This window comes from Paraliobacillus zengyii (assembly GCF_003268595.1).
Lineage (GTDB): Bacteria > Bacillota > Bacilli > Bacillales > Amphibacillaceae > Paraliobacillus_A > Paraliobacillus_A zengyii.
On record NZ_CP029797.1, the window covers coordinates 135,001 to 192,671 of the forward strand.

Annotated in this window: 62 protein-coding genes, 2 rRNA genes and 2 other annotated features (2 of these 66 only partly in view); of the genes, 58 read left to right on the forward strand and 6 right to left on the reverse strand. The window is 37.5% G+C overall.

What is annotated here, in order from left to right; all coding sequences use genetic code 11:
* The 10 genes from DM447_RS00660 to DM447_RS00705 all read left to right on the forward strand — a co-directional run.
* Positions 1-2,055: ribosomal RNA gene (locus DM447_RS00660) — 23S ribosomal RNA — on the forward strand (it extends 892 nt beyond the left edge of the window).
* Between the two features lie 64 nt (positions 2,056-2,119).
* Positions 2,120-2,235 (forward strand): 5S ribosomal RNA (gene rrf / locus DM447_RS00665).
* 425 nt (positions 2,236-2,660) lie between these two features.
* Positions 2,661-3,506 carry a DegV family protein gene (locus DM447_RS00670; protein WP_112179213.1) on the forward strand — a complete coding sequence of 282 codons (846 nt, stop codon included), beginning with the start codon at positions 2,661-2,663 and terminating at the stop codon, positions 3,504-3,506.
* Positions 3,507-3,728: 222 nt separating this feature from the next.
* Entirely contained in the window at positions 3,729-4,427 is a 699-nt protein-coding gene (locus DM447_RS00675; RefSeq protein ID WP_241964544.1) for an MgtC/SapB family protein, read from the forward strand.
* A gap of 107 nt (positions 4,428-4,534) precedes the next feature.
* Positions 4,535-4,999, forward strand: a complete 465-nt coding sequence (locus tag DM447_RS00680) for a CtsR family transcriptional regulator (protein WP_112179215.1) — start codon at positions 4,535-4,537, stop codon at positions 4,997-4,999.
* Between the two features lie 90 nt (positions 5,000-5,089).
* Positions 5,090-5,644, forward strand: coding sequence for a protein-arginine kinase activator protein McsA (locus DM447_RS00685; RefSeq protein WP_112179217.1), 555 nt, complete (start codon positions 5,090-5,092; stop codon positions 5,642-5,644).
* On the forward strand, positions 5,644-6,708 hold the full coding sequence (locus DM447_RS00690; RefSeq protein ID WP_112179219.1) for a protein-arginine kinase McsB: 1,065 nt from the start codon (positions 5,644-5,646) through the stop codon (positions 6,706-6,708). The genes DM447_RS00685 and DM447_RS00690 overlap by 1 nt, the downstream gene beginning before the upstream one ends.
* Before the next feature lie 20 nt (positions 6,709-6,728).
* Positions 6,729-9,158 (forward strand): ATP-dependent protease ATP-binding subunit ClpC, encoded by a 2,430-nt coding sequence (clpC, locus tag DM447_RS00695; protein ID WP_112179220.1) that lies wholly within the window; start codon positions 6,729-6,731, stop codon positions 9,156-9,158.
* Positions 9,159-9,330: 172 nt separating this feature from the next.
* The gene (gene radA / locus DM447_RS00700) at positions 9,331-10,698 is read left to right on the forward strand and encodes a DNA repair protein RadA (RefSeq protein WP_112179222.1); all 1,368 of its coding nucleotides are present in this window, start codon (positions 9,331-9,333) and stop codon (positions 10,696-10,698) included.
* Between the two features lie 181 nt (positions 10,699-10,879).
* Entirely contained in the window at positions 10,880-11,989 is a 1,110-nt protein-coding gene (locus tag DM447_RS00705; protein ID WP_112182607.1) for a PIN/TRAM domain-containing protein, read from the forward strand.
* 169 nt (positions 11,990-12,158) lie between these two features.
* Here DM447_RS00705 and DM447_RS00710 read toward each other — a convergent pair whose 3' ends face one another.
* The 4 genes from DM447_RS00710 to DM447_RS00725 form a co-directional block, all read right to left on the reverse strand.
* Positions 12,159-13,823, reverse strand: coding sequence for a glycerol-3-phosphate dehydrogenase/oxidase (locus tag DM447_RS00710; RefSeq protein ID WP_112179223.1), 1,665 nt, complete (start codon positions 13,821-13,823; stop codon positions 12,159-12,161).
* Positions 13,824-14,042: 219 nt separating this feature from the next.
* The gene (glpK, locus tag DM447_RS00715) at positions 14,043-15,548 is read right to left on the reverse strand and encodes a glycerol kinase GlpK (RefSeq protein WP_112179225.1); all 1,506 of its coding nucleotides are present in this window, start codon (positions 15,546-15,548) and stop codon (positions 14,043-14,045) included.
* 11 nt (positions 15,549-15,559) lie between these two features.
* Positions 15,560-16,405 (reverse strand): MIP/aquaporin family protein, encoded by an 846-nt coding sequence (locus DM447_RS00720; RefSeq protein ID WP_112179227.1) that lies wholly within the window; start codon positions 16,403-16,405, stop codon positions 15,560-15,562.
* 199 nt (positions 16,406-16,604) lie between these two features.
* The gene (locus DM447_RS00725) at positions 16,605-17,159 is read right to left on the reverse strand and encodes a glycerol-3-phosphate responsive antiterminator (RefSeq protein WP_112179229.1); all 555 of its coding nucleotides are present in this window, start codon (positions 17,157-17,159) and stop codon (positions 16,605-16,607) included.
* Positions 17,160-17,603: 444 nt separating this feature from the next.
* Here DM447_RS00725 and ispD point away from each other — a divergent pair, with 444 nt between their 5' ends.
* The 23 genes from ispD to tuf all read left to right on the forward strand — a co-directional run bounded on the left by ispD (position 17,604) and on the right by tuf (position 41,970).
* A complete protein-coding gene (ispD, locus tag DM447_RS00730; RefSeq protein WP_112179231.1) occupies positions 17,604-18,290 on the forward strand; it encodes a 2-C-methyl-D-erythritol 4-phosphate cytidylyltransferase in 687 nt (228 codons plus the stop codon).
* A gap of 226 nt (positions 18,291-18,516) precedes the next feature.
* The gene (gene gltX / locus DM447_RS00735) at positions 18,517-19,980 is read left to right on the forward strand and encodes a glutamate--tRNA ligase (RefSeq protein WP_112179233.1); all 1,464 of its coding nucleotides are present in this window, start codon (positions 18,517-18,519) and stop codon (positions 19,978-19,980) included.
* 48 nt (positions 19,981-20,028) lie between these two features.
* Positions 20,029-20,249 (forward strand) — a binding site (T-box leader).
* A 91-nt stretch (positions 20,250-20,340) separates the two neighbouring features.
* Complete coding sequence (cysE, locus tag DM447_RS00740; protein ID WP_112179234.1) at positions 20,341-21,009, forward strand: serine O-acetyltransferase; 669 nt, start codon at positions 20,341-20,343, stop codon at positions 21,007-21,009.
* Positions 20,990-22,390, forward strand: coding sequence for a cysteine--tRNA ligase (gene cysS / locus DM447_RS00745; protein ID WP_112179236.1), 1,401 nt, complete (start codon positions 20,990-20,992; stop codon positions 22,388-22,390). The genes cysE and cysS overlap by 20 nt, the downstream gene beginning before the upstream one ends.
* Positions 22,391-22,392: 2 nt before the next feature.
* A complete protein-coding gene (locus DM447_RS00750; protein WP_112179238.1) occupies positions 22,393-22,794 on the forward strand; it encodes a Mini-ribonuclease 3 in 402 nt (133 codons plus the stop codon).
* A gap of 1 nt (position 22,795) precedes the next feature.
* Positions 22,796-23,539, forward strand: a complete 744-nt coding sequence (rlmB, locus tag DM447_RS00755; protein ID WP_112179240.1) for a 23S rRNA (guanosine(2251)-2'-O)-methyltransferase RlmB — start codon at positions 22,796-22,798, stop codon at positions 23,537-23,539.
* A 3-nt stretch (positions 23,540-23,542) separates the two neighbouring features.
* A complete protein-coding gene (locus DM447_RS00760) occupies positions 23,543-24,052 on the forward strand; it encodes an NYN domain-containing protein (protein ID WP_112179241.1) in 510 nt (169 codons plus the stop codon).
* A gap of 84 nt (positions 24,053-24,136) precedes the next feature.
* Positions 24,137-24,796, forward strand: a complete 660-nt coding sequence (gene sigH, locus DM447_RS00765) for an RNA polymerase sporulation sigma factor SigH (protein ID WP_112179243.1) — start codon at positions 24,137-24,139, stop codon at positions 24,794-24,796.
* 81 nt (positions 24,797-24,877) lie between these two features.
* Positions 24,878-25,024 (forward strand): 50S ribosomal protein L33, encoded by a 147-nt coding sequence (gene rpmG / locus DM447_RS00770; RefSeq protein ID WP_112179245.1) that lies wholly within the window; start codon positions 24,878-24,880, stop codon positions 25,022-25,024.
* 45 nt (positions 25,025-25,069) lie between these two features.
* Positions 25,070-25,249, forward strand: coding sequence for a preprotein translocase subunit SecE (secE, locus tag DM447_RS00775; RefSeq protein WP_112179247.1), 180 nt, complete (start codon positions 25,070-25,072; stop codon positions 25,247-25,249).
* Positions 25,250-25,386: 137 nt separating this feature from the next.
* Positions 25,387-25,920, forward strand: a complete 534-nt coding sequence (nusG, locus tag DM447_RS00780) for a transcription termination/antitermination protein NusG (protein WP_112179249.1) — start codon at positions 25,387-25,389, stop codon at positions 25,918-25,920.
* Positions 25,921-26,079: 159 nt separating this feature from the next.
* Complete coding sequence (gene rplK, locus DM447_RS00785) at positions 26,080-26,505, forward strand: 50S ribosomal protein L11 (protein ID WP_157967388.1); 426 nt, start codon at positions 26,080-26,082, stop codon at positions 26,503-26,505.
* 190 nt (positions 26,506-26,695) lie between these two features.
* The gene (gene rplA / locus DM447_RS00790; RefSeq protein WP_112179252.1) at positions 26,696-27,391 is read left to right on the forward strand and encodes a 50S ribosomal protein L1; all 696 of its coding nucleotides are present in this window, start codon (positions 26,696-26,698) and stop codon (positions 27,389-27,391) included.
* 54 nt (positions 27,392-27,445) lie between these two features.
* Positions 27,446-27,601: a sequence feature (ribosomal protein L10 leader region), on the forward strand.
* Between the two features lie 63 nt (positions 27,602-27,664).
* The gene (gene rplJ, locus DM447_RS00795) at positions 27,665-28,168 is read left to right on the forward strand and encodes a 50S ribosomal protein L10 (RefSeq protein ID WP_112179254.1); all 504 of its coding nucleotides are present in this window, start codon (positions 27,665-27,667) and stop codon (positions 28,166-28,168) included.
* A 68-nt stretch (positions 28,169-28,236) separates the two neighbouring features.
* A complete protein-coding gene (rplL, locus tag DM447_RS00800) occupies positions 28,237-28,599 on the forward strand; it encodes a 50S ribosomal protein L7/L12 (RefSeq protein WP_112179255.1) in 363 nt (120 codons plus the stop codon).
* 72 nt (positions 28,600-28,671) lie between these two features.
* Positions 28,672-29,271, forward strand: a complete 600-nt coding sequence (locus tag DM447_RS00805; protein WP_112179257.1) for a class I SAM-dependent methyltransferase — start codon at positions 28,672-28,674, stop codon at positions 29,269-29,271.
* 456 nt (positions 29,272-29,727) lie between these two features.
* Positions 29,728-33,273 (forward strand): DNA-directed RNA polymerase subunit beta, encoded by a 3,546-nt coding sequence (gene rpoB / locus DM447_RS00810; RefSeq protein ID WP_198663186.1) that lies wholly within the window; start codon positions 29,728-29,730, stop codon positions 33,271-33,273.
* Positions 33,274-33,394: 121 nt separating this feature from the next.
* On the forward strand, positions 33,395-37,012 hold the full coding sequence (gene rpoC, locus DM447_RS00815) for a DNA-directed RNA polymerase subunit beta' (RefSeq protein ID WP_112179261.1): 3,618 nt from the start codon (positions 33,395-33,397) through the stop codon (positions 37,010-37,012).
* A gap of 135 nt (positions 37,013-37,147) precedes the next feature.
* Entirely contained in the window at positions 37,148-37,399 is a 252-nt protein-coding gene (locus DM447_RS00820; RefSeq protein ID WP_112179263.1) for a 50S ribosomal protein L7ae-like protein, read from the forward strand.
* A gap of 116 nt (positions 37,400-37,515) precedes the next feature.
* Complete coding sequence (gene rpsL / locus DM447_RS00825) at positions 37,516-37,929, forward strand: 30S ribosomal protein S12 (RefSeq protein WP_112179265.1); 414 nt, start codon at positions 37,516-37,518, stop codon at positions 37,927-37,929.
* A gap of 39 nt (positions 37,930-37,968) precedes the next feature.
* Positions 37,969-38,439 carry a 30S ribosomal protein S7 gene (gene rpsG / locus DM447_RS00830; protein WP_112179267.1) on the forward strand — a complete coding sequence of 157 codons (471 nt, stop codon included), beginning with the start codon at positions 37,969-37,971 and terminating at the stop codon, positions 38,437-38,439.
* A 132-nt stretch (positions 38,440-38,571) separates the two neighbouring features.
* On the forward strand, positions 38,572-40,650 hold the full coding sequence (gene fusA / locus DM447_RS00835) for an elongation factor G (RefSeq protein WP_112179269.1): 2,079 nt from the start codon (positions 38,572-38,574) through the stop codon (positions 40,648-40,650).
* Between the two features lie 129 nt (positions 40,651-40,779).
* Entirely contained in the window at positions 40,780-41,970 is a 1,191-nt protein-coding gene (tuf, locus tag DM447_RS00840; RefSeq protein WP_112179271.1) for an elongation factor Tu, read from the forward strand.
* Between the two features lie 356 nt (positions 41,971-42,326).
* Here tuf and DM447_RS00845 read toward each other — a convergent pair whose 3' ends face one another.
* The gene (locus tag DM447_RS00845; RefSeq protein WP_112179273.1) at positions 42,327-43,367 is read right to left on the reverse strand and encodes a sugar ABC transporter substrate-binding protein; all 1,041 of its coding nucleotides are present in this window, start codon (positions 43,365-43,367) and stop codon (positions 42,327-42,329) included.
* Positions 43,368-43,389: 22 nt separating this feature from the next.
* Positions 43,390-45,099, reverse strand: coding sequence for a methyl-accepting chemotaxis protein (locus DM447_RS00850; protein WP_112179275.1), 1,710 nt, complete (start codon positions 45,097-45,099; stop codon positions 43,390-43,392).
* A gap of 309 nt (positions 45,100-45,408) precedes the next feature.
* Between DM447_RS00850 and rpsJ the strand changes: the two genes are divergently transcribed.
* The 25 genes from rpsJ to infA all read left to right on the forward strand — a co-directional run.
* Positions 45,409-45,717, forward strand: coding sequence for a 30S ribosomal protein S10 (gene rpsJ, locus DM447_RS00855; RefSeq protein WP_112179277.1), 309 nt, complete (start codon positions 45,409-45,411; stop codon positions 45,715-45,717).
* Positions 45,718-45,747: 30 nt separating this feature from the next.
* Positions 45,748-46,377, forward strand: coding sequence for a 50S ribosomal protein L3 (gene rplC, locus DM447_RS00860; RefSeq protein ID WP_112179279.1), 630 nt, complete (start codon positions 45,748-45,750; stop codon positions 46,375-46,377).
* A gap of 25 nt (positions 46,378-46,402) precedes the next feature.
* A complete protein-coding gene (rplD, locus tag DM447_RS00865) occupies positions 46,403-47,026 on the forward strand; it encodes a 50S ribosomal protein L4 (protein ID WP_112179280.1) in 624 nt (207 codons plus the stop codon).
* A complete protein-coding gene (gene rplW, locus DM447_RS00870; RefSeq protein WP_112179282.1) occupies positions 47,026-47,316 on the forward strand; it encodes a 50S ribosomal protein L23 in 291 nt (96 codons plus the stop codon). Before rplD ends, rplW begins: the two co-directional genes overlap by 1 nt.
* 31 nt (positions 47,317-47,347) lie before the next feature.
* Complete coding sequence (rplB, locus tag DM447_RS00875; RefSeq protein WP_112179283.1) at positions 47,348-48,178, forward strand: 50S ribosomal protein L2; 831 nt, start codon at positions 47,348-47,350, stop codon at positions 48,176-48,178.
* A 54-nt stretch (positions 48,179-48,232) separates the two neighbouring features.
* Positions 48,233-48,511 carry a 30S ribosomal protein S19 gene (gene rpsS, locus DM447_RS00880; protein ID WP_112179285.1) on the forward strand — a complete coding sequence of 93 codons (279 nt, stop codon included), beginning with the start codon at positions 48,233-48,235 and terminating at the stop codon, positions 48,509-48,511.
* 19 nt (positions 48,512-48,530) lie between these two features.
* Positions 48,531-48,878, forward strand: a complete 348-nt coding sequence (rplV, locus tag DM447_RS00885) for a 50S ribosomal protein L22 (protein WP_112179287.1) — start codon at positions 48,531-48,533, stop codon at positions 48,876-48,878.
* Between the two features lie 3 nt (positions 48,879-48,881).
* Positions 48,882-49,523, forward strand: a complete 642-nt coding sequence (gene rpsC / locus DM447_RS00890) for a 30S ribosomal protein S3 (RefSeq protein WP_112179289.1) — start codon at positions 48,882-48,884, stop codon at positions 49,521-49,523.
* A gap of 17 nt (positions 49,524-49,540) precedes the next feature.
* Positions 49,541-49,975, forward strand: coding sequence for a 50S ribosomal protein L16 (rplP, locus tag DM447_RS00895; protein ID WP_112179291.1), 435 nt, complete (start codon positions 49,541-49,543; stop codon positions 49,973-49,975).
* On the forward strand, positions 49,965-50,165 hold the full coding sequence (gene rpmC / locus DM447_RS00900) for a 50S ribosomal protein L29 (RefSeq protein WP_018934219.1): 201 nt from the start codon (positions 49,965-49,967) through the stop codon (positions 50,163-50,165). Before rplP ends, rpmC begins: the two co-directional genes overlap by 11 nt.
* Before the next feature lie 26 nt (positions 50,166-50,191).
* The gene (gene rpsQ, locus DM447_RS00905) at positions 50,192-50,455 is read left to right on the forward strand and encodes a 30S ribosomal protein S17 (protein WP_112179293.1); all 264 of its coding nucleotides are present in this window, start codon (positions 50,192-50,194) and stop codon (positions 50,453-50,455) included.
* Between the two features lie 48 nt (positions 50,456-50,503).
* Positions 50,504-50,872, forward strand: a complete 369-nt coding sequence (gene rplN, locus DM447_RS00910) for a 50S ribosomal protein L14 (protein ID WP_112179295.1) — start codon at positions 50,504-50,506, stop codon at positions 50,870-50,872.
* Between the two features lie 122 nt (positions 50,873-50,994).
* Positions 50,995-51,306, forward strand: a complete 312-nt coding sequence (rplX, locus tag DM447_RS00915) for a 50S ribosomal protein L24 (protein ID WP_112179297.1) — start codon at positions 50,995-50,997, stop codon at positions 51,304-51,306.
* 26 nt (positions 51,307-51,332) lie between these two features.
* A complete protein-coding gene (gene rplE, locus DM447_RS00920; protein ID WP_112179299.1) occupies positions 51,333-51,872 on the forward strand; it encodes a 50S ribosomal protein L5 in 540 nt (179 codons plus the stop codon).
* 30 nt (positions 51,873-51,902) lie between these two features.
* Complete coding sequence (locus tag DM447_RS00925) at positions 51,903-52,088, forward strand: type Z 30S ribosomal protein S14 (RefSeq protein WP_112179302.1); 186 nt, start codon at positions 51,903-51,905, stop codon at positions 52,086-52,088.
* 29 nt (positions 52,089-52,117) lie between these two features.
* Positions 52,118-52,516, forward strand: a complete 399-nt coding sequence (rpsH, locus tag DM447_RS00930; protein WP_112179304.1) for a 30S ribosomal protein S8 — start codon at positions 52,118-52,120, stop codon at positions 52,514-52,516.
* Between the two features lie 33 nt (positions 52,517-52,549).
* Positions 52,550-53,086: a 50S ribosomal protein L6 gene (rplF, locus tag DM447_RS00935; RefSeq protein ID WP_112179305.1), complete on the forward strand. Its 537-nt coding sequence runs from the start codon at positions 52,550-52,552 to the stop codon at positions 53,084-53,086.
* A 57-nt stretch (positions 53,087-53,143) separates the two neighbouring features.
* A complete protein-coding gene (gene rplR, locus DM447_RS00940) occupies positions 53,144-53,506 on the forward strand; it encodes a 50S ribosomal protein L18 (protein WP_112179307.1) in 363 nt (120 codons plus the stop codon).
* Positions 53,507-53,527: 21 nt separating this feature from the next.
* The gene (rpsE, locus tag DM447_RS00945; RefSeq protein WP_112179309.1) at positions 53,528-54,031 is read left to right on the forward strand and encodes a 30S ribosomal protein S5; all 504 of its coding nucleotides are present in this window, start codon (positions 53,528-53,530) and stop codon (positions 54,029-54,031) included.
* Positions 54,032-54,045: 14 nt separating this feature from the next.
* The gene (rpmD, locus tag DM447_RS00950) at positions 54,046-54,234 is read left to right on the forward strand and encodes a 50S ribosomal protein L30 (RefSeq protein WP_112179311.1); all 189 of its coding nucleotides are present in this window, start codon (positions 54,046-54,048) and stop codon (positions 54,232-54,234) included.
* A gap of 28 nt (positions 54,235-54,262) precedes the next feature.
* On the forward strand, positions 54,263-54,700 hold the full coding sequence (gene rplO / locus DM447_RS00955) for a 50S ribosomal protein L15 (RefSeq protein WP_112179312.1): 438 nt from the start codon (positions 54,263-54,265) through the stop codon (positions 54,698-54,700).
* The gene (gene secY / locus DM447_RS00960; protein ID WP_112179314.1) at positions 54,700-55,995 is read left to right on the forward strand and encodes a preprotein translocase subunit SecY; all 1,296 of its coding nucleotides are present in this window, start codon (positions 54,700-54,702) and stop codon (positions 55,993-55,995) included. Before rplO ends, secY begins: the two co-directional genes overlap by 1 nt.
* 43 nt (positions 55,996-56,038) lie before the next feature.
* Positions 56,039-56,689: an adenylate kinase gene (locus tag DM447_RS00965; RefSeq protein ID WP_112179316.1), complete on the forward strand. Its 651-nt coding sequence runs from the start codon at positions 56,039-56,041 to the stop codon at positions 56,687-56,689.
* 574 nt (positions 56,690-57,263) lie between these two features.
* Entirely contained in the window at positions 57,264-57,599 is a 336-nt protein-coding gene (locus DM447_RS00970; RefSeq protein ID WP_112179318.1) for a KOW domain-containing RNA-binding protein, read from the forward strand.
* Positions 57,577-57,671 carry the beginning of a translation initiation factor IF-1 gene (gene infA, locus DM447_RS00975; RefSeq protein ID WP_003464670.1) on the forward strand. It continues 124 nt past the right edge of the window, so 95 of the gene's 219 nt are visible here — the first part of the coding sequence; it begins with the start codon at positions 57,577-57,579; its stop codon lies beyond the right edge, outside the window. The genes DM447_RS00970 and infA overlap by 23 nt, the downstream gene beginning before the upstream one ends.

Consider the following 57,671-nt stretch of genomic DNA (forward strand, 5'->3'; position numbering starts at 1 on the left):
TAGGGCTAGCCTCAAGGAACGTATGTTGGAGGTAGAGCACTGATTGGACTAGGGGCCCTTACCGGGTTACCGAATTCAGTCAAACTCCGAATGCCAATCATATTGCCTTGGGAGTCAGACTATGGGTGATAAGGTTCATAGTCGAAAGGGAAACAGCCCAGACCGTCAGCTAAGGTCCCAAAGTATACGTTAAGTGGAAAAGGATGTGGCGTTGCATAGACAACCAGGATGTTGGCTCAGAAGCAGCCATCATTTAAAGAGTGCGTAATAGCTCACTGGTCGAGTGACGCTGCGCCGAAAATGTACCGGGGCTAAACGTATCACCGAAGCTACGGATTCCAAGAAGTATTGCACTTCTTGGATTGGTAGGAGAGCGTTCTAAGTGCAGCGAAGTCAGACCGTGAGGACTGGTGGAGCGCTTAGAAGTGAGAATGCCGGTATGAGTAGCGAAAAAGAAGTGAGAATCTTCTTCACCGAAAGCCCAAGGTTTCCTGAGGAAGGCTCGTCCGCTCAGGGTTAGTCGGGACCTAAGCCGAGGCCGAAAGGCGTAGGCGATGGACAACAGGTTGATATTCCTGTACCACCTCCTTTCCGTTTGAACAACGGGGGGACGCAGTAGGATATGGAAAGCGCGCTGCTGGTTATGCGCGCCCAAGCAGTGAGGCTGTTGGATAGGTAAATCCGTCCAATGTAAGGTTGAGCTGTGATGGGGAGGGAACTTAAGTACCGAAGTTCCGGATTTCACACTGCCAAGAAAAGCCTCTAGTGAGGAAAGAGGTGCCCGTACCGTAAACCGACACAGGTAGGCGAGAAGAGAATTCTAAGGTGATCGGGAGAACTCTCGTTAAGGAACTCGGCAAAATGACCCCGTAACTTCGGGAGAAGGGGTGCTTCTTTTGCGAGAAGCCGCAGTGAAAAGGCCCAAGCGACTGTTTAGCAAAAACACAGGTCTCTGCGAAGCCGTAAGGCGAAGTATAGGGGCTGACACCTGCCCGGTGCTGGAAGGTTAAGGGGATGCGTTAGCTTTCGGGCGAAGCGCTGAACCGAAGCCCCAGTAAACGGCGGCCGTAACTATAACGGTCCTAAGGTAGCGAAATTCCTTGTCGGGTAAGTTCCGACCCGCACGAAAGGTGCAACGACTTGGGCACTGTCTCAACGAGAGACCCGGTGAAATTATACGATGCGTGAAGATGCGCATTACCCGCGACAGGACGGAAAGACCCCGTGGAGCTTTACTGTAGCCTGATATTGAATGTCGGCACAGCTTGTACAGGATAGGTGGGAGCCGTTGAAGCGTGAGCGCTAGCTTACGTCGAGGCGCCCGTGGGATACCACCCTGGCTGTGTTGACCTTCTAACCCAGAACCGTGATCCGGTTCGGAGACAGTGTCAGGTGGGCAGTTTGACTGGGGCGGTCGCCTCCTAAAGAGTAACGGAGGCGCCCAAAGGTTCCCTCAGAATGGTTGGAAATCATTCGAAGAGTGTAAAGGCAGAAGGGAGCTTGACTGCGAGACCTACAAGTCGAGCAGGGACGAAAGTCGGGCTTAGTGATCCGGCGGTACCGTATGGAAGGGCCGTCGCTCAACGGATAAAAGCTACCCCGGGGATAACAGGCTTATCTCCCCCAAGAGTCCACATCGACGGGGAGGTTTGGCACCTCGATGTCGGCTCATCGCATCCTGGGGCTGTAGTCGGTCCCAAGGGTTGGGCTGTTCGCCCATTAAAGCGGTACGCGAGCTGGGTTCAGAACGTCGTGAGACAGTTCGGTCCCTATCCGTCGTGGGCGCAAGAAGTTTGAGAGGAGCTGTCCTTAGTACGAGAGGACCGGGATGGACACACCGCTGGTGTACCAGTTGTTCTGCCAAGAGCATCGCTGGGTAGCTACGTGTGGAAGGGATAAGTGCTGAAAGCATCTAAGCATGAAGCCCCCCTCAAGATGAGACTTCTCATCTTTTTAGAGTAAGATCCCTCAGAGACGATGAGGTTGATAGGTTCGAGGTGGAAGCGTGGTGACACGTGTAGCTGACGAATACTAATAGATCGAGGACTTAACTATAATACTATATGTTGTCTTGTTGTAATTCTTATCTAGTTTTGAAGGTACACTATCTTCAAAATGGTTTAGTGACAATAGCGAAGAGGTCACACCTGTTCCCATGCCGAACACAGCAGTTAAGCTCTTCAGCGCTCATGGTAGTTGGGGCTTTGCCCCTGCGAGAGTAGGACGTCGCTAAGCAACTATAAAACATCTATTACTTCATTGTAATAGATGTTTTTTTGTTTTGATTCTATTCAATCTATGCTTTACATAAAAGGTTAATATCGCAGATGAGCGTAAAATTATTTAGTTGTAGCAACGTTCCACTTCAAGTTTTTCTTTTTAATAATAAATAAGTAAACGTAATTAGCTAATATTTAATTAAATATACATTAATTTTATTTTCACTTTTTTTATAATAAAATATTGAATAAAATCACGCTAATTATTAACGCTAATCGTATAATTTAATTAGATAATAAATGTGACAGATATTTTAGGTCAATTGCCAAAAAAGTAGGTTTTCACTTTTCATTTAGGTGTGTTTTATGGTATCTTATTAGTAGATACTAAGATCAAATATTAATTTTTTGACAAATTGTATTTTAAAGGGGATATTTATAATGAAAAAAATTGCATGGATCACTGACAGTACGTGTGGTTTATCACAGGAATTCATTGATGAACATAACATCCATGTACTACCGATGATTGTAAACATAAATAACATCTCATACCGTGAAGATATAGATATTAGTAAAGATGAAATCTATGACTTATTGCAAGAACACGGAGAAGGTGCTAAAACAAGTCAGCCACCTTATGGGGAATTTGTTGAATTATATAAAAAGTTAAAAGATGAATATGAGATAGGTATTGCGATTCATGCTTCTAGTGAGTTAACTGGAACGTATCAAAGTTCTGTCACAGCATCAGAGATGTTTGACTTCCCGGTTGAAGTTATTGATTCAAAAATTGGTTCCTATGCATTAGGGAAAATGATTAGAAATGGAATTCAATTTGAATCAGAAGGTAAGGATCATCAAGAGATTGTTAAGATATTAAAGACATATCCTGAAAAGGCTGAAATGTACTTACTTCCAGAAAGTTTTGAACAATTAAAACGAAGTGGAAGAGTAAGCACAACACAAACAATTTTTGCTAATTTACTGCATATTAACTTACTATTAAGATTTTATAATGGAAAAATATTGGTGGAGGAAAAGATTAGAACGAAGAAGAAGTCTAAGAATCGAATCTTTCAAATTATTGATGAGGCAATTAAAGAAAATCAATTTAAAGAAATGTGCATTATGCATGCAGGTATGAAGGAAAAGGCGCTAAAATGGAAAGAAGAATTAGAAAATATACATGAAGAAATTAAAATTCAAGTTGAAACATTAGTGCCGGTGGCAGGGGTACATGCAGGTCATGGTACAATGTCAATTTCTTGGTTAAAGGAAAAGTGATTTTTAATGGTTAAGAGTAGGTACCTAATTGGTATCTACTTTAATTTTTACTTTTATAAAAAAGTAAAAATTCAGATAACTTTTTAAGTAAATCATAAAACGGGTAAAAAAAGAATAGAATAGTTGGGCGCTTGGATTTTGAAAATAAGTTATACTAAATAAAAAGATATCTATAAATAAGATAGAAACAAAGGGGGCAAGCCGTTGTTATAACGGTGCGATATGGAAATTATACAAAATTTATTTGATGAAGAGTTTGTGTTGATGAGTTCGAGAATTATTGTAGCTCTAATACTATCAGGACTAATTGGTCTGGAAAGAGAAATTAACAATCATTCTGCGGGATTTAGAACGCATATTCTTGTTGGAATTAGTTCCTGTTTAATGATGCTACTATCACTCTATGGTTTTGATACATATTTTGAAAAGTATGGAGACGTTGTCCAGTTTGACCCAGCAAGAATCCCTTCTTACGTAATAAGTGGTATCGGTTTTCTCGGTGCAGGCACAATTATTGTAAGTGGAAGAACAATTCGTGGATTAACAACCGCCGCTTCCATATGGGCCGTTGCAGCATTGGGTTTAGTTATTGGGATTGGCATGTATAAAGTTGCTATACTTACGACGATAATAATTTTATTAAGTCTAATATTCTTAAATAACTTTGAAAAGAAGATCTCAAAAAAAAGAAACTTTATCTCTTTTCAAATTCTAGTTAATCAACATATGCAGATTCGTGAATTACTAGCTAAAGTTGAACAATTCGATGTAATTATTCGTAAACTAGAAATGGAAAAAGATGATGAATCAGATCGAATGATTATAATAGAGATGGAGAGTAATGAGACCTTGGATAAAACAGAATTATATCATCAATTAATGGACTTAAAGCAAGTGAAACAAGTGAATGAGTTAGACTGATTTTAGCTGATTAATTTGTTTAGTCATTTTGTTTGCAAGAATTTCGAAGTAGCGTATAATGAAGGTATAGTCAAAGATAGTCAAAGTCAGTTATGAGGAGGAGGCAAATGCGAAATATTTCAGATGTGATTGAAGCGTATTTAAAACAAATTATTCTAGGCAATAATAAAAACATTATTGAAATTAAACGCAGTGAAGTGGCTGATCAATTCGAGTGTGTGCCTTCTCAAATCAACTATGTAATCAATACTCGTTTCACAGTGGAAAGAGGGTATTTAGTTGAGAGTAAACGTGGTGGAGGCGGCTATATACGTATTACACGTCTTACAATTGATGATAAGACAAAACTACTTGATGAAATCATTGATATGGTTCAACCTACTGTTACGCAACATGCTGCCATTGATATATTAGAACGAATGTTAGAAGAAAAACTGATTACTAAAAGAGAAGCAAAAATAATGATTAGTGCCTTAACTCGTGATACACTTGCATTTCAATTACCTATACGGGATGAAATTAGGGCAAGAATTATGACTGCTATGTTAGCCTCTATAAAATATGAAATGTAGAACTTCTAGAGAAATAGATTTTAAAAGAGTCACATAGTATATTAAAAGAACAATAATAACTTCTGTCTCTGATAGGGAGGGACCATGAGGATGAAATGTGAAGAATGTCAAGAAAGGCCGGCTACACTCCATTTAACAAAGGTAGTAAATGAAAATAAAACAGAAATACATGTATGTGAACGTTGCGCAAAAGAAAAAGGATATATTTCTCATGATGAATATGCTTATTCTATTCATGATTTGTTATCTGGTTTATTCAATTTTGACTCTTCTTTCTCTAAGGAACACAAACACAGTCAAGAAGAAAATGGTGCTTTAATATGTCCAAAGTGTGGAATGACATATCATCAGTTTACACAACTAGGTAAGTTCGGATGTTCTAGTTGTTATTATACTTTTGCAGACAATTTAAATCCTATTTTCCGTCGTGTACATAGTGGAAATACTACACATGATGGTAAGATACCAAAAAGAAGAGGCACTGACCTAAAGCAAAAACGCTTAATACAGGGTTATAAAGAAGAATTACAACAATTGATCCAAACGGAAGCTTTTGAGGAAGCTGCGAAAATGCGTGATAAGATAAAGGATTTAGAAAAGAAACAGTGGGATACCGAGGAGTATAAGGATGGCGGTGATGAATAATGTCTTTGCAACCATTTATAAATGAAGCAATTAGTCCGTGGATGAAAGAAGAAGGACCAGATAATGATATTGTCATGAGTACTCGTATTCGTTTAGCGAGAAATTTTGAACAATATCCATTTCCTATTATTGCTAAAGAACAAGAGTTGGCACCTGTTGTTTCCTTAATGAAGAATAATTATCACGAACAGTCATTTGATAAATATCAAGACTTGCAATTTATTGGGATGGAAGAATTAAGGCCTGTTGAGAAGCGAGTCTTAGTTGAAAAACATTTAATTAGTCCTCAACTTGCTGAAAAAGCGAAAAATAGTGGTGTGTTGATATCAGAAAATGAACAGGTTTCCGTAATGATAAATGAGGAAGACCATATCAGAATGCAACTATACTTTCCAGGGCTGCAATTAGAAAATGCTTTAACACAAGCCTTTCTTTTTGATGATTGGTTAGAAGAAAAAATTGATTATGCTTTTGAAGAAACGAGAGGATATTTAACAAGCTGTCCTACCAATGTCGGAACAGGCATGAGAGCTTCAGTTATGATGCATCTACCTGCTCTAACCCTTACTCAAAAAATGAGTAAGATGATTCCTGCGATTAACCAGCTAGGTTTAGTGGTAAGGGGTATATATGGTGAGGGTAGTGAAGCTGTAGGAAATATTGTTCAGATTTCTAACCAAGTTACATTGGGAAGATCAGAATTAGATATTATTGAAGACTTGCAAAGTGTCGTTGAGAAATTGATCGAACAAGAAAGACATGCAAGACTGTTGTTAGTTGAACAATCTGAATTACGATTAGAAGATCGTGTTTTTAGATCTTATGGAATATTAAAGTATAGCAGGATTTTAGAATCAAAAGAAGCCGCTACCTGTTTATCAGATTTAAGGCTTGGAATTGATGTAGGTTATATAAATAATATTTCAAAAACGATATTGAATGAATTAATGATTCTAACTCAACCAGGTTTTTTACAACAAAATGCAAAAGAAACATTAACAGCTAGTGAAAGAGATATACGACGAGCTTCAATTATTAGAGAACGATTAAATTCAGAAAATTGATCTGGTAGGAGGAATACCAAATGATGTTTGGACGATTTACAGAAAGAGCGCAAAAGGTATTGGCACTTTCACAAGAGGAAGCAGTAAGATTAGGGCATAACAATATTGGAACAGAACATATTTTACTAGGTTTAATAAATGAAGGTGAAGGTATTGCTGCTAAAGCACTAACAAGCTTAGGTTTAGAAACTGAAAAAATCCAACAAGAAGTTGAGAATTTAATAGGTAAAGGTGAAAAAGTATCTCAAACAATTCACTATACACCTAGGGCTAAAAAGGTAATAGAACTTTCAATGGATGAAGCACGTAAACTTGGTCATTCGTATGTAGGTACAGAGCATATACTCTTAGGTTTGATACGTGAAGGTGAAGGTGTGGCAGCGCGTGTATTAAATAATATTGGTGTTAGTCTAAATAAAGCTCGCCAGCAAGTATTACAATTGCTTGGAAGTAATGAAACAGCAAGAAAGAACCAAGGAAGAAATGGACAGGCAACAGCTGCAAACACACCAACACTAGATTCGTTAGCACGTGATTTAACTGCAATAGCAAAAGAGGGAAATATTGATCCAGTTATCGGTCGTGAAAAAGAAATCGAACGTGTGATTCAAGTGTTAAGTCGTCGTACAAAGAATAATCCCGTATTGATTGGGGAACCAGGTGTCGGTAAGACGGCTGTAGCTGAAGGTCTAGCACAGCAAGTTGTCAACAATGAAATACCTGAAATGTTACGTGATAAGCGTGTAATGACGTTGGATATGGGTACTGTTGTGGCTGGCACAAAATATCGTGGAGAATTTGAAGACCGTTTAAAAAAAGTTATGGAAGAGATTCGTCAAGCTGGTAATGTAATTCTGTTTATTGATGAATTGCATACGTTAATTGGTGCAGGTGGTGCTGAAGGTGCAATCGACGCATCAAATATACTAAAACCATCTCTTGCTAGAGGTGAATTACAATGTATTGGCGCAACAACTATAGATGAATATCGTAAATACATTGAAAAAGATGCAGCGTTAGAACGTAGATTCCAACCAATCAGAGTGGAAGAACCGACGCTAGAAGAATCTATTTTAATCTTAAAAGGCTTACGAGATCGTTACGAGGCACATCATCGTGTTACGATAACTGATGAAGCAATTGAAGCTGCAGCAAACCTTTCAAATCGTTATATAACAGACCGTTTCCTACCGGATAAAGCGATTGATTTAATTGATGAAGCAGGTTCAAAAGTGCGTTTACGTTCCTACACTGCTCCACCAAACTTGAAGGAATTGGAGCAGGACCTAGAAGAAGTTAGAAAAGAAAAAGATGCTGCAGTACAGAGCCAAGAGTTTGAGAAAGCAGCTTCTCTACGTGATAGTGAGCAAAGATTGCGAGAAGAAGTAGAAACAACGAAAGAAAAATGGAAAGAAAAGCAAGGACAAGAAAGCTCTGAAGTAACTGTAGAAGATATTGCTAGTATTGTATCTACATGGACTGGTGTTCCTGTTGCTGCATTAACAAAAGATGAGAGTGAACGGTTACTAAACTTAGAACATATTTTACATGATCGTATTATCGGCCAAGGGGAAGCAGTAGATGCTGTTTCTAAAGCGATTCGTCGTGCCCGTGCAGGTTTAAAGGATCCTAAACGTCCAATTGGGTCATTTATATTCCTAGGTCCAACGGGTGTGGGTAAAACAGAATTAGCACGTGCACTAGCAGAATCAATGTTTGGTGATGAAGATGCAATGATTCGTATAGATATGTCAGAGTATATGGAAAAACATACAACATCTCGTTTAGTTGGTTCACCTCCAGGATATGTTGGTTATGAAGAAGGTGGCCAATTAACAGAAAAGGTAAGAAGAAAACCATATTCTGTTGTCTTATTGGATGAGATCGAAAAGGCACATCCCGAAGTTTTTAATATATTATTACAAGTGCTAGAGGATGGACGTTTAACTGACTCAAAAGGACGTTTAATTGACTTTCGTAACACGGTGCTAATTATGACCTCCAATGTTGGTGCAAGTGAACTAAAACAAAACAAATACGTTGGCTTTAGTTTTGGTGATGAAGAAGCAGACTATAAAGATATGAAAGTAAAAGTAATGGAGGAATTGAAAAAGGCATTCCGTCCAGAGTTTTTAAATAGAATTGATGAGACTATTGTCTTTCATTCATTAGAGAAGAAACATATGAAGGAAATTGTGACCTTAATGGTAAAACAACTTCAAAAACGTTTATTAGACCAAGAAATAGATTTTGATCTATCAGAAGAAGCAATTGAGAAAATTGCTAAAGAAGGTTTCGATCCGGAATACGGTGCGAGACCATTGCGTAGAGCTATACAGAAAAATGTAGAAGATCTAATGTCAGAGGCCTTGTTAAAAGATACCATTCAAAAAGGTCGTAAGATAAAGATAGGTTTAAATGAAAAGGGAGATTTTGCTGTTTTAAGCTAAAAATGCAGAAGACAATCCTAAATAAATTGTAAAAATCGGAAGAGTTTACTCTTCCGATTTTTACTTGTTTAAGTTGATTCCTTTTTTTTTACACAAAATATTAATATGCATGTAACTTTTAAGTAACTCATTTCGTATATACTATATACATAAGGTAAGGGGCGATTAGGTAATGGCCAAAGTTAAAACTAAATTTGTATGTGAAGAGTGTGGATATGAAGCGCCAAAGTGGATGGGTAAGTGCCCAAGTTGTAATAACTGGAACACATTAAATGAAGAAGTAACGACGAATGCAGTTTCTAAACATACCGGGATTGGGCAAGTATCTAATATCAAACCAGAAAGTATCACGGCTATTCAATCAAATGAAGAAACGAGAATAACCACGGATATGCCGGAATTAAATCGGGTGTTAGGTGGCGGTATTGTGGCAGGTTCACTTGTTTTAATTGGTGGAGATCCGGGAATTGGTAAATCTACATTACTATTACAAGTATCAGAGCAATTAGCAAGAAAACAATTACGCGTTTTGTATATTTCTGGAGAAGAATCAACAAGGCAAACAAAATTACGTGCAGATCGATTAAATGTTAAATCGGAACAGTTATTCGTTTTAGCTGAAACAAACTTACAACTTATTAATAATCAGATTGAACAATTAGACCCTGCTTTTATTGTTATTGATTCTATTCAAACAATTTTTAAAGAAGAAGTAACTAGTGCACCAGGAAGTGTTACGCAGGTAAGAGAATGCACAAGTGAATTAATGCGCATTGCCAAGACGAAACATATACCTATATTTATAGTTGGTCATGTAACAAAAGAGGGAGCAATAGCGGGACCAAGAATGTTAGAACATATGGTTGATGCGGTTTTATACTTTGAAGGTGAAAGACATCATACGTTTCGGATTCTGCGTGGTGTAAAGAATCGATTTGGTAGTACAAATGAAATTGGTATTTTTGAAATGAAGGAAGAGGGTTTGCGAGAAGTATTAAACCCATCTGAGATATTTTTAGAAGAACGTTCACAAGGTGTTGCAGGTTCTACTGTTGTAGCATCAATGGAAGGAACAAGACCTATATTAGTAGAAATCCAATCATTAATATCACCAACAAGTTTTGGGCAAGCGAGGAGAATGGCGACGGGTATTGATCATAATCGGGTCCCACTGCTAATGGCGGTATTAGAAAAAAGAGTAGGCTTATTAATGCAAAATCAAGATGCATATGTCAAGGTAGCTGGTGGTGTTAAGTTGGATGAACCAGCAATTGATTTAGCGATAGCTGTTAGTATTGCATCAAGTTTTAAGGATAAGACATCCAAGCCAGATGATGTCTTAATTGGCGAGGTAGGTTTAACAGGAGAGATTAGACGTGTTTCAAGAATTGATCAGCGTGTTCAAGAAGCTGCGAAATTAGGTTTTAAGCGAGCGATTATACCTGCAAGGAATTTAGAAGGTTGGACAGTTCCAACATCGATAGAAGTTATCGGCGTAAACTCAGTTCAAGAGGCATTAAAAATCACTTTAAATGAATAACTTTCGACATGGGTAGCTAAGTAATAACAGGAATTGACTTTATGTTCCACTTGTGTTAATATTTAAAGTTTATCATTTGACTTTATATGTAAGTTGTGATAGTTTAATAAATAAACTTTTGTCTTTATATACGAATATATTTTAAAAATTAGGAAATACTATGTGATAGGAGGTGACCATGGTGCTAAAAAGAATAGTGCAATTATTTATAATTATTGCTGGTGGTACCGCGGGATATTTATATATTCCAGATTTGGTTAGAGTTATTGAGTTTTTGAATGATAGTTGGATAGGTTCTGAATTTATTGCGCCATATGTTGGCTTAGTTTTAGGAGCTATTATTCTCTACTTATTAACATTTTGGTTTGTCGATTATATTGTTAATTTTGTACAGTATTTAGAAGAGACTTTATTAAAAGCACCAGTAGCGGATTTGTTTTTTGGTAGTTTGGGTTTAATTATTGGACTCGTAATAGCGTATATTATAAACCAACCTATACAAGATATAAATATACTTGTAGTATCACAGGTGATCCCGCTCTTTGTTATGGTTTTACTTGGTTATTTAGGGTTTCAAGTTGGTTTTAAAAGAAGAGATGAATTTGTAAATATTTTAACAATTGCTAGAAAAGAAAAGGATCAAAAGCTAGAAAAGGTCGAAGAAGATCCAGCTTCTATTATGCCGAAATCAAAAATATTAGATACGAGTGTAATTATTGATGGAAGAATCGCAGATATATGTCAAACTAGTTTCTTAGAAGGGACAGTTATTATTCCCCACTTTGTCTTGGAAGAATTACAACATATTGCTGATTCTTCTGATGCATTAAAACGTAATCGTGGTCGCAGAGGCTTAGATGTATTGAATCGAATGCAAAAAGACTTACCGGTTAATGTGGAAATGTATGATGGTGATTTTGAAGAAATTCAAGAGGTAGACAGTAAATTAGTTAAGTTAGCAAAAGTGATTAATGGTATTGTCGTTACAAATGACTTTAATCTCAATAAAGTTTGTGAGTTTCAAAATGTGCAAGTATTGAATATTAATGATCTTGCAAATGCGGTAAAACCAGTTGTTTTACCGGGTGAAGAATTAACGGTTCAAGTAATTAAAGATGGTAAGGAACAAAATCAAGGTGTAGCTTATTTAGATGATGGTACAATGATTGTTGTTGAAGAAGGCAGAGATTATATCGGTAGAACAATTGAAGTTTTAATTACAAGTGTTCTGCAGACCTCCGCTGGACGAATGATATTTGCTAAACCAAAATTACTTGAAAAAGCGCAGTAAAAAATATAAAGGTGATAAAAAGTGATAACTACCCGTTATCACTTTTTATCTGTTTAAATAATTTAATCGCCTGACATAAAAAACAGAAGTCTTTGAAAGACTTCTGTTTTTTTATATATGTTAAATCATTAGTTATTCTTATTATGTGCCAAGTTTAAAGAGTCTTACATTAATTTTTTTTACGTGTTTCAACAGGTTTTGTTGCATAATGAATTTCTTCTTCCAATAACTCAATATGTTGATTCAATTGATCTTCTGACCAATGGAAACGATCGTTCATATACTTAATGACTCCTGTTTTCCATTGTCGAACATAATCAATGTCAAAGAACAATGCACTCGTACGTCTATTGAAAAAGTCAATTGGTGATACAACCATTTCCTCTTCTATGCCATATACGAGAGAGGCAAAGACATGAACAGGTAAATCGTAATGGACACTTTCATTTCCTTGTGTGTCAATAATTTCATAAACGCGCTTCACGTTCGAACCATAAAGATTTGATAGTCTTTTCGCTTCTACTTCCGTTAAACCTAGCTTCTCTCCTTTCTCTGTCCATTCTCTAATAAATGTATCCAGATTAGACGATCCACCTACATCTCCGCCTGACAAGATGACTTTTTCTGTTTTGCATTTTACTTTATTACCTAATTCACGTCCTGCAATATCAACAATTCTTTCTGCCATTTTTCGATAACCAGTTAATTTACCTCCGGCAATAGAAAGCAATCCACTGTCAGATTCAAAAATCTCATCTTTTCTAGAAATCTCAGAAGCACTTTTTCCTTCTTCGTGAATTAGTGGGCGAAGACCGCTCCAACTAGATTCTACATCTTCACGATTTAATTTAACCGATGGAAACATATAGTTTGTAGCATCAATGATATAATCCATGTCTTTTTCTGTCATGTGTGGAGAAGCAACATCTTCTAAATAATGCGTATCCGTTGTTCCAACATAGGTCTTGCCAGCTCTTGGAATAGCAAACATCATCCGGCCATCATCTTCCGTGTCAAAATAAACTGCTTGTTTTAGGGGGAATCGAGTTTGATCTATGACAATATGAACGCCCTTCGTTAAGTGAAGGTATTTTCCTTTTTTAGAATGATCTTTCTCTCTTAGTTCGTCTACCCAAGGCCCTGCTGCATTGATAACCTTTTTAGCATGAATATCGTAAACGTCTCCTGATACAAGATCTTTCACTTTTGCTCCTACAACTTTTCCATTTTCATAGATAAGTGATTCGGCTTTTGTATAATTGATTGCTTGCGTTCCTCTAAATACGGCTTCTTTTAAAACTTCAAGCGTTAGCCTAGCATCATCTGTTTTATACTCTACGTAAACTCCGCCACCTTTTAATTTCTTCTCTCCTAGCAAAGGCTCTCTCTTCATTGTTTCTTTCTTACTCAACATTTTTCGCCGTTCGCTGCGCTTTACCCCTGCTAAAAAGTCATAAACTTTCAAGCCTAATGAAGTGGAAGCCTTACCAAATGTTCCACCTTGGATTATTGGCAGCAACATCCATTCGGGACTTGTCACATGTGGAGCGTTTTCGTAAACAATTGCTCTTTCTTTACCTACTTCAGCAACAATTTTAAATTCAAACTGCTTTAAATAACGCAACCCGCCATGAACTAATTTAGTTGAACGACTAGATGTTCCGGCAGCAAAATCTTGCATTTCCACTAATCCTGTTGATAAGCCTCTTATTGTTGCGTCTAGAGCAATGCCAGCTCCAGTTATTCCCCCGCCAATAACAAGAATATCGAGTTCTGTTTCTTTCATTTTTTGCAAATAGGTTTCACGTTGCATCGTTGAAAAAGGTTTAACCATATAAAAACATCCCTTCTAGTAGTTTGTTAACTTATATAAATAAGAAACTCAGTCTTTCGGAGATTTATCATGTATCGAAAAAAAGAGACCACAACAACCCTTACATAAAAGAGTATCTTCTATGCTCAAGTGATGTGGTCTCTCCATCTCCGGACCTTTTTATTAATTTAAACTAATTATATCATAGATTACATACTTTTATAACAAATTAGCTTAATATCACTTTTTCTTTTTCTTGAATTTCATTGTTGCTTCAACAGCTGTTTTCCAGCCATCGTATAAGTCTTCTCTAACGGATTCTTCCATATCAGGTGTGAACGTGCGGTCAATGTGCCACTGTTCTGCAATCTCCTCTTTATTATCCCAGAATCCAACTGCTAGACCGGCAAGATAAGCAGCGCCTAAAGCTGTCGTTTCTTGAATTTCAGGACGATCAACTGGTACATTCATAATGTCGCTTTGGAATTGCATTAAGAAATTATTTGCTACAGCTCCACCATCTACACGAAGCGCTTTAACATCAATTTCTGAGTCAGCCACCATTGCTTCAAGAACATCTCTTGTTTGATATGCTAATGATTCCAGAGTTGCTCTAATAAAGTGTTCTTTTTCAGTGCCACGTGTAAGTCCGAAAATTGCGCCACGAACTTCACTATCCCAATAAGGTGTCCCCAAACCAACAAACGCAGGGACCATATAAACGCCATCTGTTGATTCCACTTTCGATGCATAGTTTTCTGTTTCAGATGCAGACCTCAGCATTCTCAAACCGTCTCTTAGCCATTGAACCGCTGAACCAGCGACGAAGATACTTCCCTCAAGAGCATATTCTACTTTTCCGTCTATGCCCCACGCGATTGTTGTTAATAACCCATGTTTCGACTTAACTGCTTCTGTTCCTGTGTTCATTAACATGAAACAACCAGTACCGTATGTGTTCTTCGCCATTCCTTTTTCAAAACATGCTTGACCAAACAATGCCGCGTGCTGATCTCCTGCTGCGCCGGAAATTGGAACTTCTTCACCAAAGAAGTGGTAATCAATTGTTTTAGCGTATTCTTCTGATGAAGGTCTAACTTCTGGAAGCATGCACTTTGGTACACCTAAAATATCTAATAATTCTTCATCCCATTTTAATTCATAAATATTATACATTAACGTCCTGGAAGCATTCGTATAGTCAGTAACGTGGGCTTTCCCACCCGAAAGCTTCCAGATTAACCACGTATCAATTGTTCCAAATAATAGTTTTCCATCTTCGGCTTTTTCTCTTGCTCCTTCAACGTTATCTAAAAGCCACTTAACTTTAGTTCCAGAAAAATATGCATCAATTAGGAGTCCTGTTTTATCTGTGAAAAGCTCGCTGTATCCTTTTCTTCGTAACTCTTCACAAATTGGATCTGTTTGACGGGATTGCCAAACAAGTGCGTTATAAATAGGTCTTCCAGTTTCTTTATCCCAAACGACCGTCGTTTCACGTTGATTCGTAATTCCGATCGAAGCAATCTCTTTTGGTGAAATATTTTGATTGTTTAGAACTTCAGCAATAACCCCTAAGATCGATGACCAAATTTCGTTTGGATTATGTTCTACCCAACCTGGATGTGGAAAAATTTGTCTGAATTCCTTTTGAGCACTATCGACAATTTTACCACCTTTGTTAAATAAAATTGCCCTTGAGCTTGTTGTTCCTTGATCTAATGCAAGTACATATTTCTTTTCCATAATAAATCCCCCTATGCCTGTTTTTGTTTTGGATTATGAATTGTCTCATCAACACTTGTTGACGTAACTTCTTCTTTTTTAGCTTTGAATGAAATACCTAGAACGATAAAGAATAATGCTATGAAAATCCAAAGACCTGCATTTATCGTACCATTAAACAAAGCTACATAACTTAATGTTCCTAGAGATCCTCCGATGATTGGCCCTGCAATTGGAACCCAAGAATATGCCCATCCACTATCGCCTTTATTATGGATTGGGAGAATTGCGTGAGCGATACGAGGTCCAAGGTCACGAGCTGGGTTAATAGCATAACCTGTTGTTCCACCCAACGACATCCCGATAACAACGATCAAGAAACCAGTCAATAATGGATCTAGTCCAGCCGTTACGTCATTAGCACCTAATGCTAGAATTCCAAACAATAATACAAATGTTCCAAGAACTTCAGTGAAGTAATTAGAAGGAGAATGGTCAATTGCTGGGCCTGTTGCGAACACACCAAGTTTTGCTCCCTTATCCTCCGTGTTTTTAAAATGCGGATAATACATAGCGAAAACAAGAGATGCGCCTACAAATGCTCCACTAATTTGGGCTGCGATATAACCTGGTACACTACTCCAAGCAAAGTCTCCAATCATGGCAAGACCTATAGTTACTGCCGGATTAATGTGACCTCCACTAACTCCTCCTATCATATAGACCGACATTGCTACACCGAGGCCCCATGCAAATGTTATAACAATCCATCCGCTTCCTTCTGCCTTTGTGCCTTTTAAAACAACACCTGCAACAACACCTCCCCCGAAAATGATTAACATCATTGTTCCTAAAAATTCAGCTAAAACTGGTGACATGTCAATTCCCTCCCAAACAAATTTTAGGAGACCAAATAAGACCAACAGAATCCACCCTAGACGTATCGCCTTTAGGTGCATTTCCGTTGGTCTCCTTAGTCTCCACGAAAAATTTATTAACTTAAGGTTCATTCAAACAGATGTTGAAAGCGGTGTCAATAGATTTTCGATAATTAAATAACTTAATTGTTTAAAAAGTTTAATTATTAAATTCCCATAAGTTCCTGTTTGACGTCGTTACCGCTGTTGCTCCGGCTTCTAATGCAGCATTTACTTCATCAATTGTACGTATCAATCCACCGGCTATAATTGGCACATTTGTTTTATCATGAATTTCTTTAATAATATGTGGAATAATCCCGGGAAGGACTTCTATTAAATCTGGTTGAATCGAATCTAGCATATTATAGCTAGAATCCAATGCAATTGAATCTAGTAGAAATAACCGCTGAATCGTAATTATTTTCGCCTTTTTGGCGGTTAACAGAACATTTTTTCTAGTTGAAATTAATCCCTCGGGGCGAATGTCCCTGCATAAAAATTGGGCTGCGAATTCATCACTCTTTAAACCTTTCACCAAGTCCGCATGAAGCAGTACTTTTTTATCATGATCATGAAGCATTTTAACTAAACTTTTCAGTTGTCCAATATGTGTATTTAGTAAAACAACATACTCGTAATTTGAATTGGCCACTTTTTCTAAATCTTTTAAGTCACGAATAGCAGGTAAGATAGTTGAGTCAGATATAGTCATGTAGTAACTTCCTTTCCGTTTTTAACAGATATCGTAAATAGTATAGCATATGCAAAAGCTCACTTAATTCTGAAAAAAAGATAGTTTATTTTTATATATACCCCTGTTTCCAATCACCTAACTACTTATCTCGCTAGGTTAGAAAGATCTGAGCAATCGCTCTAGTTAATAGAATTTAGTTGCCTATAATGTTTGCTGGCTTGCTATCTACTTCTTAATATAAACAATCTCTTATAATATGAGTATGATAGAATCTGTAAACCAATGCTTTGCCAAACTAAAATTACTTGAAAAAGCGCAGTAAAAAAGGTATAACATATAAGGGATGATAAAAAGTGATAACCATCTGGTATCACTTTTTATTTGTTTGGAACGATTTAATAGTATCAAACAACAAAATATATGTTAGTTCAAGATACGTAATAAGAGAACGGAGACATAGTCATGGAGTATGTAGCTATTGTACTTGCTGCTGGGATAGGGAAGCGAATGAACATAGGTGAAAACAAACAATTTTTAAATCTAATGGATAAGCCTTTAATTATACATACGTTAACCATATTTGAAAATGATCCATGCTGTGAAGCTATTATATTAGTAACACAACAGAATGAGCAAGAAAGAATGCAGTCTGTCCTTCTGGATTATTCCTTTACTACAGCAATTACGCTGGTAACTGGCGGAAGACATCGACAAGACAGTGTTTATAATGGTTTGTTAGCTATTCGCCCGTTTCAGGAAACGAATGATTTTCTTGTCTTTATCCATGATGGTGCAAGGCCTTTTGTGACACAGAAATATTTACATGAGCTAGCAAAACGTGCAAAGGAAAATCGTGCTGCATTATTGGCTGTTCCAGTAACGGATACGATTAAAGAAAAGAATGGAGACCAGTTAACAACGCTTGACAGATCCAAACTTTGGGCAGCACAAACGCCACAGGTTTTTCAATTTGAGTTGATCTGGGAAGCGCATCAAAAAGCCAAAGAGACAGGTTTTGTTGGTACAGATGACACATCTTTAGTTGAGCGATTAGGTTATTCTGTATGTATAGTCGAAGGAAGTTATAAGAACATAAAATTAACTACACCCGAAGATATAAAAAGAGCAGAGGCTTTTCTAAATAACTAGCATCTCATATTGTGAGAATTAGAGTGAATATCACTTGTATATTTGGGACTGATTTAGGCCAAATTAATGTAAAAGCAACTGCAACGGAAAAGTTAGGTTTTGTTCAGCAGCTCAAGCAGTTATTTTATTAATAGAAACGAAAAGGAAAATGGAATAGACGCAAAAAATGCTGAAAAATGATAAAATAGTTAATATTATGGTATGAAACGAAAGGGGAAAGATAAAGATGACAAAAGATATACGCGTGCGTTATGCACCAAGTCCGACTGGAAACTTACACATTGGTAATGCTCGTACGGCATTATTTAATTATTTATATGCAAAACATCTAGGTGGGAAATTCATTATTCGTACGGAAGACACGGATGAGAAGCGTAATGTTGTAGGTGGCGAAGAAAGTCAATTAAACTATTTGAAATGGCTTGGTGTTACTTGGGATGAGGGTGCTGATATCGGTGGTGCTTATGGACCTTATCGCCAAACAGAACGATTAGACATATATCAAACACATGTTGCTGATTTATTGGATCGTGGTCTTGCATACAAATGTTATGTAACGGAAGAGGAATTAGAGCAAGAGCGCGAACAACAACGTGCGAATGGACAAGTACCCAAATATTCCGGGAAACATCGTAACTTAACAGCAGAACAAATAGAGCAGTTTGAAGCAGAAGGTAGACAGCCTAGCATTCGTTTTCGTGTTCCTGAAGGTAAAACATATACGTTTAAAGATATTGTAAGAGATAATATCACGTTTGAGTCGAGTGACTTTGGTGATTGGGTAATGGTTAAGAAAAACGGTATTCCAACATACAATTTTGCTGTTGCTATTGACGACCATTTGATGGAAATATCAGATGTCTTAAGAGGTGAAGAGCATATCTCAAATACACCAAAACAAATGATGATTTTTGATGCATTTGGTTGGGAAGCGCCGCGATATGGTCATATGACCCTCATTTTAAATGAAAATCGCAAGAAATTAAGTAAGCGTGATGAGCATATTTTACAATTTATCGAACAATACAAAAACTTAGGTTATTTGCCAGAAGCATTATTTAATTTCATTGCTTTATTAGGTTGGTCTCCAGTTGGGGAAGAAGAAATTTTTACACAAGAAGCGTTTATTGAAATGTTTGACCCTGATCGCCTATCAACGTCAGCGGCAATATTTGATCCTCAAAAACTGAAGTGGGTAAACAACCAGTACATTAAAGCTGCCAGTCTTGATAGTGTTGTAGAACTTGCATTACCGCATTTAATAACTGCAGGTAAATTACCTGAGGATATGGATGAAGAGACAAGAGAATGGGCAATTGAGTTGATTGCTTTATACAAAGAGCAATTAAGTTATGGACAAGAAATTGTTGAACTTACTGAACTTTTCTTCCAAGCGGGCATTACATATCCAGAGGAAGCTAAAGATGTGTTATGTGGTGAACAAGTTCCTGAAGTGTTGCGTGTATTTGCTGAGAAATTGTCAGCGGTGGATGTATTGACTCCAGAAGCGGTTAAAGCAGAGATTAAAGCAACGCAAAAAGAAACAAAACAAAAAGGCAAAAACTTATTTATGCCGATTCGTGTTGCAACAACTGGTCAGGCACATGGTCCAGAATTACCGAATGCAATATACTTGTTAGGAAATGATGTTGTCCAAACTAGAATAACGAATGTATTAGAACAATTATAGATTGTATCAGTTCCATTTTGTGTTAAAATATAATATAGTATAACTAATAAGTGAACGTTGAAGAGGAAAAGTACTGACGTCCGTACTTAATTTAGAGAAAATCACCATTGGCTGAAAGTGATTTTAGGTACACGTCTTGGAAATGCACCTTGGAGTCCTTTGTCGAAATCCGAGTAGACAAAGGCGGTTTTTAACCGTTAAAAAAAGCCTAAGTGGAGGGAATTTATTCCCTAAACAGAGTGGGACCGCGCATGTAAAGCGTCTCTGTGTTGATTAAGACATAGAGGCGTTTTTTTGTACGAAAAATACTAGAATTGAACCCATTTAATTATGTGGTTGTCCATAGGGGGAAACGATATTATGTGGTTATGGAAACAGCTGAAAAAAGATATGGATGTGATCTTTGATCAAGATCCAGCTGCACGTACATATATAGAGGTCTTTTTAACGTATTCGGGTTTGCATGCAATCTGGTCACACCGAGTAGCCCACATGTTTTATCGAAAAAAATTCTTCTTTATAGCGCGTGTGATATCACAGTTTAGCCGTTTTCTAACTGGGATTGAAATTCATCCTGGTGCTCAAATAGGCAAACGTTTTTTTATTGATCATGGTATGGGAGTTGTGATTGGTGAAACATGTGAAATAGGAGATAACGTTACAATTTTCCAAGGTGTTACATTAGGTGGGACTGGAAAAGAAAAGGGGAAGCGGCATCCTACAATTAAGGACAATGCCTTAATAGCTACGGGTGCAAAAGTATTAGGTTCTATTGTTGTTGGGGAAAGTTCGAAAATAGGTGCAGGCTCTGTTGTCTTAGAAGATGTGCCTGATCATTCAACAGTCGTAGGGATACCGGGACGTGTTGTTGTTCAAAATGGAGAGCGTATAAGAAGAGATTTGGATCATCATAAATTACCAGATCCAGTTGCGGAAGTCATTGATAATATGAAGCAAGAATTAAAAGATTTACATGATGAGTTAGAAAATTTAAAAGGAGTGAAATCAAATGACAATTCGGATGTATAATACGTTAACCCGAAAAAAAGAAGTTTTTGAACCTATAGAGCCTGGAAAGGTCAGTATGTATGTCTGTGGTCCGACAGTTTATAACTACATTCATATAGGGAATGCAAGACCAGCGATTGTATTTGATACTGCACGTCGTTATTTAGAGTTTAGTGGTTATGAAGTTAATTATGTACTAAACTTTACAGATGTAGATGATAAAATTATCAAAGCTGCCAAAGAATTAGATGAGGAAGTGCCAGAGATAGCTGAACGCTTTATTGAAGCTTATCAAGAAGATGTTGCAGCTTTGGGTGTTAAAAAGGCAACACACCATCCACGTGTAACCGAATCAATGGATGAAATAATAACATTGATTGCAGAGTTAATTGAGAAGGACTTTGCTTATGCGGCTGATGGTGATGTCTATTTTAAAACGCGTGCGTTCGATGGTTATGGAAAACTTTCTCACCAATCGATTGACGATCTACGTTCGGGTGCTAGAATTCAAGTAGGAGAAAAGAAAGATGACCCAATTGATTTTGCGCTATGGAAACAAGCGAAACCGGGGGAAATATCATGGGCATCACCTTGGGGAAAAGGTAGACCGGGTTGGCATATCGAATGTTCAGCAATGGCAAAGAAGTATTTGGGAGAGACAATTGATATTCATGCAGGCGGTCAAGATTTAGCATTTCCTCATCATGAAAATGAAATTGCCCAATCAGAAGCTTCCACAGGTAAGAGCTTTGCGAATTACTGGATTCACAATGGCTATATTACAATAGATCATGAAAAAATGTCCAAATCATTAGGTAATTTTATTTTAGCGCGTGAATTGATTGGGAAATTTGATCCACAGTTACTACGTTTCTTTATGCTTAGTGTGCATTATCGAAATCCGATTAATTTTAGTGAAGCATTATTAGAAGGGGCTCAAAATAGTCTGGATAGAATCAAGAATTCCTATCAAAACCTACTGCATCGTAAAGAAGCTAGTATGGATCTTACGGATGACGATAGTATTTGGTTAGATAAAATAGAGCGGTACAAGGAACAATTTATTGCAGAGATGAATGATGATTTTAACACTGCTAATGCCATTTCTGTAATCTTTGATATAACAAAAGAAGCCAATGTTTATTTGCAATCAAAACAAACGTCAACAAACGTTATCGAAGCATTTCAAAATGCACTAGATTTGTTGTTAGATATTTTGGGCATTAATGTAACCGAAACGGAAATGTTGGTGGATGATCAAGTAGACCAATTAATGCAACAACGTGAAAAAGCTCGAGCAAATCGAGATTTTGCTTTGGCTGATAAAATTCGAGATGATTTGAAGGCTCAAAATATTATCTTAGAGGATACACCACAAGGTACGAGGTGGAAGAGAGGATAGTTATGAAATTACAGGATGTAAAGCAGATGAAAAGTCTGGCGTTAGCCTATATAGGTGATGGGATTTATGAATTATATGTTCGAGAATATTTGATTAATAAAGGAATTCAAAACCTACAAAACTTACATCAATCTGCCATTGGATTTGTCTCAGCTAAAGCACAAGCTAAAGTATTAATATATTGGCTCGACAAGGGTAATTTAGATGAAGAAGAACAAGCTGTTGTACGAAGAGGTAGAAATGCGAAATCTGGTTCAATTCCGAAAAACACAGATTTAAAGACATATCGTCATAGTACAGCGTTTGAAGCGTTGATTGGTTATCATTATCTAATGAAAGAGCAAGCGCGTTTAGAGGAATTGATAAATGAAGCTATAGGATTTGTAGAGAAAGGAGAGGTATAATATGTCAGAAGAATGGATTGTCGGTAAAAACCCTGTGGTTGAGGCGCTAAGATCAGGACGCTCTATTAATAAAATTATGGTTTCCGATCATTTGAACAGCCAAGCCACACAAAAGTTACAAGCATTAGCAAAGCAGAGTGGAATTGTTTTACAAAAAGTACCTAAACAAAAAATAGATCAATTAGTTGATGGAAACCATCAAGGGGTGGTGGCATCTGTCGCAGCTTATTCTTATGCTTCACTAGATGATATATTTCAGTTAGCTGAAGAAAAAGAGGAAGATCCATTTTTTATTTTGTTAGATGAAATTGAAGATCCACATAATTTAGGTTCCGTTTTACGAACTGCCGATGCTACAGGGGCTCATGGTATTATTATTCCCAAACGTCGTGCAGTTGGCCTAACAGCAATCGTTGCGAAAACGTCTGCTGGAGCTATTGAATATGTACCTGTTGTACGTGTAACAAATATGGCGCAAACAATTGAGGAGTTAAAATCTCGTAATGTATGGGTAGTTGGTACGGAAGCGGAAGGCACGGAAGATTATCGAGCGTTAGAGGGAACCATGCCAATAGCACTTGTGATTGGCAATGAAGGAAAGGGCATGAGCCGGTTAGTGAAAGAAAAGTGTGACTGGACAGTACGTTTGGCAATGCAAGGAAAAGTATCTTCTTTGAATGCTTCGGTAGCGGCTAGCTTGTTAATGTATGAAATATATCGCAAACGACATCCTTTAGGTAAATAACCGATGGATGTCCTGTTAGTAGATGGCTATAATATGATCGGTGATTGGGATGAGCTTAAGAGCCTCAAAGAGACTGATCTAGAGCAAGCTCGCAATATACTTATTGAGAAGATGGCTGAATATCAAGCTTATCGAGGATACCGTGTTATTATTGTATTTGATGCTTATGAAGTTCGAGGAACGCAAACAAAGCAACAAAATCACAAAGTTGAAGTTATTTATACGAAAGAACAAGAAACTGCAGACGAATGTATAGAGAGAGTGGTTAAAGAATTTAAAAATGTTAAGACAAAGGTTTATGTTGCAACATCTGATTATACAGAACAACGCACGATTTTTGCTCAAGGTGCTTTTCGTAAATCAGCAAGAGAGCTATATATTGAAATAAAAAACGTCCAAACTGAAATAGATAATGATTTAAAAACATATAAAAGCACGCAAAAAGCTACCAAAATTCCAATTACGCAAGATGTATTGGACGTTTTTGAACGCTGGCGAAGGGGAAACAAGTGAAAAACGCACTGTTGACGATAGTTGAACGCTTACAGTATAATGTTATAAAGTATATTCACTTTCAACACTCGGGAGGAGTCCAGGTTGCGTACTGCTTACATTGATCCAAATAATCATGTTACAGACTTAGAGAGACTCGAAGACGATGAGCTAATTATGCTTGTACATCGTGGGCATAGTCAGGCTTTGGACTTTTTAATAAAAAAACATAAAAGTTTTGTGCGAGCAAAAGCAAGGACATATTTCTTGATTGGTGCAGACCATGACGACATCATGCAAGAGGGGATGATTGGCTTATACAAGGCAATCCGGGATTATAATGGAGACAAGTTATCTTCCTTTAGAGCATTTGCGGAGCTATGTGTAACACGTCAGATTATAACAGCAATTAAAACAGCTACAAGACAAAAGCATATGCCGCTAAACTCTTATGTTTCATTGGATAAACCAATTTATGATGAAGAGTCAGAACGAACATTATTAGATATGTTGGCTGATTCGGATGTTATAGATGATCCGCAAGATCTAGTTGTTAATCAGGAAAGGTACGGAGATATGGAAGGTAAGTTAGCTGAAGTGTTAAGTGGATTTGAACGAGAAGTGCTCGCTTTATATATAGATGGGCGTAGCTATCAAGAAATTTCGCTTGAGTTGAAGCGACATGTGAAATCAATTGATAATGCTCTTCAAAGAGTCAAGCGTAAATTGGAACGGTATATAAACGTTAGTGAAATGAGTTTTTAACAGACCAGGGAATCGTTGACAGTCCAATGTAACCATGCTACATTATTAAGAGTGAAACTCACTCTTGTTAGGGGTGAGAGAATGCAAAAGAAAGTGATTTTAGCGTGTACGGAATGTTTAAGCAGAAATTATAGTACAAGTAAAAATACATCAAGCACAGAACGCTTACAAGTTAATAAATTTTGTAAAAAGTGTAAGAAGCACACATTGCATCGTGAAACAAAGTAAAGAGTAATTAGTTAAATTTTGGCGGAAGTTTGGGGGTACCAATCAGTGAATCTCATTACGTTCTTTAAAAATGTTTCCAGAGAAATGAAAAAAGTTTCATGGCCTGGAGGACAAGAATTATTTAGATATACAGTCACTGTAGTTGCAACTGTAGCATTTGTTGCTGTCTTTTTTGCTATAGTAGACTTAGGTATTACAGAAATTCTTAATTTATTTTTTGAATAGTTCACGGTATTATATGCTATAATGATAAATAATAGACATTTTAAACAAGGGAACCCGTTTTTACGGGTTTTTTAAATTGGGAAAAATAATAGATTATTATAATAAGGGAGGGAAGGGGCGTAATGATGCCCTGTTGAATGGAAAAAGAGTGGTTTGTTGTGCATACTTATTCAGGTTATGAAAATAAGGTGAAAGCTAACTTGGAAAAGAGATTAGAATCGATGGGAATGGAAGATAAGATCTTCCGTGTTTTAGTTCCAGAAGATGAAGAGACAGAAATTAAGAATGGTAAGAAAAAAGTAGCTAAGAAAAAAGTGTTTCCGGGTTATGTATTAGCAGAGATGATCATGACGGACGGTTCTTGGTATGTAGTTCGTAATACACCAGGAGTGACCGGATTTGTCGGTTCTGCTGGTTCAGGTACGAAACCAACATCTCTTTTACCTGAAGAAGCGGAAATGATTTTAAAGCGGATGGGTATGCAAGAGTCTGTTACAGAAGTCGATTTTGAGTTAAAAGAAAGTGTAAGGGTTGCGGATGGACCGTTTAATGATTTCACTGGTACTATTGAACAAATTGACTTAGATAAACAAAAGGTAAAAGTGCATGTTAATATGTTCGGTCGTGAAACGCCAGTTGAATTAGATTTTTCTCAAATAGAGAAACTATAACGCGTTTAGATTATTAAAGAATAGCTTGCATTTTCAATTTGAACATGCTAAAATTTTAATGTTCTTTATGCTTCGAGTATAAGGTTTCAAATGATAGAGATGAGTGGGAGGGTCTGAGATGCCCTATTACCACATCACGGACTTAAGGAGGTGTGTCTCGTGGCTAAAAAAGTAATTAAAGTAGTTAAACTTCAAATCCCGGCAGGGAAAGCAAATCCAGCACCACCAGTTGGACCAGCATTGGGTCAAGCAGGTGTTAATATTATGGGATTTTGTAAGGAATTTAATGCCCGTACGCAAGATGAAGCTGGTATGATTATTCCGGTAGAAATTTCGGTTTTTGAAGACCGTTCCTTTACATTTATTACAAAAACTCCGCCAGCTGCGGTATTACTTAAAAAAGCAGCAGGAATCGAAAGCGGATCAGGTGAACCTAATCGCAACAAAGTTGCAACGTTGAAGCGTGATAAAGTAAAAGAGATCGCAGAAACAAAAATGCCTGATTTAAATGCTGCAGATGTTGAAGCTGCTATGCGTATGGTAGAAGGTACTGCACGTAGCATGGGTATTGTTATTGAAGATTAATCCCAAAGCTTTAGACTGATGAGGAGAAGGTTGCGCTAATGGGGTATAAGCCATTTTCGCAACCTTTTTGTAGGATGACAAACTAGATTATAGTTGTCTAGTCCTTGTTAGTAGAATCTTTCTATTAACAGGATCCGCTTTATTAAGTGGGAGGTATAACCGTTAAAACCACATTCAAGGAGGAAATATAATGGCTAAAAAAACGAAGAAACAACAGGAAGCAATTAAACTTGTTGATCGTACTAAACAATATGAGGTAAAAGAAGCATTGGAATTAGTGAAGCAAAATGCAAATGCTAATTTTGATGAAACAATTGAAGCTGCTTTTCGTTTAGGTGTAGATCCTAAGAAAGCAGATCAACAAATTCGTGGAGCAATGGTATTGCCACACGGTACTGGTAAAACACAGACGGTTCTAGTGTTTGCTAAAGGTGATAAAGCAAAAGAAGCGGAAGCTGCTGGAGCTGATTATGTAGGAGAACAAGATTTGATTAATAAAATTAATCAAGGATGGTTCGAATTTGATGTTATTGTAGCGACTCCAGACATGATGGCTGAGGTTGGTAAATTAGGACGTGTGCTTGGACCAAAAGGTTTAATGCCAAATCCTAAAACAGGTACAGTAACATTTGATGTTGAGAAGGCAGTAAATGAAATCAAAGCTGGTAAAGTAGAATACCGTGTTGATCGTCAATCAAATGTACACGTACCAATCGGAAAAGCTTCATTTGATTTGGATAAACTTATTGAAAACTTTGATGCACTTACAGACACATTGATGAAAGTAAAGCCACAAGCATCAAAGGGTATCTATGTTCGTAATGCAGCAGTTACATCTACAATGGGACCAGGAGTTAAAGTGGACCCGTCAACTTTTGGAAAATAAGAATTAGTTATTGACTTCATGATAGCTCTTGATTATAATAAGAAATGTTGAAAATAAATCAAATACGTTATACCGTAGACAGTAGGAGCGTTATTCGCTTAATATCCTACCGAGGTGTCTGAATAAATATGATATTGTACGAAGTGATATCTAATCCATTCAAACAAACCTTCACGTCTACTACAGATGTGAAGGTTTGTTATTAGATGAATCGAGATAAAAAGACTAACCTGATGTTTCGGTATGATGATAAGTCAATAGGAGGTGGAATTTTTGTCAACTATTATTGAACAGAAAAAACAAATTGTATCTGAAATTGCAGACAAGTTCCGCGATAGTGAATCTACCATCCTTGTAGATTATCGTGGCCTTGATGTAGCAGCAGTTACAGAACTACGTGATCAACTACGTGCAGCTGGTGTAGAGTTTAAGGTATATAAAAACTCAATGACACGTCGTGCTACAGAAGAACTTGATCTTGGAGATTTGAAAGATGTACTTGCAGGACCAACTGCTATCGCTTTTAGTAAAGAAGATGTAGTGGCTCCAGCAAAAATTTTAAACAATTTCGCTAAAGATCACGAAGCATTAGAAATTAAAGGTGGCGTAATTCAAGGTAACATCGCGACACTTGAGCAAATCAAGGATCTTGCGGCACTACCAAATTACGAAGGATTACTTTCAATGTTGCTTAGCGTACTACAAGCTCCAGTTCGTAACTTCGCTTATGCAACAAAAGCTGTTGCAGAACAAAAAGAAGAAGAGCAAGGTGCTTAATTACTGATTTTCAGAAAAGGTATTTGCAAAACATTTACGTATTAAAACATAATTAGGAGGAAAATATAATGTCTAAAGAACAAATTATCGAGCAAATCAAAGAAATGTCTATACTTGAGTTAAACGACCTTGTTAAAGGAATTGAAGAAGAATTTGGTGTAACAGCAGCAGCACCTGTAGCAGCTGGCGGTGGCGCTGGTGGAGCGGTTGAAGAAGAGCAAACTGAATTTGATGTTGTTCTAGCAAGCGTTGGATCAGCTAAAATTAAAGTTGTTAAAGCAGTTCGTGAGATCACAGGTCTTGGACTTAAAGATGCTAAAGATCTTGTAGATAACGCTCCTGGTGCAATCAAAGAAGGCGTTACTAAAGAAGAAGCAGAAGAAATGAAATCTAAACTTGAAGAAGTTGGCGCTTCAGTAGAATTGAAGTAAGTTAAAACTAGTGTAAAGCTCGTCTATTAATAGACGAGCTTTACACATTTATTAAATAAAGTAGGTGCTAATATGTCTGAGCAATACTTTGCGAATCAACCTCAATCAAAAAGTGACCCCAAAACGTGGAGTTTTGAACTACGTAGTAATTCCTTTCAGTTTACAAGTGATGTTGGAGTTTTTTCTAAGAATGAAGTGGATTTTGGTTCTAGAACGTTAATAGAAGCATTCACAGTACCAAATGTTTCCGGTGATATTGTTGATCTTGGCTGTGGTTATGGACCAATTGGTCTTGCGCTAGCTAAGGTATTCCCAGACCGGCATTTCATTATGAGTGATGTTAATGAAAGAGCACTCGTTTTAGCGAAAAAGAATGCAGAACAAAACAACATAGATAATACTACATTTTATGTGAGTGATCGTTTTCAATCTATACCTAAAGTAGAATATGCAGCTGTTTTGACCAATCCGCCAATCAGGGCCGGAAAAGAAGTGGTTCATCAAATGTTTGAAGATAGTTTTCAAAATTTAATGAAGGGCGGTCAGTTGTGGGTGGTTATTCAAAAAAAGCAAGGTGCTCCTTCTGCCTTTAGAAAAATGCAACAAATGTTTAAAGAAGTTGAAACAATAAAAAAGAGTAAGGGTTATGAAATCATTTGTGCAACAAAATAATGCATTTAATTAAATGTTGACTCTAGTGGTTGATTGTGGTAGCATTGAAAAATGCCAATAGGTAGATTCGTGTGTCAATAGGCATGCGACAAGGAAAAAATGTATATTATGATTAATAAAGGAAACAATGGTAATGCTGTGAAGGTAAGTGTAGAAGTTTGGGGATTTAGTAGTAGTTTTAATGCTGTTTCCAGGCAGAAATTGTTTCGTTAATTTTCAATACAATACCATTTACTTACATATGTAAATGTATTATAACGACTTGTGAGTAAGTCATTTCACAAGTTTGTTCGGTGAGATTGCCGAACAATTTTTATTCTGATTAAATTATACCTTTTCCGCTGTATAAGTCAATAGCAGTTAAAACATTATTGGAATAAGGTGAAGGTATGTGAGCTTGTCAAAATTTTATTTTGATTTATTAAGCTCTTTTGTTTTCTATTCTTGATTTGAGGGGTGAAGCAGTTGACAGGTCAACTAGTTCAGTATGGACGACACCGCCAGCGCAGAAGCTATGCACGTATCAGTGAGGTATTGGAACTACCAAATCTTATTGAGATTCAAACAGCTTCCTATGAATGGTTTTTAGAGGAAGGATTGCGGGAAATGTTTAAAGATATTTCTCCAATTGAAGATTTCACAGGGAATTTATCACTAGAATTTGTTGATTATAATCTAGGTGAACCAAAATATCCTGTTGCTGAATCGAAAGAAAGAGATGTTACCTACAACGCTCCGCTTCGTGTGAAAGTTCGTTTATTAAATAATGAAACTGGCGAAGTAAAAGAGCAAGAGGTATTTATGGGAGATTTCCCTTTAATGACAGATACAGGTACTTTTGTTATTAATGGAGCCGAGCGTGTTATTGTATCACAGCTTGTTCGTTCGCCAAGTGTGTATTTTAGTGAAAAAATAGACAAAAATGGTAAACGCGGATATAAAGCTACAGTTATCCCCAATAGAGGAGCATGGCTTGAGTTTGAAACAGATGCTAAAGATGTTGTGCATGTTCGTATAGATCGCACAAGAAAGTTACCAATTACCGTATTATTACGGGCAATAGGTTTTAGCAATGATCAAGATATTATTGATCTTATCGGTGATAATGAATATTTAAAAAATACATTAGAAAAAGATAACACAGAAACAAGTGAAAAAGCTTTATTAGAAATTTATGAGCGTTTACGACCTGGCGAGCCGCCAACTGTTGAGAATGCAAAAAGCTTATTAGTTTCTAGGTTTTTCGATCCGAAACGATATGATTTAGCTCGTGTTGGACGTTATAAAATGAATAAAAAGTTACACATTAAAAATCGTCTTTTTAATCAAACTTTAGCGGAACCGTTAGTAGATCATGAAACCGGGGAAGTTGTAGCACAAAAAGGTGATAAACTAGATCGTCGTTTATTAGATAAAATCTTACCATATTTGGATGCAAAAGAAGATAGTTTTGGCGAGCAATATGTTGAACCTGATGAAGGTGTACTTAAAGAGCCAATAAAAATTCAAATGATTAAAATATTTGATCCCACTGATCCTGAAGGGGAAAGAACGCTAAATGTTATTGGTAATGGAGCAGTTGATGATTCGGTTAAGAATATTGCACCATCTGATATTCTTGCTTCTATTAACTATTTCTTTAACATTTTACATCAAGTAGGTAATACAGATGATATTGATCACTTAGGAAATCGTAGACTTCGTTCTGTAGGTGAATTGTTGCAAAATCAGTTCCGTATTGGTCTTTCTAGAATGGAACGTGTAGTACGTGAGCGTATGTCTATTCAAGACACCTCAGCAATTACACCGCAGCAATTGATTAACATTCGTCCTGTAATTGCTTCCATTAAAGAGTTTTTCGGTAGTTCTCAACTTTCACAATTTATGGACCAAACAAATCCATTAGCTGAATTAACCCACAAACGTCGTTTATCTGCGCTTGGACCTGGTGGTTTGACTCGTGAACGTGCAGGTTTTGAAGTTCGTGACGTACACTATTCTCACTATGGCCGTATGTGTCCGATTGAAACGCCTGAGGGGCCGAATATTGGTTTAATTAACTCTTTGTCATCATTTGCAAAAGTTAATAAGTTTGGTTTTATTGAAACACCATACCGTCGTGTTGATCCAGAAACAGGCAAAGTTACGGAACGTTATGATTATATGACTGCAGATGAAGAAGATAATTATGTTGTTGCGCAAGCAAATGCCAGTCTAACAGATGATGGATCATTTGCAGACGAAGAAGTTATCGCTCGTTTCCGTGGTGAAAATACTGTTGTAAGTCGTGATCGTTTAGATTATATGGACGTTTCACCAAAACAAGTTGTATCCGCAGCTACAGCATGTATTCCATTTTTGGAAAATGATGACTCTAACCGTGCGCTTATGGGTGCCAACATGCAACGTCAAGCTGTTCCTTTATTACAACCGCGTTCGCCGATTGTTGGTACTGGAATGGAATATGTATCTGGTAAGGATTCAGGTGCAGCTGTTATCAATCTACGAGATGGTATAGTGGAACGTGTCGAAGCGAAAGAAGTTCGAGTTCGCCTCATATCAGAAGTTGATGGGAAAGAAGTACAAGGCGATGTTGATACATATCGCTTGCAAAAATTCATCCGTTCTAACCAAGGAACCTGTTATAACCAACGACCAATCGTTAGTGTTGGGGATCGTGTGAAAAAAGGAGAAATCCTAGCAGATGGTCCTTCAATGGAAGATGGTGAACTAGCACTAGGGCAAAATGTTCTAGTTGGCTTTATGACTTGGGAAGGTTATAACTATGAGGATGCTATTATCATGAGTGAACGCTTAGTGAAAGATGATGTTTACACTTCTATCCATATTGAAGAATATGAATCTGAAGCTCGTGATACAAAGCTAGGACCTGAAGAGATTACAAGAGACATTCCAAACGTCGGAGAAGATGCACTACGCGACCTTGATGAGAGAGGTATTATCCGTGTTGGTGCTGAAGTTGAAGATGGTGATTTACTAGTAGGTAAAGTGACACCAAAAGGAGTAACAGAGTTATCTGCTGAGGAACGCTTGTTACACGCAATATTTGGTGAAAAGGCGCGTGAAGTACGTGATACTTCCTTACGTGTACCACACGGTGCCGGTGGAATTGTATTGGATGTTAAAATCTTTAATCGCCAAGATGGTGACGAACTACCACCAGGTGTGAATCAATTAGTTCGTGCTTATATTGTGCAGAAACGTAAAATTCATGAAGGTGACAAAATGGCTGGTCGTCACGGTAATAAAGGTGTTATTTCTAAGATATTACCAGAAGAAGATATGCCATTTATGCCAGACGGAACACCAATCGATATCATGCTTAACCCGTTAGGTGTACCATCACGTATGAACATCGGTCAGGTACTTGAAATGCACTTAGGTATGGCTGCAAGACAACTCGGTATTCATGTAGCATCTCCTGTATTTGATGGAGCTCGTGAAGAAGATGTGTGGGAAACGATTCAAGAAGCTGGAATGGCAAGAGATGCAAAAACAGTTCTTTATGATGGACGTAGTGGAGAACCATTTGATAACCGTGTTTCTGTTGGTGTCATGTACATGATTAAACTAGCGCACATGGTTGATGATAAACTACACGCACGTTCGACTGGACCATATTCACTTGTTACACAGCAACCATTAGGTGGTAAAGCACAATTTGGTGGCCAACGTTTCGGTGAAATGGAAGTTTGGGCACTAGAAGCATATGGTGCAGCTTACACGTTACAAGAAATTTTAACAGTGAAGTCAGATGATGTTGTTGGTCGCGTGAAAACATATGAAGCAATTGTTAAAGGAGAAAGTATTCCAGAGCCAGGTATACCAGAATCATTTAAGGTATTAATTAAAGAGTTGCAAAGCCTTGGTTTGGATGTAAAAATGCTTTCAGCTGATGAAGAAGAAATTGAACTTCGAGATATAGATGAAGAAGATACACAATCGGCAGATCAATTTAATCTTGAACTTGAAGGTAAATAATTAAACAGTTCTCACTTTTATCGTTTGATATGTAAAAAGTTGTTCGAATTAGTTAATAAACAAGAGATTTTTATTTCTTGTTTTTAACTATTTGGGCACATACTAAAGGGAGGTAGGCCCCTTGATAGATGTAAATAATTTTGAATTTATGAAAATAGGGTTAGCATCACCAGATAAAATCCGTTCATGGTCATATGGAGAAGTGAAAAAGCCAGAAACCATTAACTATCGTACATTAAAACCAGAAAAAGATGGTTTATTTTGTGAAAGAATCTTTGGTCCACAAAAAGACTGGGAATGTCATTGTGGTAAATACAAACGTGTCCGTTATAAAGGGGTAGTTTGTGATCGCTGTGGTGTTGAAGTAACAAAATCTAAAGTTCGTCGTGAACGTATGGGTCACATTGAACTAGCTGCACCAGTTTCACATATTTGGTACTTTAAAGGTATTCCAAGTCGAATGGGATTAGCGTTAGATATGTCACCAAGAGCGTTAGAAGAAGTTATTTATTTCGCTGCTTATATTGTGACAGACCCAGGTGATACCACTTTAGAGAAAAAGCAATTACTTTCTGAAAAAGAATATCGTGCATATCGCGATAAATATGGTCAAACCTTCCAAGCTCAAATGGGAGCAGAAGCTATTAAAAAAATATTGCAAGATATTGATCTTGAAAAAGAAGTAGAGATTCTTCGTGAAGAATTAAAATCTGCGCAAGGTCAGCGTCGTACGAGAGCGATAAAACGTTTAGAAGTATTAGAAGCATTCCGTAACTCTGGTAACCATACAGATTGGATGATTTTAGAGGTGTTACCAATTATACCTCCTGAACTTCGACCAATGGTACAACTAGATGGTGGACGCTTTGCTACATCGGATTTAAATGATCTATATCGTCGTGTTATTAACCGCAACAATAGACTTAAGCGTTTATTAGATCTTGGTGCACCAAGTATTATCGTTCAAAACGAGAAACGTATGCTTCAAGAAGCAGTTGATGCACTAATTGATAATGGTCGTCGTGGTCGTCCGGTAACTGGACCGGGTAACCGTCCACTTAAATCTCTTTCACATATGTTAAAAGGGAAACAAGGTCGTTTCCGTCAAAACTTATTAGGTAAACGTGTTGACTACTCTGGTCGTTCTGTAATTGTTGTAGGACCTAGCTTAAAAATGTATCAGTGTGGTTTACCAAAAGAGATGGCAGTTGAGTTATTTAAACCATTTATTATGAAGGAATTAGTAGAAAGAGGTTTAGCTCACAACATTAAGTCTGCAAAACGTAAGATAGAAAGACTTAATCCTGATGTTTGGGAAGTGTTGGAAGACGTTATTAGGGAACACCCTGTACTATTAAACCGTGCTCCTACTTTACACAGATTAGGTATTCAAGCATTTGAACCTACTCTAGTAGAAGGACGTGCAATTCGTTTGCATCCATTAGTATGTACAGCATATAACGCTGACTTTGATGGTGACCAAATGGCAGTACACGTTCCACTTTCAGCAGAAGCACAAGCTGAGGCGCGTATTCTTATGTTGGCAGCTCAAAATATTTTGAATCCAAAGGATGGTAAACCAGTAGTAACACCTTCACAAGATATGGTGTTAGGTAACTATTACCTTACAATGGAACGAGAAAATGCGGTTGGAGAAGGAATGTCATTTAAAGATCTTTCCGAGGCGATGGTTGCATACCAAAATGGTTATGTTCATCTTCATACTCGAATTGCAGTGCAGGCTTCTTCGCTTAATAAAGCAGCATTCTCAGAAGAACAAAATAGTCAACTAATAGTGACAACGGTAGGTAAACTGATCTTTAATGATATGCTTCCGGAATCATTCCCGTATATGAATGAGCCGACGCAACAAAACCTAGAAGTTCGCACGCCAGAAAAGTATTTCATTGAAAAAGGCTCGAATGTAAAGGAAGTAATTGCTGATCGAGATATTATTCTTCCGTTCAAGAAAGGTATTTTGGGAGATATAATTGCTGAAGTATTTAAGAAGTTTAAAATCAGTGAAACATCAAAAATGCTTGACCGTATGAAAGACTTAGGATTTAAGTACTCTACTAAAGCAGGTATAACAGTTGGTGTAGCAGATATTGTTGTATTAGCAGAGAAAGAGCTTATCCTAGATGAAGCACAAGAGAAAGTCGATAAAGTATTAAAACAATTCCGTCGTGGTTTAATTACAGATGAAGAACGCTATGATCGTGTTATTTCAATATGGTCACAAGCAAAAGATGTCATTCAAGAAAAACTTATGAAGACATTAAATCCAAGAAACCCTATATTCATGATGAGTGATTCAGGTGCTCGTGGTAACGCATCAAACTTCACACAATTAGCTGGTATGCGTGGTTTAATGGCCAACCCGGCTGGTAAGATCATCGAATTGCCGATCAAATCTAGTTTCCGTGAAGGTTTAACGGTATTAGAGTACTTTATATCTACACACGGTGCTCGTAAAGGACTTGCGGATACGGCGCTGAAAACTGCTGACTCTGGTTACTTAACTCGTCGTCTAGTTGATGTGGCACAAGATGTTATTATTCGTGATGATGATTGTGGAACAGATAAAGGTTTAACAGTTCATGCAATAACAGAAGGTACAGAATTAATTGAACCACTGATTGACCGTCTGATTGGTCGTACTTCATTCCAAGTTGTACGTCATCCAGAGACGAAAGAAGTATTGATTAATAAAAACGAAGTAATACCTGAAGATGTAGCAAAACAAATTGTTGAATCAGGTATTAAAGAAGTAACAATTCGTACTGTCTTTACTTGTAATACAAAACATGGTGCTTGTAAGAAGTGTTATGGTCGTAACTTAGCCACTGGTCAAGAAGTTGAAGTTGGCGAGGCAGTAGGTATTATCGCTGCACAATCAATTGGTGAGCCAGGAACACAGCTTACAATGCGTACATTCCACACAGGTGGGGTTGCAGGTAGTGATATAACTCAAGGTTTACCTCGTATTCAGGAAATATTTGAAGCGCGTAATCCGAAAGGTCAAGCGGTTGTTTCTGAGATTATTGGAACAGTCCAAGATATTACAGAAGTAAAAGATAAACAAGAGATTATCGTAAAAGGTAATGTTGAATCACTTACTTATACAGCTCCTTATGGTGCGCGTGTAAAAGTGGAAGTAGGAGAAGAAGTTGTCGCTGGTCAAGCACTGACAGAGGGTTCAATCGATCCTAAGGAATTATTGAAAATTCAAGGAATTGATGGTGTCCAATCTTACCTATTAAAAGAAGTACAAAAAGTTTATCGGATGCAAGGTGTGGAAATCGGTGATAAGCACGTTGAAGTAATGGTTAGACAAATGCTTCGTAAAATGCGTGTTGCTGATGCTGGGGATACGGATGTACTACCTGGATCATTACTTGAAATTCACCAGTTCCGAGATGCAAACAAAAAAGTACTATTAAAAGGTGCACAACCTGCCGTTGGAAGACCTGTTTTATTAGGTATTACAAAAGCATCACTCGAAACGGATTCATTCTTATCAGCTGCGTCATTCCAAGAAACAACACGTGTATTAACAGATGCAGCGATTAAAGGAAAACGTGATGAGTTACTAGGTCTAAAAGAAAATGTTATTATTGGTAAATTGGTTCCTGCTGGTACTGGTATGCAAAGGTACCGCAAAATAGAAATTGAAACAGAAGAGCCAGTGGAGCAAATTACTGAAGAATCATTAACAGAAGAAGTAACGCCACAATAAATCAGGGAAGAAACAAGGGGAAATAAAGAAGCACCTAGATATAGAAAACTTTAATTTTATATTGACATTAGAATTATAGAATGATACTATATTCAAGGTGCTTCTGTTATCCTTGTTGCTTTGGAGGATATGTAAATGTCTTATGAAAAAGTAGCACAGGTCAAAGATAATCTAATTATCGGTACGAAACAAACACTAAAAGCCATAAAAAATGGTGAAGTGTCTGAAGTCGTTATTGCTGTTGATGCAGATCAACGTGTAACGAGTAAAGTGTCGCAACTTGCAGAAGAAATGAACGTGCCATGTACACAGGTTGATTCAAAGAAGAGACTTGGCAAAGCATGTGGAATTGATGTAGGAACAGCGACTGTAGCTATAAAGCAATAAAGCAATAAAGTTTTGGTGAATGATCAAAGCTATTCACGAAAGCTTTGTTTTTTGCTTATAAATGAACCACCTGGATGTGTGGTATTACAAAAATCAATGAAAGGAGGAAACAAACAATGCCAACTATCAATCAATTAGTTCGTAAAGGCCGTGTGAGCAAAGGTAAAAAATCTGACTCACCTGCATTGAATAAAGGTTTTAACAGCTTCAAAAAATCATTGACTAACCAATCTTCTCCACAAAAACGTGGTGTTTGTACACGTGTTGGTACGTTAACTCCAAAGAAACCAAACTCTGCATTGCGTAAATATGCGCGTGTGCGTTTGACTAACGGAATTGAAGTAACTGCTTATATTCCTGGAATTGGGCACAATCTTCAAGAACACAGTGTTGTTCTTATTCGCGGAGGACGTGTTAAAGATTTACCTGGTGTACGTTACCATATTGTTCGTGGAGCGCTTGATACTGCCGGAGTAGAAGGACGTGCACAAGGACGTTCTAAATACGGAACAAAAAGACCAAAAAAATAAGCTTTAAATAGCTGATAACTTCAGAAAGGAGGTTAGACTATGCCACGTAAAGGTCCAGTAACAAAACGTGATGTCTTACCAGATCCGTTATATAACTCAAAACTAGTTACTCGTTTGATCAACCAAATTATGGTTGATGGAAAAAGAGGAATAGCTCAAAAAATTCTTTATAAAGCATTTGACATTGTTCAAGAGCGTAGTGATCAACCATCCATTGAGGTGTTTGAACAAGCACTTAAAAATGTTATGCCAGTTCTTGAAGTTCGCGCTCGCCGTGTTGGTGGTTCAAACTATCAAGTACCGGTTGAAGTACGTCCAGAACGTCGCCAAGCATTGGGACTTCGTTACCTTGTAAATTATTCAAGATTACGCGGAGAAAAAACAATGGAAGAACGTTTAGCTTATGAAATTCTTGACGCATCAAACAACACTGGTGCATCTGTTAAGAAAAGAGAAGATATGCACAAAATGGCGGAAGCAAACAAAGCATTTGCTCATTATCGTTGGTAGTATTAAAAGCTTAAATACAACATGTATGTTCCATTACGTCATGCAAGTTAATGGATTGATGGAGCAATCTTTTTCGAAATGTTTAAAGATAATCATGTAATCGAACTTAGATAATAGGAAGGAGAAAGAAACATGCCTAGAGAATTCTCCTTGGAAAAGACACGTAATATCGGGATTATGGCCCATATTGATGCTGGTAAGACAACAGCAACTGAACGTATTCTTTTCTATACAGGACGTATCCATAAAATTGGAGAAACACACGAAGGTGCTTCTCAAATGGACTGGATGGAGCAAGAGCAAGAGCGTGGTATTACAATCACATCTGCTGCAACAACTGCTTCATGGAAAGGTCATCGTATCAACATTATAGATACACCAGGACACGTAGACTTCACTGTTGAAGTTGAACGTTCTTTGCGTGTACTTGATGGTTCCGTAGCTTTACTTGATGCACAATCAGGGGTTGAGCCACAAACAGAAACTGTTTGGCGCCAAGCTACAACATATAAAGTTCCTCGTATTGTATTCGTTAATAAAATGGATAAAATAGGTGCGGACTTTGAATATTCGCTTGGGACATTAGAAGATCGTCTAGCTGCAAATGCACATCCAGTGCAACTTCCAATCGGTGCGGAAGATGAATTCGAAGGAATTATCGACCTTATTGATATGGAGGCTCATTACTACTTAGATGATTTAGGTACACGTGAAGAGGCGCGTCCTATCCCTGATGCTTATAAAGAACAAGCAGAAAAATATCGTACAAGGTTGATAGAAGCTGTAGCTGACCTTAACGAAGACCTTATGATGAAATATCTAGAAGGCGAAGAGATTTCTAATGAAGAACTTAAAGCTGCGGTTCGTACTGCTACTCTAAGCGTAGAATTCTACCCAGTCTTTTGTGGTTCAGCTTTCAAAAACAAAGGGGTTCAATTATTAATTGATGGAGTTATAGATTACTTACCTGCTCCAACAGATGTACCTCCTATTGAAGGTCATGTACCACAAACTGATGAAGAGGTTGTTCGACGTGCAGATGATAGCGAACCATTTTCAGCTTTAGCATTTAAGGTTGCAACTGACCCATACGTAGGTAAACTTACATTTTTCCGTGTCTATTCAGGTACGCTTGATGCTGGTTCTTACGTAAAAAACTCATCTAAAGATAAAAGAGAACGTGTTGGACGTATTTTACAACTACATGCTAACTCTCGACAAGAAATCCCTACTGTTTATGCAGGTGATATTGCCGGAGCTGTAGGTTTGAAAGATACTTCTACAGGGGATACTTTATGTGATGAGAAGAGTCTTGTGATTTTAGAATCAATGGACTTTCCAGATCCAGTTATTTCTGTAGCGATTGAACCTAAATCAAAAGCAGATCAGGATAAGATGTCTATTGCATTAGGAAAACTTGCTGAAGAAGATCCTACATTTAAAGCTGAAACTGATCCTGAAACTGGTCAAACAATCATTTCTGGTATGGGTGAACTCCACCTTGATATTATCGTTGATCGTATGAGACGTGAATTCAATGTTGGGGCAAACGTAGGTGCACCGCAGGTATCTTACCGTGAAACATTCCGTAAAGCTGCAAACGTTGAAGGTAAGTTTGTTCGTCAGTCTGGTGGACGTGGACAGTATGGTCACGTTTGGATTACATTCGAACCAAACACTGAAGGCGCAGGTTATGAGTTTGTAAACAAAACTGTCGGTGGTTCTGTACCACGTGAATACATTTCTTCTGTAGAAGCTGGTGTTAAGGAAGCAATGCAGAATGGTGTTATTGCTGGTTATCCACTTATCGACTTGAAGGCAACTTTGTTTGATGGAAGTTACCATGATGTCGATTCCAATGAAACTGCCTTTAAAGTTGCTGCTTCTATGGCACTTAAAGCGGCGAAAAATAAATGTGATCCAGCACTTCTTGAACCAATTGAGAAGGTTGAAATTGTTATCCCAGAAGAATACATGGGTGATATTATGGGTGATGTTACTTCTCGTCGTGGTCGTGTTGAAGGTATGGAAGGACGCGGAAATGCACAAGTTGTTAAAGCGTTTGTTCCACTTTCTGAAATGTTTGGTTATGCAACTGCTCTTCGTTCTAACACACAAGGACGTGGAACTTACACAATGCACTTTGATCACTTTGAAGAAGTGCCAAAGAGTGTTGGAGAAGAAATTATTAAGAAAAACACTGGCGAATAATTGATTTTTTGCAAAAAATAACGTATAACTTGTATTGTGCACTTAGAAGTTAATATATTATTTATTTCTAAGTGAGCATACATGTATTATAAAAAATTAACTTTTATTTATTTAAAGGAGGAACTATAAATGGGTAAAGAAAAATACGACCGCTCCAAAGACCACGTTAACGTTGGTACTATTGGACACGTTGACCATGGTAAAACTACACTAACAGCTGCAATTTCTACAGTACTACACAATCGTTCAGGTTCAGGTACTGCAATGGCTTATGATCAAATTGACGGTGCTCCTGAAGAGCGCGAACGTGGAATCACAATCTCAACAGCACACGTTGAGTATGAAACAGAAACGCGTCACTATGCACACGTTGACTGTCCAGGACACGCTGACTATGTTAAAAACATGATCACAGGTGCTGCACAAATGGATGGAGCTATCTTAGTTGTTTCTGCAGCTGATGGTCCAATGCCACAAACTCGTGAGCACATCTTACTTTCACGTCAAGTAGGTGTACCTGCAATTGTTGTATTCTTAAACAAATGTGACATGGTAGACGATGAAGAACTTCTTGAGTTAGTAGAAATGGAAGTACGTGACCTTCTTGGTGAATATGACTTCCCTGGAGATGACGTTCCAGTTATCAAAGGTTCTGCACTTAAAGCTCTTGAAGGCGAAGAGAAATATGTTAATGCAATCTATGAATTAATGGATGCTGTTGACGAATATATTCCTCGTCCTGACCGTGATGTTGAAAAACCTTTCATGATGCCAGTTGAGGATGTATTCTCAATCACTGGTCGTGGAACAGTTGCTACTGGTCGTGTTGAGCGTGGAGTAGTTAAAGTTGGAGACGAGATTGACATTATTGGTCTTTCTGATGCTCCTAAAAAATCAACTGTTACTGGTGTTGAAATGTTCCGTAAGCTTCTTGACTATGCAGAAGCTGGCGATAACATTGGTGCACTTCTTCGCGGGGTTTCTCGTGATGATATCGGCCGTGGACAAGTACTTGCTAAACCAGGTACAATCACTCCACACACAACTTTTAAAGCAGAAGTTTATGTTTTATCAAAAGAAGAGGGTGGCCGTCACACGCCATTTTTCAATAACTACCGTCCACAGTTTTACTTCCGTACTACGGATGTAACTGGTATTATTCAACTTCCTGAAGGCGTAGAAATGGTTATGCCTGGAGATAACGTTGAAATGACAGTAGATCTTATTTCACCAATCGCACTTGAAGAGGGAACTAAGTTCTCAATTCGTGAAGGTGGCCGTACTGTAGGCGCCGGTGTTGTTGCAACTATTACTAAATAAGTAATGCTATAAAATAGCAGGTAGCTCATAAGCTACCTGCTATTTTTTTGTCTCAAATGACATTGGTGAAAATTAATTCTCGACTAATACGAATCGAATACGAATTATGAGGCCAATGCCTCAACTGGTCATACTTTTTATAGAATGGTTTTCAATATGGTTCATTGCAATTATTAGGCTTCAATAGAGGAGTTTATAGTGTTAGTGCTTTATTATGAGCTATTTTCTTTAGGAGTTGTTTATCGTAGACTACAATTCTATATGCAAACGACTTGTTTTCTACTTATATAAAAAATAAACGTTAGTGAGTTTTCACTCACTAACGTTTATATATTGTAAAATCCTATTTTTAACTGTTATTCATATACTTCTGCTTCTGTTAAATGGTTTTCAGCAATAATTGTTTCTCGGATATTTTCTTCGGTAACTGTAATTGGCTCTAAAAGTATAGAGTTAATTGCGCCATTGCCATTTTCAATTGTTGTATTTGTTTCGACTTCTTCCTCTTTTGCAACTTTCATTGCTAAATCCGCTGATTGATGCGCAAGGGAATGAATTGACTTATATACTGTCATTGTCTGACTACCATTTATAATTCTGCGAACAGCTGCCAGCTCTGCATCTTGACCTGAAACAGGGATAGAGTTACTTTCATTTCCCAATGCTTCAATTACTCCTCCTGCTGTACCATCGTTTGCAGCAATTACTGCATCAACATTTGTATTTGATAAAAGGCTTGCGAACTGATCTCTTGCTGTTTCTGGTGACCATTCTGGTGTGTATGTATCATACACAAGATTTATATCACCACTATCTATATAAGGCTGCAATATGTTCATTGCTCCTTCTCTAAATAGAATAGCATTATTATCTGTTTCTGCTCCACCGACATAAGCAAAATCACCTTCATCCACTTCGTTTAAAATTGCTTCGGCTTGTAATTCTCCTACTTTAACATTATCAAAGGATACATAGTAATCAACTGGCGCATCAAGAATGAGTTTGTCATAAGAAATAACTTTTACTCCAGCTTCATGTGCCAATTCAACAATTTCCCCTGCTTCATTTGAATTAGTTGGTATAACGACCAAGACATCTACACCTTCTTTAATCAAAAGCTTAGCTTGTTCAATTTGCACTTCTTGATCACCGTTTGCGGCTAACGTCTTAACAATACCACCTAATTCTTCAACTTTCTCCTCAAAATTGAGTTTGTCGCGATACCATCTGTCATCTCTTAATGTATCCATAACAAAACCAATGTATATATCATCTGGATTTGATAGTAATTTATCAGTTGTATCTGTGGATTGACTATCCGTAGTTTGGTTGCTATTACAAGCAGTTAAGTAAAAAGTAAATAGGATAGTAAGAATCAATGTAGCATTTATTTTCATTATTTTTTCTCCTCCTTAACAATTAAATATGGAAACGTGAAATTAATGTGTTCATGCGTTCTACAAGCTGGCGTAATTCTAATGCACCATCAGATACCTGTTCAATCGCTTCTCTTTGTTCTAAGACTGATGCGGATATTTCTTCTGATCCTGCAGCTGATTCTTCTGAGATAGCTGCAATATGTTCAATTGAGCTGTTGATTTCATCACTGGCTACATTGAAATATGCTAGAGTGGTTGAAATATCATTAACTTGATTGGACATTGTCGTAACTTTTTCTTTAATGTCAAAAAAGTATTGACCAGATGTTTCTATTTGTTGTTTTCCGATATTTACCTCATTAAAGCCACTATTTAATTCTTTAGCCATTATCGTAATTTGATTTTTTATATCATCAACAATTTTGGTAATACTCTCAGAAGATGATCCAACCTCTTCTGCTAGTTTACGTACTTCTTCGGCAACGACAGCAAAACCTTTTCCGGATTCACCCGCACGAGCTGCTTCAATCGATGCATTAAGTGCTAATAAATTAGTTTGATCTGCTATAGAACGAATCACATTAACAAATTCAGAAATTGAAGTAGTTTGATTTTCTAAATCCTTAACTTTTATAACGGAGTCTTGTACCGTATTCGTAATAGTATCCATGTGTACGAGTGATTGTTTCATTTGCTTATCACCATCTATTGAAACATTTAGTACATCTTTAGAAAATTGGACAAGTTTTTCACCATTTTCATTTGCTGATATCACTCTGTTACTAAACTCTTTTGTCTTTTCAGAAATAACGCTTGCTTCATCTGCCTGATTTGTTGCACCATTTGCAAGTTCTTCTATTGTAAGTGCAACTTGTTCACTACCTTCTTTAACATCAGCAGAATGTGTGGTAAATGCTTCAACATGTGTATCTACTGTCATTGCTAATGAAGCTATCTCATTAATCATTTCTTTTAAATTAGATTTCATATAATTAACCGAACTAGATAATTGGCCAATTTCACTTTTACTATTATCATTTAAATTGTCGACATTCAAATTACCATTAGCAATTGCATCACTTGTTGCAACGACCTGCTGAAGGCTTCGGCGAATGTTTCGACTAATAAAATAGATTAGTGTTACTGAGATTGCGAATGAGACGATAATTGATAGGAGGAGCGTAGTAATAGTAGTTGAAATACTTTGTTCAGCTTCTTCTATAGAATTAATATTGGAATCGATCGCTTCTTGTTTTAATAAGGAAGCTAATTGCATCGTTTCTTCTTTTAAAGTACCTGCTTCTGCTTGCAATGCGATGAATTCTTCTGTATTAATGTTTTGGACTTTAGGAACAATTTCACTAAAGTAGTATTCATCTAAAGCGTGGTTGTTTTCGATAATTTGATTAAATGTTTCAATTTGCTCGTTAGAAGTTAGTTTTGTTCGTATTGATTTTGCTGTATCAACAAACTGATCACTGAGTGACAAATAACCAAGTAATCGCTCATTTTCTTCTGCGATAATGTATTCGGGTATATACAAATACTTATCTTGATAAAGTGATACTAGTTCAGATACTTCTATTACAACTTCATTCTTATCACGCGTATCGTTAATGGAACTATTCGTATTTGCTAATAAGGAATATGTAATTGCCACGGACAAAATAAATGCCAACATCACAATTGTAAAAACAATGCCGTATTTACTTCCAATTGATTGATTACGCCAAAAACTGTTTAGTTTCATACTAACTTGAACCCCCTGTTGAATTTTAAATAATAAAGTAGAACTAGTAGGTATATCGTACAAATTCAATATTTTTGTAGCGAAAACTTTACAATTCGACATAATGACACACAAACGAACTTCCCTAATAAAAAATATTTATAAAACCTTGCAATTAATAATATTCTTGTATATAATGAATAATGTTGGTCATAAAAGGCGATGATGCGGAAGGTTGTTGGCACACCCGGCCCCTTTGCCATGGCGGGGTGTCGAGAAAATTTTCGCGGAGAAAGTCTATTATAAAATGGGCGAAAAGGAGGGAAAATAATGGCAAAAGAAAAAATCAGAATTCGTTTAAAAGCATATGATCATAGAATCTTAGATCAATCAGCTGAGAAGATTGTTGATACTGCAAAGCGTTCTGGAGCTGGAGTATCTGGTCCAATTCCATTACCTACAGAAAGAACAGTTTATACGGTATTACGTGCGGTGCATAAATACAAAGATTCACGTGAGCAATTTGAAATGCGCACACACAAACGTCTAATTGACATAGTAAGTCCTACACCGAAAACGGTTGATGCGCTTATGCGTCTTGACTTACCATCAGGTGTAGATATAGAAATCAAACTTTAATAGAACGAATTAATTTAGGAGGTGTATCGGATGACGAAAGGAATCTTAGGTCGCAAAATCGGCATGACACAACTGTTTTTAGAAAACGGTGAACTAACGCCGGTAACAGTTATTCAAGCAGAGCCAAACGTAGTGCTTCAAAAAAGAACACTAGACAATGACGGCTATGAAGCTATTCAATTAGGTTTCGCTGACAAAAAAGAATCACGTTCAAACAAACCAGCTAAAGGACATGCTGCAAAAGCGAGCACGAAACCTAAGCGCTTCATTCGTGAATTCCGTAACGCTAATCTTGATGACTATGAAGTAGGTCAAGAACTTAGTGTAGAGGTTTTCCAAGCTGGAGACAAAATTGATGTTTCAGGAACGTCTAAGGGTAAAGGTTTCCAAGGTGCGATCAAGCGTCACAATCAATCTCGCGGACCTATGACACACGGTTCTCGTTATCATAGACGTCCAGGTTCAATGGGTGTTATTGATCCAATGCGTGTGTTTAAAGGTAAAAATTTACCTGGACAAATGGGTGGAGAAACAGTTACAATTCAAAACCTAGAAGTTGTTAAAACAGATGTAGAAAACAACCTTTTATTAGTAAAAGGTAATGTACCTGGTCCGAAAAAGTCATTTGTAAAAATTACAAGTGCAGTAAAGTTCAACTAATTTTAAATTGAAGGGAGGATATGTCATGCCTAAAGTAGCACTATATAACCAAAGTGGATCGCAAGTAGGCGATATAGAAATAAACGATGCAGTGTTTGGTATTGAGCCAAACGAACACGTGTTACATGATGCGGTAGTAATGCAACAAGCATCTCGCCGTCAAGGTACACACGCTGTAAAGAATCGTTCAGCAGTAAGAGGCGGTGGCCGTAAGCCATGGCGCCAAAAAGGTACAGGACGTGCTCGTCAAGGTACTATTCGTGCACCACAATGGGTTGGTGGTGGAGTAGTATTTGGACCAACGCCGCGTAGCTATAGCTATAAATTACCTAAAAAAGTTCGTCGTTTAGCTCTTCGTTCAGCACTTTCTTCTAAAGTGAAAGAAGATAGTCTGATTGTTTTAGAAGGATTGGCATTCAATGCACCTAAAACAAAAGAGTTTGTAAATCTACTAAATGTTTTAAAAGTTGATACAAAAGTTTTAATTGTAACAGCAGATAAAGATGAAGTAGTTGCACGTTCTGCAAACAACCTACCAAATGCAAAAGTTTTACCTGTAAGCGAAGTTAATGTAATAGACTTGCTTACGCATGACAAGCTGATCTTGACTAAAGATGCAGCAGAAAAAGCAGGGGAGGTGCTTGCATAATGAAGGACCCACGTGATATTATTAAGCGCCCGGTTATTACAGAACACTCTTCAGATCTTATGGCTGAAAAGAAATATACGTTTGAAGTAAATCCGAAAGCGAATAAAACTGAAATCAAACATGCAATCGAATTAATCTTTGGAGTTAAAGTTGTAGGAGTAAATACAGCGAACCTTAAAGGTAAATTTAAGCGTATGGGTAAATACGGTGGTTATCGTTCGGATCGCAAGAAAGCAGTTATTCAGTTATCTGAAGACAGCAAAGAACTAGAATTTTTCGAAAGTGTTTAATATAACGCTATAAAAGAAGGAGGGAAAAAAGATGGCAATTAAGAAGTATAAACCAACTTCAAATGGTAGACGAGGAATGTCAGGTTCTGACTTTGCTGAAATTACAGCAACTGAGCCGGAAAAAACATTGCTTAGCCCACTATTTAAACGTGGTGGAAGAAATAACCAAGGTAAACTAACTGTTCGTCATCAAGGTGGAGGACACAAACGTAAATACCGTATTATTGATTTCAAACGTGAAAAAGATGGTATACCAGGCCGCGTTGCTACGATCGAATACGATCCAAACCGTACTGCTAACATCGCTTTAATTCACTATGCAGATGGAGAAAAACGTTATATCTTAGCTCCAAAAGGATTGGAAGTAGGAACAAATGTTGTTTCTGGTCCTGATGCAGATATCAAATCAGGTAATGCATTACCGCTTATGAGTATCCCGATTGGTACGGTTATTCATAATGTAGAGTTGAAACCTGGACGTGGAGGACAACTTGCTCGTTCTGCGGGGTCTCAAGCTCAGATTTTAGGTCGTGAAGATAAATATGTTCTTGTACGTTTATCATCAGGCGAAGTACGCCTAGTACTAGGAACTTGTCGAGCTACAATTGGTCAAGTTGGAAATCTAGAGCATGAACTTATTAACGTAGGTAAAGCTGGACGTTCTCGTTGGAAAGGTATTCGCCCTACAGTTCGTGGTTCTGTAATGAACCCTAACGATCACCCACACGGTGGTGGTGAAGGACGCGCACCAATCGGACGTAAATCGCCAATGTCTCCTTGGGGTAAACCAACTCTTGGTTACAAAACGCGTAAACGCAACAAGCCATCAAGTAAGTTTATTGTACGTAAACGTAAAAAATAACGGGATTGAACGACGGGTGAAACCCGTCCACCAATCACGAAGGGAGGTTTATGTATGGGTCGTAGTTTAAAAAAAGGACCTTTCGTAGACGATCATTTGATGAAGAAAGTTGAAAAATTAAATGAAGATGACAAAAAACAAGTAATAAAAACTTGGTCGCGACGCTCTACTATTTTCCCAAACTTTGTAGGACACACTATCGCTGTCTATGACGGACGTAAACATGTGCCGGTATATGTTACAGAAGATATGGTTGGACACAAATTAGGTGAATTCGCTCCATCCCGCTCATTCAGAGGGCATGCTGGCGATGACAAGAAAACAAAACGCTAAATGAGAGGAGGCACTCTTGATGCAAGTTCAAGCTAAAGCCGTTGCAAAAACTGTTCGAATTGCTCCTCGTAAAGTTCGTTTGGTAATTGATTTAATTCGAGGAAAAGATGTTGGAGAAGCCATTGCAATATTAAAGCACACACAACGTGGCGCTTCACCTGTTGTTGAAAAAGCACTTAATTCTGCGATTGCTAATGCAGAACATAACTATGAAATGAACATTGATAACTTATATGTATCAGAAGCATATGTAAACGAAGGCGTTACTTTGAAACGTTTCCGTCCACGTGCAATGGGTCGTGCAAGTCAAATCAATAAAAGAACAAGCCACATTACCGTGGTTGTATCAGAAAAGAAGGAGGGATAATCTGTGGGTCAAAAAGTTAATCCGATAGGACTTCGTGTCGGTGTAATCCGTGATTGGGAATCCAAGTGGTACGCCGGTAAAGATTATGCAGACTTATTACATGAAGATATTAAAATTCGTGAATATGTTGAACAAAGACTAAAAGACGCTGCGATTTCTAAGATTGAAATTGAACGTGCAGCAAACCGCGTGAACATCTCCATTTCAACTGCAAAACCAGGAATGGTTATCGGTAAAGGTGGTTCAGAGGTAGAAGCACTACGTAAATCTTTGAATACTCTTACTGGTAAAAAAGTTCACATTAACATCGTAGAAATTAAAAAAGCAGATATGGATGCGAAACTTGTCGCTGAAAATATTGCAAAACAATTAGAAAACCGTGTTTCATTCCGTCGCGCACAAAAGCAAGTAATTCAACGTGCAATGCGTCTTGGAGCAAAAGGTATTCGTACACAAGTATCCGGCCGTTTAGGTGGAGCGGATATCGCACGTGCGGAAAGCTATAGTGAAGGAACTGTACCACTACACACATTACGCGCCGATATTGACTACGGTACTGCAGAAGCAGATACTACTTATGGTAAACTTGGTGTTAAAGTGTGGATCTATCGTGGAGAAGTCCTTCCAACTAAAAACAAAAAGTAAGGAAGGGGGCACGCATTATGTTAATGCCTAAACGTGTAAAACATCGTAAGCAACACCGTGGTAAAATGAAGGGTAAAGCAAAAGGTGGTACATCAATCACTTTTGGTGAATACGGATTGCAAGCTCTCGACGCTTCTTGGATTACAAGTCGTCAAATTGAGGCTGCTCGTATTGCAATGACTCGTTACATGAAACGTGGAGGAAAAGTTTGGATTAAGATTTTCCCAGACAAACCTTACACAGCAAAACCTCTAGAAGTTCGAATGGGTTCTGGTAAAGGTGCACCTGAAGGATGGGTTGCAGTTGTTAAACCAGGTAAGATCATGTTTGAAATCGCTGGAGTATCTGAAGAAGTAGCGCGTGAAGCACTACGTCTTGCATCTCATAAATTACCTATTAAAACTAAGTTTGTAAAACGCGAAGAAATTGGTGGTGAAATCAATGAAGGCTAATGAAATCAGAGAACTAACCACTGCCGAAATTGAACAAAAGATCAAGTCATTAAAAGAAGAACTCTTTAACTTACGTTTTCAGTTAGCTACAGGACAATTGGAAAACACTGCACGTCTTCGTGAGGTTCGTAAATCCATTGCTCGAATGAAAACTGTCGTACGTGAAAGAGAACTAAGCGTAAATAATTAGTAAAACCGAGAGGAGGTTAACCTCAAATGACTGAGCGTAATAATCGTAAAGTTTACACTGGTCGTGTTGTTTCAGATAAAATGGACAAAACGATCACTGTATTAGTAGAAACTTATAAATTCCATAAGCTTTATGGAAAACGTGTGAAATACTCTAAAAAAATGAAAACACATGATGAAAATAATCAGGCTAAAACTGGTGATGTAGTAACTATCATGGAAACTCGTCCATTATCTGCAACAAAACGATTCCGTCTAATTGAAGTAGTGGAAGAAGCCGTTATTATTTAATTTAAGTGAAATTCGCTCGGATTGATTCCGAAGGGAGGTAACAACAGTATGATTCAGCAAGAGACCCGTTTAAAAGTTGCAGACAATTCTGGTGCACGTGAAGTACTAACTATTAAAGTACTTGGTGGCTCTGGTCGTAAGACTGCTAATATTGGTGATGTTATCGTGTGTACGGTGAAACATGCAACGCCAGGTGGTGTTGTCAAAAAAGGTGAAGTTGTGAGAGCTGTTATCGTTCGTACGAAAACAGGGGCTCGTCGTAAAGATGGCTCATATATCCGTTTTGATGAGAACGCAGCAGTAATTGTTCGTGAGGATAAAAGTCCTCGTGGAACTCGTATCTTTGGACCTGTAGCACGTGAATTACGTGATGCGAAGTTTATGAAAATTGTATCTCTAGCTCCAGAGGTATTATAAAGTCATTGAAAATACGTAATGCTGTGATACGTCGTTAACGTGAGAAGACAACGTATCTAGCTACTTGTTTTTAATTAATTAAAAGTTCTTAATGAAAAGCCTTGTAAGGAGGTGCGTCTAGCATGCATGTAAAAAAAGGTGATAAAGTACAAGTAATTTCTGGTAAAGATAAAGGCAAACAAGGTACTGTTCTTGTTGCATTTCCTAAAAAGGATCGAGTACTTGTTGAAGGGATTAATATTATTAAGAAACACGCAAAACCTTCACAAGATAATCCACAGGGCGGAATCTTAAACTATGAAGCATCAATCCATGTTTCTAATGTATTACCGATTGATCCGAAATCCGGCGAGCCTACTCGAGTAGGATATGAAGAACGTGACGGAAAGAAAGTTCGTATCGCTAAAAAATCCGGTGAAGCGTTAGATAACTAAATTATCGACGAAAGGAGGGCTACTCGATGAACGAACTAAAGAACAAATATCAAAACGATATCGTTTCATCATTAATTGAAAAATTCAACTACGACTCTGTTATGGAAGTACCGAAAGTTGATAAAATCGTAATCAATATGGGAGTTGGCGATGCAACGCAAAATTCTAAAGCGCTAGATAGCGCAGTAGAAGAATTAGCGCTTCTATCAGGACAACGACCATTAATAACAAAGGCTAAAAAATCAATTGCTGGTTTTCGCTTGCGTGAAGGAATGCCTATCGGGGCTAAAGTAACCCTTCGCGGAGCACGTATGTACGAATTCCTACAAAAGCTTATTGATGTATCACTTCCACGTGTACGTGATTTCCGTGGTATTTCTAATAAATCTTTTGATGGTCGTGGAAACTATACGCTTGGCGTAAAAGAGCAATTGATTTTCCCAGAGATAAACTATGATCAAGTAAGTAAAATTCGTGGTATGGATATTGTTATTGTTACAACTGCTAACACTGACGAAGAATCGCGCGAATTATTAACTCAGCTTGGCATGCCTTTCCAAAAATAAGCGTTAAAGCTAATGCAAGGAGGGAAAATTGTGGCTAAAAAATCTATGATTGCGAAACAAAAACGCACACAGAAGTTTCAAGTACAAGAGTACACACGTTGTGAACGTTGTGGACGACCGCACTCGGTTCTTCGTAAGTTCAAACTTTGTCGTATTTGTTTCCGTGAACTTGCCCATAAGGGTCAAATTCCTGGTGTCAAAAAAGCAAGTTGGTAAACCCCTATTAGGGAAGGAGGTAATAAATAATGGTTATGACTGATCCAATTGCAGATATGTTAACTCGTATTCGTAATGCAAACATGGTTCGCCATGAGAAGCTAGAGCTTCCTGCATCAAAACTTAAAAAAGATATTGCGGATATTTTAAAACGTGAGGGCTTTGTTCGTGATTATGAATATATTGAAGATAGTAAACAAGGAGTACTTCGTATTTTCTTGAAATATAGCAACAGTGAACAACGTGTTATTACTGGACTAAAACGTATTAGTAAACCAGGATTACGCGTATATGCGAAATCAGATGAAATTCCTAAAGTATTAAATGGTCTAGGCATCGCGATCGTATCGACTTCAAAAGGCATATTATCGGATAAAGAAGCACGCGAACAGTCGATTGGCGGCGAAGTGCTAGCATACGTTTGGTAATTATATTTTAACAAGATAGGAGGTGCCCTACAAATGTCACGTATAGGCCTAAAAATATTAGAAATTCCTGAAGGTGTTGAAATTAAAAATGACAACAACCTTGTAACTGTAAAGGGTCCTAAGGGAGAATTAACTCGTCAGTTCCATGAGGATATGACAATCAAGATTGAAAATAACGTATTAACAGTTGAACGCCCAAGTGATCACAAAGATCACCGTGCATTACATGGTACAACACGTAGCCTTATTGGCAACATGGTTGACGGTGTACACGCAGGTTTTGAAAAGACACTTGAAATCCAAGGTGTAGGTTATCGTGCTCAGAAACAAGGAGACAAACTTATTATGAACGCAGGTTACTCTCACCCAGTAGAGATCGAACATATTGAAGGTATTGAAATCGAAGTACCTGCTAATACAAAAGTTATTATCAAAGGTATCGATAAAGAACTAGTTGGAGCTGTTGCAGCAAACATTCGTGCAATTCGCCCACCTGAGCCATATAAAGGTAAAGGAATTCGTTATGCTGGTGAACATGTACGTCGTAAAGAAGGTAAAACAGCGAAATAATTAATTTAACCGACTTAAGAAGACTGGTTAGATAGGCAACAGAAAGGAGTGACCTAGATGATTACGAAACCAAACAAAAATGGAATACGTAAAAAAAGACATTACCGTGTTCGTAAGAACCTTTTTGGTACTGCGGAACGTCCTCGTTTAAATGTATTTCGTTCTAATAAACATATCTATGCTCAACTAATTGATGATGCAAATGGTGTCACATTAGCAAGTGCTTCAACAGTAGATAATGACTTTACTGGCGATGCTACTGGCAACGTAGAAGCTGCAAAAAAAGTTGGAGAACTAATCGCAACACGCGCTAAAGAACAAGGCCACAAAGTTGTGGTTTATGACCGTGGAGGATATTTATATCACGGACGTGTTAAAGCATTAGCAGATGCTGCCCGTGAGGCAGGTCTTGAATTTTAAAAGTAAAAGGAGGGACATATATTGCTTACTAATATCGACCCGAATAAATTAGACTTAGAAGAACGCGTAGTAACAATTAACCGTGTAGCTAAAGTAGTAAAAGGTGGACGTCGTTTCCGTTTTGCAGCATTAGTTGTTATCGGAGATAAGAACGGACATGTTGGTTTTGGAACAGGTAAGGCGCAAGAAGTACCAGAAGCAATTAAAAAAGCTATTGATGATGCGAAGAAAAACCTTATTACAGTACCGATTGTAGGAACTACAATTCCTCATGAAATTACTGGTAAATTTGGTGCTGGTAGTATTCTTTTAAAACCAGCAAGTGAAGGTACTGGAGTTATTGCTGGTGGACCTGTTCGTGCTGTACTTGAATTAGCTGGTGTTGGTGATATCCTTTCTAAATCACTAGGAACAAACACACCAATTAACATGGTTCGTGCAACAATTAGTGGTCTTGAAAATTTAAAACGCGCAGAAGACGTAGCAAAACTACGTGGTAAATCAGTAGAAGAACTGTTAGGATAAGGGGGGGAAATAAAATGGCTAAAAAGTTAGAAATTACCCTCACGCGCAGTGTCATCGGCAGATCTGAAGTTCAAAAAGCAACTGTTAAAACATTGGGTTTAAGAAAAATTCGTCAATCTGTTGTCCGTGAAGATACGCCTGCGACTCGAGGCATGATTAATAGAATATCACATCTGATAGCGGTCAAAGAAGTAGAAGTATAATATATTAGCGTAAAGAGGAGGTGCTCGCATGAAACTTCATGAATTAAAACCAGCACAAGCTCGTAAAGAGCGTAATCGTGTAGGTCGTGGAATGTCCTCTGGTAACGGAAAAACATCTGGACGCGGACATAAAGGTCAAAAAGCTCGTTCAGGTGGTGGAGTTCGCTTAGGTTTTGAAGGTGGACAAATGCCATTATTCCAACGCTTACCAAAACGAGGATTCACTAATATCCATCGTACAGAATATGCGATTGTTAATTTAGAAACACTAAATAGATTTGAAGAAGGTACAGAAGTAACACCCGAACTATTACTTGAAACTGGTACAGTTAGCAAGTTAAAAGCCGGCATTAAAGTTCTTGGAAATGGCAAAATGGAAAAGAAACTTATTGTAAAAGCTCACAAGTTCTCTACTTCTGCAAAAGAAGCTATTGAGGCAGCGGGCGGTAAAACTGAGGTGATCTAATGTTTCGTGCAATCTCCAATTTTTTTCGTGTGAAAGAGATTCGAAGTAAGATTGTTTTTACACTATTGATGCTTATAGTTTTCCGATTAGGAACATTTATTCCTGTTCCGTTCTCAAATCGTGATGCAATTGAATTTATGAATGACCAACAAAGTGTTTTCGGGTTCTTAAATACATTTGGTGGCGGGGCATTGCAAAACTTTTCTATTTTAGCAATGGGAATTATGCCTTACATTACTGCCTCCATCATTATGCAATTATTGCAAATGGATGTAGTCCCGAAATTCACTGAGTGGAAGAAACAAGGTGAAGTTGGGCGACGTAAGTTAGCTCAATTCACTCGTTATGCAACAATCGTTCTTGCTTTTATCCAAGCAATCGCTATGTCGATTGGATTTAATGCAATGAGTGGGGGAGAATTGATTTCGAACCCTGGTGTAGGTAAATTCTTGGTTATCGCTATCGTGTTGACCAGTGGAACAGCGTTCTTAATGTGGCTTGGAGAACAAATTACTGCAAATGGTGTTGGAAATGGTATTTCCATTATTATATTTGCGGGAATTGTCGCTGCAATACCAAATGGTGTCAACCAACTTTTCGAACAATACTTTGGTGGTAACGTCGGTGACGACCTATTCATTAATATTGTAATTGTTACGTTGATTGCTTTAGTTGTACTTGCGGTAACAGTTGGAGTAATTTATATTCAACAAGCATTACGGAAAATTCCAATCCAATATGCTAAGCGTTTAGTTAATCGTTCACCTGTTGGTGGACACTCTACGCATCTACCGTTAAAAGTAAATGCCGCTGGAGTAATACCAGTTATTTTTGCAGTATCATTTATCATGGCACCACGAACTATCGCAGGTTTCTTTGATGGTAACGTTGCAGGAACAATTGAAACGATTTTTGATTATACGCAGCCTATTGGTATGGTTATATATGTAGCCTTAATCATTGCTTTTACTTATTTCTACTCATTTGTTCAGGTTAATCCAGAACAAATGGCTGAAAATCTTAAAAAGCAAGGTGGATATATCCCAGGAATACGTCCAGGTACAAATACGGAGACGTATTTGACACGTGTTCTATATCGTCTTACATTTGTTGGTTCTATCTTTCTTGCTGCGGTAGCAGTATTACCATTAGTTTTAGGTAGTATCGCTAACTTACCACAGGCTATTCAAATTGGTGGAACAAGCTTACTAATTGTTGTTGGGGTAGCTCTTCAAACAATGAAACAGTTAGAAAGTCAACTGGTAAAACGTCATTACAAGGGATTTATTAAGTAATGAACATTGTGATCGTAAAGAAATGAGAGCGAGGGGAATTACAATGAATTTAATTCTAATGGGTCTTCCTGGTGCTGGTAAAGGTACACAGGCTGATAAGATAGTAGAAAAATATCAGGTCCCTCATATTTCAACCGGAGATATGTTTCGATTAGCAATTAAAGAAGGAACTGACCTCGGAAAAGAAGCAAAATCATTTATGGATCAGGGTGAATTAGTTCCAGATGAAGTTACTATTGGTATAGTTCGTGAACGTTTAAGTAAGCCTGATTGTGACAAAGGATTTCTTTTGGATGGTTTTCCAAGAACAATTGCGCAAGCAGAAGCATTGGATAACCTACTTAGTGAAATGAAACGTTCATTAGACTTTGTATTACATGTTGATGTACCACAGGATAAATTAATCGAACGTTTAACTGGTCGAAGAATTTGTCCAACATGTGGCGCTACCTATCATGTCGACTTTAATCCTCCTCAAAATGAAGGTTTATGTGACAATGATGGTGCAACATTAATTCAACGGGAAGATGATCGTCCAGAAACTGTCTCAAAACGGTTAGAAGTAAATGTACAGCAAACACAACCAATGTTAGACTTCTATCATGACAAAGGATATCTTGTCTCCATTGATGGTTTACAAGAAATTTCAAAAGTATTTGAAGATATTGATCATAAACTTATGGCATTGTCATAAGTTATTTAGCAAAGTACCACGAAAATAGCATATTGCTCTGTCTGACTTGTATCAAATGATGCATTTATCTTGGTAAAAGAGTATAATGATTTTCGTGGTAATGTTTGCGTCAATTCATTCAAGTGGATACTTGCAATAAAACGATAAAACAACTATGAATTAGCAACTAGATATAACCTATCGTTAGTAATATAATAAAAGACTAATTACAAAATTATGTCTTGAACAAGCAAAACCAGGTGCCCACCTTTCCAATATATCGCATGTAATTTTCAGGCACATGTGGAGCAAATGGTTACTGTAATTTACATGAGATAGGATAGAACGTTTATAATTAAACGTTGCCTGATGATTGATTTTACAGTCCACTAAAAAGACCCACAATGGACCCAGATAAGACTCGTGTTGAAGAAACTATAAAATACGGGAATAAGTCAGTTAACATCTTTTGCGGATAATTGGACGGTAGTCACAAAACATGGTAAAATATATCCTCGTTTTGATTATATATTTTGTGTTATAAAAGTTAGTTATTTTACTAACAAATTTAAAACCTAAGTGAAGGTGATCATGTTTGAATGATACGGAGTCGCGTCCTGAGATAGGTCAAGTTGTTCAAATTATGCAAGGGCGAGAAGCAGGCCAATATGCAATTGTCATTAACATTGTGGATGATCGTTTTGTCTTGCTTGCGGATGGAGAAAAAAGAAAATTTGATAGTCCTAAAAAGAAAAATCTTAATCATGTAATACCAATGAGTTTTATTTCTCCAGAAGTCCAAAACAGCCTTCTAGAAACTGGTCGCGTTACAAATGGTAAGCTGCGTTTTGCTATATCAAAATTTGTCAATGAAGTAGTGACTGATTTGAAGAAGGGAGATCAACTCGATGGCGAAAGACGATGCAATTGAAGTAGAAGGTACTGTTACTGACACATTACCGAATGCAATGTTTAAAGTTGAATTAGAGAATGGTCACACCGT

Bases quoted from the DNA above. Each gene is read 5' to 3' on its own strand.
- rplO (WP_112179312.1), top strand. From the start codon at position 54,263: ATGAAACTTCATGAATTAAAACCAGCACAAGCTCGTAAAGAGCGTAAT.
- rplP (WP_112179291.1), top strand. From the start codon at position 49,541: ATGTTAATGCCTAAACGTGTAAAACATCGTAAGCAACACCGTGGTAAA.
- cysS (WP_112179236.1), top strand. From the start codon at position 20,990: ATGACAATTCGGATGTATAATACGTTAACCCGAAAAAAAGAAGTTTTT.
- DM447_RS00725 (WP_112179229.1), bottom strand. From the start codon at position 17,159: ATGACTATATCTGACTCAACTATCTTACCTGCTATTCGTGACTTAAAA.
- DM447_RS00720 (WP_112179227.1), bottom strand. From the start codon at position 16,405: ATGTCACCAGTTTTAGCTGAATTTTTAGGAACAATGATGTTAATCATT.
- rplN (WP_112179295.1), top strand. From the start codon at position 50,504: ATGATTCAGCAAGAGACCCGTTTAAAAGTTGCAGACAATTCTGGTGCA.
- DM447_RS00690 (WP_112179219.1), top strand. From the start codon at position 5,644: ATGTCTTTGCAACCATTTATAAATGAAGCAATTAGTCCGTGGATGAAA.
- rplX (WP_112179297.1), top strand. From the start codon at position 50,995: ATGCATGTAAAAAAAGGTGATAAAGTACAAGTAATTTCTGGTAAAGAT.
- DM447_RS00685 (WP_112179217.1), top strand. From the start codon at position 5,090: ATGAAATGTGAAGAATGTCAAGAAAGGCCGGCTACACTCCATTTAACA.
- rplE (WP_112179299.1), top strand. From the start codon at position 51,333: ATGAACGAACTAAAGAACAAATATCAAAACGATATCGTTTCATCATTA.
- rplW (WP_112179282.1), top strand. From the start codon at position 47,026: ATGAAGGACCCACGTGATATTATTAAGCGCCCGGTTATTACAGAACAC.
- glpK (WP_112179225.1), bottom strand. From the start codon at position 15,548: ATGGAAAAGAAATATGTACTTGCATTAGATCAAGGAACAACAAGCTCA.
- rplR (WP_112179307.1), top strand. From the start codon at position 53,144: ATGATTACGAAACCAAACAAAAATGGAATACGTAAAAAAAGACATTAC.
- rplA (WP_112179252.1), top strand. From the start codon at position 26,696: ATGGCTAAAAAAACGAAGAAACAACAGGAAGCAATTAAACTTGTTGAT.
- DM447_RS00820 (WP_112179263.1), top strand. From the start codon at position 37,148: ATGTCTTATGAAAAAGTAGCACAGGTCAAAGATAATCTAATTATCGGT.
- rpmC (WP_018934219.1), top strand. From the start codon at position 49,965: ATGAAGGCTAATGAAATCAGAGAACTAACCACTGCCGAAATTGAACAA.
- rplB (WP_112179283.1), top strand. From the start codon at position 47,348: ATGGCAATTAAGAAGTATAAACCAACTTCAAATGGTAGACGAGGAATG.
- DM447_RS00760 (WP_112179241.1), top strand. From the start codon at position 23,543: ATGGATGTCCTGTTAGTAGATGGCTATAATATGATCGGTGATTGGGAT.
- DM447_RS00675 (WP_241964544.1), top strand. From the start codon at position 3,729: ATGGAAATTATACAAAATTTATTTGATGAAGAGTTTGTGTTGATGAGT.
- radA (WP_112179222.1), top strand. From the start codon at position 9,331: ATGGCCAAAGTTAAAACTAAATTTGTATGTGAAGAGTGTGGATATGAA.
- ispD (WP_112179231.1), top strand. From the start codon at position 17,604: ATGGAGTATGTAGCTATTGTACTTGCTGCTGGGATAGGGAAGCGAATG.
- clpC (WP_112179220.1), top strand. From the start codon at position 6,729: ATGATGTTTGGACGATTTACAGAAAGAGCGCAAAAGGTATTGGCACTT.
- rplV (WP_112179287.1), top strand. From the start codon at position 48,531: ATGCAAGTTCAAGCTAAAGCCGTTGCAAAAACTGTTCGAATTGCTCCT.
- DM447_RS00670 (WP_112179213.1), top strand. From the start codon at position 2,661: ATGAAAAAAATTGCATGGATCACTGACAGTACGTGTGGTTTATCACAG.
- rpsS (WP_112179285.1), top strand. From the start codon at position 48,233: ATGGGTCGTAGTTTAAAAAAAGGACCTTTCGTAGACGATCATTTGATG.
- fusA (WP_112179269.1), top strand. From the start codon at position 38,572: ATGCCTAGAGAATTCTCCTTGGAAAAGACACGTAATATCGGGATTATG.
- rpsJ (WP_112179277.1), top strand. From the start codon at position 45,409: ATGGCAAAAGAAAAAATCAGAATTCGTTTAAAAGCATATGATCATAGA.
- rplF (WP_112179305.1), top strand. From the start codon at position 52,550: ATGTCACGTATAGGCCTAAAAATATTAGAAATTCCTGAAGGTGTTGAA.
- cysE (WP_112179234.1), top strand. From the start codon at position 20,341: ATGTGGTTATGGAAACAGCTGAAAAAAGATATGGATGTGATCTTTGAT.
- rpsG (WP_112179267.1), top strand. From the start codon at position 37,969: ATGCCACGTAAAGGTCCAGTAACAAAACGTGATGTCTTACCAGATCCG.
- rplD (WP_112179280.1), top strand. From the start codon at position 46,403: ATGCCTAAAGTAGCACTATATAACCAAAGTGGATCGCAAGTAGGCGAT.
- DM447_RS00680 (WP_112179215.1), top strand. From the start codon at position 4,535: ATGCGAAATATTTCAGATGTGATTGAAGCGTATTTAAAACAAATTATT.
- rpmG (WP_112179245.1), top strand. From the start codon at position 24,878: ATGCAAAAGAAAGTGATTTTAGCGTGTACGGAATGTTTAAGCAGAAAT.
- gltX (WP_112179233.1), top strand. From the start codon at position 18,517: ATGACAAAAGATATACGCGTGCGTTATGCACCAAGTCCGACTGGAAAC.
- rplC (WP_112179279.1), top strand. From the start codon at position 45,748: ATGACGAAAGGAATCTTAGGTCGCAAAATCGGCATGACACAACTGTTT.
- tuf (WP_112179271.1), top strand. From the start codon at position 40,780: ATGGGTAAAGAAAAATACGACCGCTCCAAAGACCACGTTAACGTTGGT.
- rplL (WP_112179255.1), top strand. From the start codon at position 28,237: ATGTCTAAAGAACAAATTATCGAGCAAATCAAAGAAATGTCTATACTT.
- DM447_RS00845 (WP_112179273.1), bottom strand. From the start codon at position 43,367: ATGAAAATAAATGCTACATTGATTCTTACTATCCTATTTACTTTTTAC.
- rpsL (WP_112179265.1), top strand. From the start codon at position 37,516: ATGCCAACTATCAATCAATTAGTTCGTAAAGGCCGTGTGAGCAAAGGT.
- DM447_RS00965 (WP_112179316.1), top strand. From the start codon at position 56,039: ATGAATTTAATTCTAATGGGTCTTCCTGGTGCTGGTAAAGGTACACAG.
- secY (WP_112179314.1), top strand. From the start codon at position 54,700: ATGTTTCGTGCAATCTCCAATTTTTTTCGTGTGAAAGAGATTCGAAGT.
- rlmB (WP_112179240.1), top strand. From the start codon at position 22,796: ATGTCAGAAGAATGGATTGTCGGTAAAAACCCTGTGGTTGAGGCGCTA.
- nusG (WP_112179249.1), top strand. From the start codon at position 25,387: ATGGAAAAAGAGTGGTTTGTTGTGCATACTTATTCAGGTTATGAAAAT.
- DM447_RS00750 (WP_112179238.1), top strand. From the start codon at position 22,393: ATGAAATTACAGGATGTAAAGCAGATGAAAAGTCTGGCGTTAGCCTAT.
- DM447_RS00850 (WP_112179275.1), bottom strand. From the start codon at position 45,099: ATGAAACTAAACAGTTTTTGGCGTAATCAATCAATTGGAAGTAAATAC.
- DM447_RS00710 (WP_112179223.1), bottom strand. From the start codon at position 13,823: ATGGTTAAACCTTTTTCAACGATGCAACGTGAAACCTATTTGCAAAAA.
- rpsQ (WP_112179293.1), top strand. From the start codon at position 50,192: ATGACTGAGCGTAATAATCGTAAAGTTTACACTGGTCGTGTTGTTTCA.
- rpmD (WP_112179311.1), top strand. From the start codon at position 54,046: ATGGCTAAAAAGTTAGAAATTACCCTCACGCGCAGTGTCATCGGCAGA.
- DM447_RS00805 (WP_112179257.1), top strand. From the start codon at position 28,672: ATGTCTGAGCAATACTTTGCGAATCAACCTCAATCAAAAAGTGACCCC.
- rpsH (WP_112179304.1), top strand. From the start codon at position 52,118: ATGGTTATGACTGATCCAATTGCAGATATGTTAACTCGTATTCGTAAT.